The 57,671-nt window shown below is 40.4% G+C and carries 49 protein-coding genes (2 of these 49 running past the window's edge); 11 read left to right on the top strand and 38 right to left on the bottom strand.

Annotation, left to right across the window (positions count from 1 at the left end):
• Nucleotides 1–667, top strand: the 3' end of a protein-coding gene (locus tag ACSV5T_RS05300) for an MFS transporter (protein ID WP_438320464.1). The gene continues 671 nt to the left of window position 1, outside the view; only the last 667 of its 1,338 coding nucleotides appear in the window; its start codon lies off the left edge, out of view; the stop codon is at nucleotides 665–667.
• 699 nt (nucleotides 668–1,366) lie between these two features.
• Here the strand turns inward: ACSV5T_RS05300 and hemQ are convergent.
• From hemQ to ACSV5T_RS05270, 6 genes are all read right to left on the bottom strand, one after another.
• Nucleotides 1,367–2,098, bottom strand: coding sequence for a hydrogen peroxide-dependent heme synthase (gene hemQ / locus ACSV5T_RS05295; protein ID WP_129823600.1), 732 nt, complete (start codon nucleotides 2,096–2,098; stop codon nucleotides 1,367–1,369).
• 122 nt (nucleotides 2,099–2,220) lie between these two features.
• Complete coding sequence (gene hemG / locus ACSV5T_RS05290) at nucleotides 2,221–3,951, bottom strand: protoporphyrinogen oxidase (RefSeq protein WP_438320463.1); 1,731 nt, start codon at nucleotides 3,949–3,951, stop codon at nucleotides 2,221–2,223.
• Nucleotides 3,948–4,847: a ferrochelatase gene (gene hemH, locus ACSV5T_RS05285; RefSeq protein ID WP_060923926.1), complete on the bottom strand. Its 900-nt coding sequence runs from the start codon at nucleotides 4,845–4,847 to the stop codon at nucleotides 3,948–3,950. Before hemH ends, hemG begins: the two co-directional genes overlap by 4 nt.
• Nucleotides 4,848–4,851: 4 nt before the next feature.
• On the bottom strand, nucleotides 4,852–5,895 hold the full coding sequence (hemE, locus tag ACSV5T_RS05280) for a uroporphyrinogen decarboxylase (RefSeq protein WP_438320462.1): 1,044 nt from the start codon (nucleotides 5,893–5,895) through the stop codon (nucleotides 4,852–4,854).
• Between the two features lie 163 nt (nucleotides 5,896–6,058).
• On the bottom strand, nucleotides 6,059–8,941 hold the full coding sequence (locus ACSV5T_RS05275; protein ID WP_438320461.1) for an AAA family ATPase: 2,883 nt from the start codon (nucleotides 8,939–8,941) through the stop codon (nucleotides 6,059–6,061).
• Entirely contained in the window at nucleotides 8,931–10,202 is a 1,272-nt protein-coding gene (locus tag ACSV5T_RS05270) for a metallophosphoesterase family protein (RefSeq protein WP_438320460.1), read from the bottom strand. The genes ACSV5T_RS05275 and ACSV5T_RS05270 overlap by 11 nt, the downstream gene beginning before the upstream one ends.
• Nucleotides 10,203–10,512: 310 nt before the next feature.
• Between ACSV5T_RS05270 and bioB the strand changes: the two genes are divergently transcribed.
• Nucleotides 10,513–11,541, top strand: coding sequence for a biotin synthase BioB (gene bioB / locus ACSV5T_RS05265; RefSeq protein WP_227720516.1), 1,029 nt, complete (start codon nucleotides 10,513–10,515; stop codon nucleotides 11,539–11,541).
• 117 nt (nucleotides 11,542–11,658) lie between these two features.
• Here bioB and ACSV5T_RS05260 read toward each other — a convergent pair whose 3' ends face one another.
• From ACSV5T_RS05260 to ACSV5T_RS05230, 7 genes are all read right to left on the bottom strand, one after another.
• Nucleotides 11,659–12,021, bottom strand: coding sequence for a hypothetical protein (locus tag ACSV5T_RS05260; RefSeq protein WP_105090068.1), 363 nt, complete (start codon nucleotides 12,019–12,021; stop codon nucleotides 11,659–11,661).
• A gap of 634 nt (nucleotides 12,022–12,655) precedes the next feature.
• Nucleotides 12,656–14,824, bottom strand: coding sequence for an anaerobic carbon-monoxide dehydrogenase catalytic subunit (gene cooS / locus ACSV5T_RS05255; RefSeq protein ID WP_438320459.1), 2,169 nt, complete (start codon nucleotides 14,822–14,824; stop codon nucleotides 12,656–12,658).
• Between the two features lie 388 nt (nucleotides 14,825–15,212).
• A complete protein-coding gene (locus ACSV5T_RS05250; RefSeq protein WP_438320458.1) occupies nucleotides 15,213–16,118 on the bottom strand; it encodes a LysR family transcriptional regulator in 906 nt (301 codons plus the stop codon).
• Between the two features lie 135 nt (nucleotides 16,119–16,253).
• Nucleotides 16,254–17,882: a phosphoenolpyruvate carboxykinase (ATP) gene (locus tag ACSV5T_RS05245; protein WP_438320457.1), complete on the bottom strand. Its 1,629-nt coding sequence runs from the start codon at nucleotides 17,880–17,882 to the stop codon at nucleotides 16,254–16,256.
• A gap of 343 nt (nucleotides 17,883–18,225) precedes the next feature.
• Nucleotides 18,226–19,866 carry a PAS domain-containing protein gene (locus ACSV5T_RS05240; protein ID WP_438320456.1) on the bottom strand — a complete coding sequence of 547 codons (1,641 nt, stop codon included), beginning with the start codon at nucleotides 19,864–19,866 and terminating at the stop codon, nucleotides 18,226–18,228.
• A gap of 175 nt (nucleotides 19,867–20,041) precedes the next feature.
• Entirely contained in the window at nucleotides 20,042–20,389 is a 348-nt protein-coding gene (locus ACSV5T_RS05235) for an energy transducer TonB (RefSeq protein ID WP_105090063.1), read from the bottom strand.
• 10 nt (nucleotides 20,390–20,399) lie between these two features.
• A complete protein-coding gene (locus ACSV5T_RS05230; protein WP_119208833.1) occupies nucleotides 20,400–20,777 on the bottom strand; it encodes an energy transducer TonB in 378 nt (125 codons plus the stop codon).
• Between the two features lie 377 nt (nucleotides 20,778–21,154).
• Here ACSV5T_RS05230 and ACSV5T_RS05225 point away from each other — a divergent pair, with 377 nt between their 5' ends.
• The 4 genes from ACSV5T_RS05225 to ACSV5T_RS05210 are packed head-to-tail and all read left to right on the top strand — an operon-like array spanning nucleotide 21,155 to nucleotide 24,909.
• The gene (locus tag ACSV5T_RS05225) at nucleotides 21,155–22,096 is read left to right on the top strand and encodes a metal ABC transporter solute-binding protein, Zn/Mn family (RefSeq protein WP_438320455.1); all 942 of its coding nucleotides are present in this window, start codon (nucleotides 21,155–21,157) and stop codon (nucleotides 22,094–22,096) included.
• A gap of 22 nt (nucleotides 22,097–22,118) precedes the next feature.
• On the top strand, nucleotides 22,119–22,850 hold the full coding sequence (locus ACSV5T_RS05220) for a metal ABC transporter ATP-binding protein (RefSeq protein WP_438320454.1): 732 nt from the start codon (nucleotides 22,119–22,121) through the stop codon (nucleotides 22,848–22,850).
• A complete protein-coding gene (locus ACSV5T_RS05215) occupies nucleotides 22,847–23,812 on the top strand; it encodes a metal ABC transporter permease (protein WP_438320453.1) in 966 nt (321 codons plus the stop codon). The genes ACSV5T_RS05220 and ACSV5T_RS05215 overlap by 4 nt, the downstream gene beginning before the upstream one ends.
• The gene (locus ACSV5T_RS05210; protein ID WP_438320452.1) at nucleotides 23,809–24,909 is read left to right on the top strand and encodes a metal ABC transporter permease; all 1,101 of its coding nucleotides are present in this window, start codon (nucleotides 23,809–23,811) and stop codon (nucleotides 24,907–24,909) included. The genes ACSV5T_RS05215 and ACSV5T_RS05210 overlap by 4 nt, the downstream gene beginning before the upstream one ends.
• Before the next feature lie 127 nt (nucleotides 24,910–25,036).
• Here ACSV5T_RS05210 and ACSV5T_RS05205 read toward each other — a convergent pair whose 3' ends face one another.
• The 8 genes from ACSV5T_RS05205 to ACSV5T_RS05170 form a co-directional block, all read right to left on the bottom strand.
• Complete coding sequence (locus ACSV5T_RS05205; RefSeq protein WP_438320451.1) at nucleotides 25,037–25,525, bottom strand: GNAT family N-acetyltransferase; 489 nt, start codon at nucleotides 25,523–25,525, stop codon at nucleotides 25,037–25,039.
• Nucleotides 25,526–25,618: 93 nt separating this feature from the next.
• Nucleotides 25,619–26,038, bottom strand: a complete 420-nt coding sequence (locus ACSV5T_RS05200; protein WP_438320450.1) for a GNAT family N-acetyltransferase — start codon at nucleotides 26,036–26,038, stop codon at nucleotides 25,619–25,621.
• Nucleotides 26,039–26,093: 55 nt separating this feature from the next.
• The gene (locus ACSV5T_RS05195; protein WP_438320449.1) at nucleotides 26,094–26,558 is read right to left on the bottom strand and encodes a GNAT family N-acetyltransferase; all 465 of its coding nucleotides are present in this window, start codon (nucleotides 26,556–26,558) and stop codon (nucleotides 26,094–26,096) included.
• Between the two features lie 30 nt (nucleotides 26,559–26,588).
• Nucleotides 26,589–26,912 (bottom strand): hypothetical protein, encoded by a 324-nt coding sequence (locus tag ACSV5T_RS05190; protein WP_438320448.1) that lies wholly within the window; start codon nucleotides 26,910–26,912, stop codon nucleotides 26,589–26,591.
• Nucleotide 26,913: 1 nt separating this feature from the next.
• Nucleotides 26,914–27,330 (bottom strand): hypothetical protein, encoded by a 417-nt coding sequence (locus ACSV5T_RS05185; protein ID WP_438320447.1) that lies wholly within the window; start codon nucleotides 27,328–27,330, stop codon nucleotides 26,914–26,916.
• Nucleotides 27,331–27,472: 142 nt separating this feature from the next.
• Nucleotides 27,473–29,008 (bottom strand): glutamine-hydrolyzing GMP synthase, encoded by a 1,536-nt coding sequence (guaA, locus tag ACSV5T_RS05180; RefSeq protein WP_438320446.1) that lies wholly within the window; start codon nucleotides 29,006–29,008, stop codon nucleotides 27,473–27,475.
• 273 nt (nucleotides 29,009–29,281) lie between these two features.
• The gene (locus ACSV5T_RS05175) at nucleotides 29,282–29,479 is read right to left on the bottom strand and encodes a 4Fe-4S dicluster domain-containing protein (protein ID WP_295230874.1); all 198 of its coding nucleotides are present in this window, start codon (nucleotides 29,477–29,479) and stop codon (nucleotides 29,282–29,284) included.
• A 248-nt stretch (nucleotides 29,480–29,727) separates the two neighbouring features.
• A complete protein-coding gene (locus tag ACSV5T_RS05170) occupies nucleotides 29,728–30,867 on the bottom strand; it encodes an HAD family hydrolase (protein WP_438320445.1) in 1,140 nt (379 codons plus the stop codon).
• 149 nt (nucleotides 30,868–31,016) lie between these two features.
• Here ACSV5T_RS05170 and ACSV5T_RS05165 point away from each other — a divergent pair, with 149 nt between their 5' ends.
• Nucleotides 31,017–31,343 (top strand): hypothetical protein, encoded by a 327-nt coding sequence (locus ACSV5T_RS05165; protein ID WP_295794500.1) that lies wholly within the window; start codon nucleotides 31,017–31,019, stop codon nucleotides 31,341–31,343.
• Here the strand turns inward: ACSV5T_RS05165 and ACSV5T_RS05160 are convergent.
• Complete coding sequence (locus ACSV5T_RS05160) at nucleotides 31,336–32,517, bottom strand: amidohydrolase (RefSeq protein WP_295825798.1); 1,182 nt, start codon at nucleotides 32,515–32,517, stop codon at nucleotides 31,336–31,338. The genes ACSV5T_RS05165 and ACSV5T_RS05160 overlap by 8 nt on opposite strands.
• 248 nt (nucleotides 32,518–32,765) lie before the next feature.
• Between ACSV5T_RS05160 and ACSV5T_RS05155 the strand changes: the two genes are divergently transcribed.
• Nucleotides 32,766–33,548, top strand: coding sequence for a basic amino acid ABC transporter substrate-binding protein (locus ACSV5T_RS05155; protein WP_295825796.1), 783 nt, complete (start codon nucleotides 32,766–32,768; stop codon nucleotides 33,546–33,548).
• A 182-nt stretch (nucleotides 33,549–33,730) separates the two neighbouring features.
• A complete protein-coding gene (locus ACSV5T_RS05150) occupies nucleotides 33,731–36,100 on the top strand; it encodes a tetratricopeptide repeat protein (protein ID WP_438320444.1) in 2,370 nt (789 codons plus the stop codon).
• Nucleotides 36,101–36,214: 114 nt separating this feature from the next.
• On the opposite strand, the gene ACSV5T_RS05145 is transcribed toward ACSV5T_RS05150, so the two are convergent.
• The 10 genes from ACSV5T_RS05145 to ACSV5T_RS05100 form a co-directional block, all read right to left on the bottom strand.
• Nucleotides 36,215–37,465: an inverse autotransporter beta domain-containing protein gene (locus ACSV5T_RS05145; protein WP_438320443.1), complete on the bottom strand. Its 1,251-nt coding sequence runs from the start codon at nucleotides 37,463–37,465 to the stop codon at nucleotides 36,215–36,217.
• Nucleotides 37,466–37,527: 62 nt separating this feature from the next.
• Nucleotides 37,528–38,793, bottom strand: coding sequence for an inverse autotransporter beta domain-containing protein (locus ACSV5T_RS05140; protein ID WP_295825608.1), 1,266 nt, complete (start codon nucleotides 38,791–38,793; stop codon nucleotides 37,528–37,530).
• 24 nt (nucleotides 38,794–38,817) lie between these two features.
• Nucleotides 38,818–39,948: an inverse autotransporter beta domain-containing protein gene (locus ACSV5T_RS05135; RefSeq protein WP_438320442.1), complete on the bottom strand. Its 1,131-nt coding sequence runs from the start codon at nucleotides 39,946–39,948 to the stop codon at nucleotides 38,818–38,820.
• Between the two features lie 728 nt (nucleotides 39,949–40,676).
• Nucleotides 40,677–43,511, bottom strand: coding sequence for an isoleucine--tRNA ligase (ileS, locus tag ACSV5T_RS05130; protein ID WP_438320441.1), 2,835 nt, complete (start codon nucleotides 43,509–43,511; stop codon nucleotides 40,677–40,679).
• A gap of 378 nt (nucleotides 43,512–43,889) precedes the next feature.
• Nucleotides 43,890–44,816, bottom strand: coding sequence for a hypothetical protein (locus ACSV5T_RS05125; RefSeq protein ID WP_438320440.1), 927 nt, complete (start codon nucleotides 44,814–44,816; stop codon nucleotides 43,890–43,892).
• A 264-nt stretch (nucleotides 44,817–45,080) separates the two neighbouring features.
• On the bottom strand, nucleotides 45,081–45,746 hold the full coding sequence (locus ACSV5T_RS05120; RefSeq protein WP_295792804.1) for a hypothetical protein: 666 nt from the start codon (nucleotides 45,744–45,746) through the stop codon (nucleotides 45,081–45,083).
• 167 nt (nucleotides 45,747–45,913) lie between these two features.
• Complete coding sequence (locus tag ACSV5T_RS05115; protein WP_438320439.1) at nucleotides 45,914–46,444, bottom strand: DUF805 domain-containing protein; 531 nt, start codon at nucleotides 46,442–46,444, stop codon at nucleotides 45,914–45,916.
• Nucleotides 46,445–46,539: 95 nt separating this feature from the next.
• Complete coding sequence (locus tag ACSV5T_RS05110) at nucleotides 46,540–47,175, bottom strand: DUF805 domain-containing protein (RefSeq protein WP_370815388.1); 636 nt, start codon at nucleotides 47,173–47,175, stop codon at nucleotides 46,540–46,542.
• A gap of 217 nt (nucleotides 47,176–47,392) precedes the next feature.
• Nucleotides 47,393–47,962, bottom strand: coding sequence for a DUF805 domain-containing protein (locus ACSV5T_RS05105; protein WP_119206238.1), 570 nt, complete (start codon nucleotides 47,960–47,962; stop codon nucleotides 47,393–47,395).
• 3 nt (nucleotides 47,963–47,965) lie between these two features.
• A complete protein-coding gene (locus ACSV5T_RS05100; protein ID WP_438320438.1) occupies nucleotides 47,966–48,889 on the bottom strand; it encodes a DUF805 domain-containing protein in 924 nt (307 codons plus the stop codon).
• A gap of 166 nt (nucleotides 48,890–49,055) precedes the next feature.
• On the opposite strand from ACSV5T_RS05100, the gene ACSV5T_RS05095 reads away from it, so the two are divergent.
• Entirely contained in the window at nucleotides 49,056–49,346 is a 291-nt protein-coding gene (locus tag ACSV5T_RS05095; protein ID WP_438320437.1) for a hypothetical protein, read from the top strand.
• Nucleotides 49,347–49,471: 125 nt separating this feature from the next.
• On the opposite strand, the gene trpA is transcribed toward ACSV5T_RS05095, so the two are convergent.
• The 6 genes from trpA to ACSV5T_RS05065 form a co-directional block, all read right to left on the bottom strand.
• The gene (gene trpA, locus ACSV5T_RS05090) at nucleotides 49,472–50,263 is read right to left on the bottom strand and encodes a tryptophan synthase subunit alpha (RefSeq protein WP_295825018.1); all 792 of its coding nucleotides are present in this window, start codon (nucleotides 50,261–50,263) and stop codon (nucleotides 49,472–49,474) included.
• Complete coding sequence (gene trpB / locus ACSV5T_RS05085) at nucleotides 50,256–51,449, bottom strand: tryptophan synthase subunit beta (protein ID WP_295825015.1); 1,194 nt, start codon at nucleotides 51,447–51,449, stop codon at nucleotides 50,256–50,258. Before trpB ends, trpA begins: the two co-directional genes overlap by 8 nt.
• Nucleotides 51,450–51,621: 172 nt before the next feature.
• Complete coding sequence (trpCF, locus tag ACSV5T_RS05080; RefSeq protein WP_295825013.1) at nucleotides 51,622–53,121, bottom strand: bifunctional indole-3-glycerol-phosphate synthase TrpC/phosphoribosylanthranilate isomerase TrpF; 1,500 nt, start codon at nucleotides 53,119–53,121, stop codon at nucleotides 51,622–51,624.
• A gap of 3 nt (nucleotides 53,122–53,124) precedes the next feature.
• Nucleotides 53,125–54,135, bottom strand: coding sequence for an anthranilate phosphoribosyltransferase (gene trpD / locus ACSV5T_RS05075; RefSeq protein ID WP_438320436.1), 1,011 nt, complete (start codon nucleotides 54,133–54,135; stop codon nucleotides 53,125–53,127).
• A 15-nt stretch (nucleotides 54,136–54,150) separates the two neighbouring features.
• On the bottom strand, nucleotides 54,151–54,717 hold the full coding sequence (locus tag ACSV5T_RS05070) for an anthranilate synthase component II (RefSeq protein WP_119206233.1): 567 nt from the start codon (nucleotides 54,715–54,717) through the stop codon (nucleotides 54,151–54,153).
• On the bottom strand, nucleotides 54,717–56,186 hold the full coding sequence (locus ACSV5T_RS05065) for an anthranilate synthase component I family protein (protein ID WP_438320435.1): 1,470 nt from the start codon (nucleotides 56,184–56,186) through the stop codon (nucleotides 54,717–54,719). Before ACSV5T_RS05065 ends, ACSV5T_RS05070 begins: the two co-directional genes overlap by 1 nt.
• 577 nt (nucleotides 56,187–56,763) lie before the next feature.
• On the opposite strand from ACSV5T_RS05065, the gene ACSV5T_RS05060 reads away from it, so the two are divergent.
• Nucleotides 56,764–57,671, top strand: the 5' end (the start) of a protein-coding gene (locus ACSV5T_RS05060; RefSeq protein ID WP_438320434.1) for a sel1 repeat family protein. Its footprint extends 1,306 nt past the window's final position; only the first 908 of its 2,214 coding nucleotides appear in the window; it begins with the start codon at nucleotides 56,764–56,766; its stop codon lies beyond the right edge, outside the window.

Genomic DNA, 57,671 nt, shown 5'->3' with positions numbered 1-57,671 from the left:
ACTTGTTGTTATCCTTGCACTTATGACACGTTTCATGGATAACTTACCACTAGAAAAACCAAATCCTAAAAACCTTGTTCAAATCTTTGGTAACAAGCACACTTGGGCACTTACATTGCTATACACTTGTTCCTTCGGTGCTTTCTCTGGTTATGCGGCAGCACTTGGCTTATTAGTAGGTAAAGAATTCCCTGAAGTTCCATTTGCTTCTATCGCATTTGTTGGTCCTCTTGTAGCAGGTGCCCTTCGTCCTGTAGGCGGTTGGTTAGCAGATAAGATCAATAGCGGTACAAAAGTTACCTTTGTAAGCCTTCTTGGTCTATGTGCAACAACAGCGCTAATTGCAGTTGGCGTAGATATGCACAACTTCCCATTCTTCTTTGCTATGTCCGTGTTGACATTCGTATGCTGTGGCTTCGCAACTGGTGCTACATTCCGTATGATTCCTCACGTATTTGGCAATCCATTGCTTTCCTCTTTAATTACAGGTTTCGTTGCTGCCGTAGCTGCATACGGTGCCTTTATTACACCTAAAATCTTCGGTTTCACATATACTACATTCGGTAGTATCTACCCAGCTTTCGTTGCATTACTTGTGTTCAACCTGGTAACAGTAGCTGTGTGCTACTGGTTCTATGTGCGTAAAAGCGCAAATATGAACGTATAATTTTCTGGAAACAGAAAATTTACGTTCACTCCACAGTACAACAAAATATAATTCACTTTTCTAAACTAAGTGATAAAAGAAACCCCGCATCTCTCCTCCATACGTATCAGGCCTGCGGCCTAGGGCCTTGACCTCGTAAGTCGGATCGATGCGGGGTTCTCTTTTATGGAAATATAGTTATGAGTACAGTACTCATACATTGTGAATTATATTTTACAGAGTATACGTGTGTATACCAAATTTTCTGTTCAAAATTATAGCCTTCATATTAAGGAAAGAAAAAGGGACTGCTCAGCAGTCCATTCATTCTAATTTGACGATATATATCTTTATCTCTATAATATAAATAGATAGTCAGACGAGTAGGAACGTCAGGCGCATCTCAAAAACAAAACATATAGGAAATGGCCTTTCTGTTTAGCTAATTACACTTGGTAACGGAGGGCTATTTGCTTTTTGTGAGGCAAATAAGCGCTATAAGTGCACCAAAGGAAACGACTAATGTCAACATTCCAATGATAACTGTAATAAGTTCAAAGTCACTCATAAGCTCACCCCCTTCTATAACGAAGAGAGACCCAACCTCGCTGACTACCTTAATAGTATTATAATCTGAACAAATATACGATACAATAAGCAGTTATTTATCTATATATATGAATTAAATAATAAAAGATCCTGCTGGAGCAGGCTCTTTTATTATCCAAAGATTTCTTCTAATAGTGCATCGTCGATGATGGTACCAACGTAGAAGTCGCTGAAGATGCCGTATTTTGCACTGGCTACTTCAAAGCGCATATCATATACGATTTTTTTGAATTGGATGTCGTCATTACTGAAAATTGTAATGCCCCATTCCCAGTCGTCTAGGCCACAGCCACCTGTTGTAAATTCGGATAAAACGTCTAAGTATGTTTTACCAAGTTCACCGTGAGATTTCATCAACATGCCTCGTTCTTGAGGTGGTAGCATGAACCAGTTGTCATCACCTTCACGTTTTTTGCTCATGTTATAGAAGCAGATGTATTTGTCACGAGGTACATGAGGGTATAATTTTTGGTTAACTTCTTCTGTATCGAGTTTAGCTTTAACATACGCACTTACTTCTGTTACAGATGTATAGGAATATGTTTGAACTAATACGCTTGCAATCGCAAGGCGACGGAATTTGCGTTCTACTTGTGCCAAGTATTCAAGGGATGGACCAAGGATCCATAGGATTAAGTCCCCTTTTGCACCATTACAATCATAGAATGCATAGCTACCTTCTTTAGCTTGATGTTTAGCTTCAAGGTCTGCTAAAAATGCTTTTAATTCGTTGCATGCTTCTGCTTTTTCTTCAGCTGTAAAGCAGTTCCATGCACTGAAATCCATAGCAAAGACCATGTGTTGGCTATGCCAACCTTCTACTGTAGGGATTGCTTTTCCCATTGTGATCACTCCTATCTATAGTGATTATATTAAAAGGATATATATCTATTACTTTAAGAATCGAAAAGACTCCATATACTATTATAGCATATGGAGTCTTTTCTTATAATTATTTATTAATATTAACTTTTATTACTATCCACAATAGACTGTACTAATTCTTTCGCTTGCTTCACACCATCAGGAATACCGATGCCATCAAATGGTGTACCAATGAGATGTAAATTTGGATAGTGTTTTGCCACATGTTCACGCACTGCTGTGATCCCTGCGCGATGGCCCACATTATATTGAGGCATGCAGTGAATGAGACGATTGATGCGCACCCATTCAGGTTGTGCTGCAAAATTCATAATGCGTTGAATTTCTTTTACTGCTAACTCTGAAAGTTCCTTATCATTGAGATGTTCTACTACATCATTACCAGGTTTACCAATAAAGACGCGCAATACGATTTTATCGTCAGGCGTTGTTTGAGGCCATTTTTGATTAAGAATAGTACACGCTGTAAGAGGTGTATCTGTGTTGCGTGTAATCAAGAGGCCCGAACCTTTTAAGTCACCATCAAAGGTAGCTTTATCAAAGGCCATAATAGCAATAGCACAGCTCGACTGTTCCATGGAGCGCAAGAAATCAAAACCCGGATCATCCTTAAACCATTGCGTATATGTGGCAGGCGGTGTCGCGATAATCACATGATCCGCCATAGCAGGAGCTTTATCAAGGAGTACCTCTATAGCTGAATCTGTAGTAGAATCACTAGCTTCTACCCTGTTCTCAGCATTAATAGACGCAGTTCTAATAGATTTAGAATGAGACTGACAGCCACAAGCATCGTTTCCAGAGTTCTCCACATCGATAGCATACATACCTTCAACATATCGAATATTAGAAACTAGCGTACCTGTATACAAGTGCACATTACTAGGCATGGCATCAACGATAGCGGTAATAACGCTTTCAAGGCCGCCTGTCAATTGGCGGAACATACCAGATTGAGCAGCAGTCCCCTTACGACTCGCCATATCCGCTTGAACCTTACTAGTTTGTCGGTGTGGACTAGTATTTGTGGCATGGCCAGAACTGTTTGAACTATTATTCGTAGATGCAGTTTGACTAGACTTTGCTTCATGGCTTTCGAATTGACGGTCTGTCATAGTCCCTTTACCAGCACGCGGTACGTCGCCTTCAGCTACGGCACCTTTAGCCGCTTTAGTAACCCCCGCTTTAGAGTGGCCCATCTTAGCAGCCATCATGCCTTTTACCATGTTCCCATATTTTTGTTCTACTTGAATAAAATGAGGGAATGTAGATAACAAGCTAATTTTATAAATGTCGCCGCCATAGATACCCGCCAATAGAGGCTCGATGAGCTTATCCATCATTTCTTGACCTAAATGGTATTGAAAGAAATGACCAATAGATACATCTCCATTTTTATCTAGTTGGTATGGCTTTTTAAAGTAATCTAAGCCTGCTCGCAATTTGCCAGGCCAAGAAATAAGCGTTGCTTTCACAAAAGGCATCATTTCCGTAGGGATGCCCATGATAGAGCCCCCTGGAATAGGATGAATAGAACCTTTGTCATACACAAAGGCTTGCCCTGTTTCATTCGATACAAGGGTCTCCCCTAAGCCGAGATCATAGACGAGATCCGTCATTTCCGTTTTACGGCCTAAGTAAGAATCAGGTCCCAGCTCTACTACGAAGTCATCGACGCGTTGTGTTTGTATTTTCCCACCAAATCGTGGTGCTTGTTCATAAAGAGTGATGGTCCAGTCCGGCTTTGCACGGCCTAAATAATAAGCCGCTGTCAATCCGGTTAAGCCACCGCCCACTATTGTTACATTCACGAATGAATCCTTTCTATTATTGCACTCGCCATCGCTTGCAAGAATGTTTCATCACAATTCGGCATTTCTGCACGCATATATACAGCGCCGCCAGCATCAACGAGTTCTTTACACTCTACATCATTATCGTACAAAACCTCTACATGATTGCTTACAAAGCCAAATGGTACAAAGGCTATATGTATCGCACCACTATGCAAAGCTTGATTGATTGCTTCCGCTACGGTTGGCCCTAACCATTGTCCGTGAGGGGCTGCGCTCTGCCAAGCTACAGACCACTGTTCCAAATCGCAACGTTGAGCGATTTCTTTTGCACTTTCCTCTAAGGCCAATGCATAAGAGTCTGCATTATGACTATTAATAAGAGGTATGCTATGAGCACTAAAAATAACAAATACATCTTTAGTGTCATTGATGCAATCTGAAACTGCTTTTACCCAATACTCGATAAAGGAAGGTTGATCCCACCAAGCACGAATAACATCAAAGGTTACACCTTGAAAGTCACCAATTGCAGCCTGCACTTGCTTCTCATAAGCACCAGTACCAAGAGACGTAAAGAATGGGGCCGTTACGATAGCAATAATATGCTCTACACCTTGTTTGACTAATGCATCTACCGCATCAGCAATGGACGGCTTCATATGAAGATATCCGATGGCCGATGGTATGGATGGCAACAACGTAAGCAGTCTATTATATTGACGTTCTGCCATCGTTTGTAATTCTACGTTGGACCACTGACCAATGACATCATAACGATGGGTAAGATTTGCAACTTCAGCATCGGTCGGTACGCGACCATGACGAATACTCGTCATATATGGCACCAAATCATCCTTACTTGAAGGGCTACCATAGGATAAGAATAATAATCCTTTTTTCTCGATGTTCACTAGCTTACCCCTCTTGTGCCCATAATTCACGACTGCGTTCATGTACATAGTCTGTGAGCCAATGGAGCTTTTTAGGATCCGCCTCTGGGAATACACCATGGCCTAAATTAAAGATATGACGGCCATAACGAACACCATCAAGTAAGATACGATCCACTTCGTGAGCCAATGTTTTTTCATCAGCGAATAAGTAGGCTGGATCGAGATTACCTTGTACCGTTTGTGTTACGCCTCGTTCATTAGCCATAACGATGGAGCTACGCCAATCAAGAGCGATTACATCCAATGGCAAATGAGACCAAATAGATACGAGATGATCGGTACCAACACCATTCATAGCCATAGGTAAATGAGGGTATCGATCTTTTACAGTCTTAATTATGCGTTCCATATGAGGATAAATACCTTGTTTATATTGGTCCGCATTCACAGCGCCTACCCAAGAGTCGAAGATTTGTAATGCATTCGCACCGGCTTCGGCTTGCATAGACAAATATTCAATGGACATATCTGCTAACTTTGTCATCAATGCATTCCACACATCTGGTGCACCTATAAGCATGCCACGAGTTTTGTTGTAATTCTTTGTTGGTCCCCCTTCGATAAGGTAAGACGCAATCGTAAATGGTGCGCCACAGAATCCAATGAGCGGAACGTCGAGCATACCGGATGTTAATAACCTAATCGTTTTCCCGATATAATCTACCTTTGTAGGATCAAAGGTATCTAATGTATCTACATCAGCCATGGAGCGAATCGGTGTGTTAAACACAGGTCCCACACCCGCCTTGAGCTCTACCTTTACATTCATCCCTACCATAGGGCTCATAATATCCTTATAAAGGATGGCTGCATCTACGCCGTATTCTTTTACAGGTAGCTCTGTAACACGAGCACATAACTCAGGCTCTTTTGTAATTTCAAAGAGCGTATATTTTTCTTTGATTTTGCGGTATTCCGCTTGGCTACGACCAGCTTGGCGCATATACCACACAGGTGTTACACCAGGGTTCTTACCTTGGATCATATCTAAATATGCTGTATTCAAGTACTCAACCCCTTTCTTTCTAATTTATACTAACACACTATGATAACTAAAACAGTTACTTTAGTTACATCACATATATCATAACTATGAATATTCCCTGTGAAAGCTAAACACCTTCACAGGGGTTCAATTTAGTTACGACTTAATCAGTGGCAATCAATGTTTAATTGCGACTCAATCTGTGGCAATCAATGCCTGTAATAGATTGAGCCATATCAAATACAGAACGTTGGCACGTGAATAACCAGATTTGTTGGTTCTTTCCGATTTCTGCTAATAATTCCAACGCGCTACGTTGACGGTTTTCATCAAAGCGCACAAGGATATCATCTAAGATAATCGGCAAGGACTCAACTTGGTAAGAGAATACCTTAGCTAGTGCAAGGCGCAATGCCAAGTATACTTGGTCAGCTAAACCGCTAGACCAGTACTTAAGCTCTAATCGTTCTCCATTGCCATTAACCAAGGCTACACCTTCGTTGATACCGAGAACATCAAAGGTATACATACCACCAGTTAACCGTTCTATATAAGAGGATGCAAGTTCTAACATATGAGGCTGTTTTTCTTGCTCGTAAGATTGCTGCGCCTTATCCATGCAGTGGCTCATCAACACTTGTGTAGCCCAATCTTCAAGAGCAGATTCTAGTTCATTTTGTAACGCTTCACGCTCTTGAAGCATTTGGTGTTGCTCTTGGTCAGAACCAAGGGCACGCATAGACTCTACAATTTGACCACGGCGCTCATATAAAACTGCCAGCTTATCTTCAATGGATGCTATTTCTCGTTCAGAATGAGCTAACTCATCAAGCCAATTATCCTTATTGCCTTCACGCAAGCGACGATAGAATAAATCTCTATTCTCCGCATCAGGCGCTAATAGATCTAACTGAACCTGACTTTGTTTGTAAATGGTTTGCCATTGCTTGTATTGGTCTTCATCAATAAGATGTTGACGATACTCGTTGGAGCTTTCCATACCCGCCTTGTGTAAGAGCTCTTGTTGACGAAGTAGTAATTCTTTTTCTTTGCGATGCCAGTTATCGTACTCATTGCGGAAGCTTTTACGTTGTGCTTCCTTTTGTTCCCATACAATTTTATTTTGTTGGAAGTTTTTGTATTGGTTATAAATGCGTTTTAACTCTGTTGGAGATACTGGCGCTTCAACACCAAGGTTATACCACAATGTCATCGCTTGGTCTTCAATAACGCGCAATCCTTCTTTATGCTCAGCTAATCGCTTTTCATAGCCTTCAATGGTGCGCAATTGTTCATGATATTGATCATACTCTTGTTTGAGACCAAAGAAATCATCTTCGTTAAGACTCTTCGCCGCCCCTTGAGGTAACCAATTCTGCCAAGCTGCAAGGGCTTCATCATAAATAGCTTGTAAAGTATGACCTTCTTGAATCCAACGATCAAGATGTGCCGCCCCTTCTATGGATGGAATTGGGCTCGCTACAGGTGTGGCAGCTTTAACGATTGCCTCTAGTTGATGCTCTACATCAGATTTACGAGAGGACAAGATTTGTAATTCATAGTTCAGTTTAGATACATCAGAATTACCATTATGACGTTTCCATGTTGCATACCAGAACAACGCCATAGATAGGATTAACAATATAAATCCACCGATTGTATATAGAACGGACTCTAATACTAAGAGGCCCGCTAATACGAGTAATACACCAATAACGGCTGCTACACCGCTAATGCGTTGTAACCACTTTGGCAAATTACTCGGTTGTGCATCAGGGCCATAGCTATCTCGTTTTTCCGTAACTCGATCTATATCCATCAAGATAAGTTCTAATTCACGTTCAAGATGCTCTTTTTTTGCCAAATCCTCTTCACTGTAATTTGGCAAGGATGCTCCATCAAGGTTAGCTGCTGGCAAATCATCAGATGCCTCAGCAGGTTTGCGATCTTGCCAATGCAATAATTGATCTTTAGCAGTGCGCAAGCGACTTGCTAAACGCTCACCTTCAAACCAATTCACATCATCAGCCATCGGCTCATCATCACGCCATGCAGAATGCATGGATCGAGAGAATTCTAGTTGCTCCCGTACCTTGAAGATGTACGCATCCCCTTCTTCACATTCACGGCGCAATTGTTCCCATTTAGCCCCTTGTTGAATGAGGTCTTCAATATCTTGACCATAAGTGCCAAACGGACTATCAGGACTAAAGTTGGCTGGCATCAAAGACGCTTCCTTTTCTTGCCACAACTGCATATTGTCTCGAGCTCGTTTAATTTCCTCATCGATGCGAAGGAACTCATCACGACTCAAGGCAAGCTCGCTATTGTACTGTTGCATATGCATACGCGCTTCTTCGCTACGGCGATACGTATCCCACGCGCGCAATACCACATCTATACCGTCGCGGTATTCCTTCCACTCTTGCAACTGCCCTTGCAATTCTGCCTCAGTCTGCTCAGTACTGTGAAAGACCTTTTGCAGTTCTACATATTGCGTTTCATGCTCGGCTAAATGGCTTAACTTTTGACGATTTTCTTTAAGTTCATCCATCAACACGTTGATGCGGCGTTTACCATTAGAGGAAGCTACTAATAGATCAGTAGCGCCTTTTTCCACATCTTTTACAACCGAGCCTAAATGCTCGCCCCCTTCAGCACCGAAGAAGCGAGACCGAACCTCTACCTCTTGCAATACATCGAGGCCTTGTAAATCATCAAGGGTTAATGCAAAAATCCGGTTATATGTTTTTTTATCGATACCATGCCACCAATGTTGAGCAGGCTCTTCATGAATGGCAGGATGTCCAGGACTGTAAAAGTCTAACTGTTTGCCCTTACGACCGATGTAGTAGCTTTCACCATTACGATCCACATCGAGGGCACCCGTCATAGGACCATAAGCCTTATGTGTACCACCGAATAAAAGGGTGCGCATCCCTTCAAGAAGAGATGTTTTACCACTTTCATTAGGACCATACATGAGCTGAACACCATGTTCACCAGTAGTGAAAGACCAGTCGTGATACGGGCCAAATTCATCAAATCGTATGCGTTTAATGTTCATCGTTAGCCCCCATCAATACAGTAACACCTTCAATTTCACAGCGCTTCAAGGCACGCAATAATAACTCATCACTCAACAAATCGGCATATACACCTAAGCGTTTAAACTCAGGACGTTCTGCTAAAATTTGACGAGCCGTCTGTACCGCATTGCCATCAACCATATCGTCATAGGCGCGCAAATAATCACCTACCACATCAGATAACAATCTACGCTCAGCTAAATTAATGCTAGGCCGTGTAGTGGAAATAATGTGATAGGGCATAACGAATATAGATTTACTCTTCTCTTCGCTTTGAGACTCTTGCAACCATAATTTACGCACCTCTTCTTGTGTACATAAACGATGCAATGGTCCTGTTCCTACAAGAACGATAGAAAGCAAGATATTCTTCTTATGTTGTTTACGCAAATTCTCTTTTTTATGGCGTAAAATTTCTAAGAATTCTGCTTCAGTTTTCATGCCTGCAATATCAATTTTGATTTCTTCAAAACGGATAGCACTAGTTTCAATAAATCGAGGTTCACAATGACCATTATGAGATACAGAAACAAGATAGCACCCCTTAGGGCCTATTTCTTTGCGGTGTAAACCTTGAGGATTACCAGCATATACAACGAGAGGTTCTTCACTAAGAACTTGAGATTTATGAATATGCCCTAACGCCCAATAGTCCATGGCTGCTTCTGCTAGGTCTGTTAAACTACATGGACCAGTTACATTATGATTTTCAGAGCCCGCACTAGAGCCAACTGTACCATGCATAACAGCAAGAGAAAACTCATCACGTTCAAAGGCGCGGTATTGGCGAGCATAATTGTCGCTTTCATTACCATGACCACAGCTAATACCGTAAACGCCACCAATTTCTATATTGTTAACAATCAATGGAAAACGTTGTACTTGTTCGCTAGAGAATACATGCACATTGTCAGGCATCTGTAATTGAGCCTTCCAGCTTTCAGCCGGGTCATGATTACCTTGCACCATATAAACTGCAATGCGATGCTCTGCCAAGCGATACATGGCACGTACAAAGCGTACTTGAGCCTCTAAATTGTGATCTTCGCTATTATAAATATCACCAGCTATGACAACAGCATGAACATGCTCATCAATAGCAGTGTCAATAATTGTATCAAAGGCTACATAGGTAGCTTCACTCACGGCGCGATCAACGGCGCGGCTAATACCTGTAGCATATTGGAAGGGTGCCCCTAAATGCAGGTCACCACAGTGTATAAATCGAAATGGCTGCATCTATATCCACTCCTTATATTAGTACTTTTATTATAGTTATATATAGTAATTACAATACTCTATTATACTACAAAACCCTAAAGAATACTTAAAAATAACTATCAATTAACACCTTAATATAGATAGTAAAATATAGCTTCTAAAATTAGTTGTAAGTCATATAATTCCCCTGTATTAAAAGCGCTCTAAAAACTACATAAATATTTTTGTTAACTCAAAAATACATTAAGTTGACAATTTATGCACTAACGTTTACAATCAAATTGTCAATATTTTATATTTTTATTAAGTTAACAATTAGGAGGCTATTATGGCTTTGCCTACAGATCAACAACCATCCCAGGTGGGAACATACGAAAAAATCCTTACCATAGCAAATCGTATTATGCATGGTGGTGAAATTACAAAAGAAGAAGCAATTGAGTTAATTCATACATCTGATGATGATACGATGATTCTACTCGCTATGGCAGATAAAATTCGTCAGCATTTCAATGACAACTCCGTAGATGTATGCGCCATTGTAAATGCACGATCTGGCAAATGTCCTGAAAACTGTAAATTCTGTGCTCAATCTGCACATCACGAAACAGGCGTTCAAGTATATCCGTTCATGGATGATGAAAGCATCCTCGATGCGGCTCGCAAAGCTAAAGAGGCAGGCGCTATTCGCTTCTCCATCGTAACAAGTGGTCGTAATACTAATAACCCAAACGAATTCGATCAAATCATTCGCGTATTAGGCCGCATTAAAGATGAAGTAGGCCTCGAAATTTGCTGTTCTCTTGGTTTGTTAACTTATGAACAAGCTCTCAAATTGAAAGAAGTGGGTGTAACTCGATACCACTCCAATATCGAAACAGCACCTAGTCACTTCCCAGATATTTGTACAACCCATTCCTACGAAGATAAAATGTCTACCATCGACAATGCACAAAAAGCAGGCATTCGCGTTTGCTCCGGCGGCATCCTTGGTCTTAACGAAACATTAGAACAACGCGTAGAAATGGCATTCGAGCTTAAACGCTTGCATATTGACTCTGTACCACTCAATATTTTAAACCCTGTTAAAGGTACTCCATTTGAAAGCAATAAAGCATTACGTCCATTAGATATTTTACGTACCTTCGCTGTATTCCGTTTCATCTTGCCAAACGCATTGATTCGTACAGCTGGCGGTCGTGAAGTAAATCTTCGTGACTTACAGGCTTATGCTTTAAAAGGTGGCCTTAACGGTATCATGGTTGGTGGCTACTTAACAACTGGTGGTCGTTCTCCACAAGACGATCTCCAAATGATTCAAGACTTGGAATTAAGTCGCAACTCTGCCCAAGTTTAAATTTCCGTATATACCATTCTCTTCAGAGAATGTTGTATATAAAAAATATTCCTAAGATTTATAAATTTTTTACACATATAAAAAGAACCATCTAGTTTGCTGTGCTAGATGGTTCTTTTATTGCCATAATAAATTATAAATGGCTTGACCATTTGTATTGCCTTCAATAGGTTCAGGGTTTTCATTGAACTCTACATTTTCATAGGGTGTACCGTCAGCCATGTATGCATCAACCTTTAATGTTTCCATGGTACGGTTATATCTACTTATATACACTTTATATCGCAATTCGTCGCCACCCAGTTCATTGACCCGCAGCCACAAAAGCGCATCATAATCACTTTTTTGAACACTGTCGTTGTCAATAAATAATTGGTTTCCTGATGCATCTGGTCCAACATAGTACCAGTCCGTTGCGTTAGCAGTCCCCCCTATACTGAGTAGCCACAAAAGGGACAATATGGTAAATATTTTCCTCATATGACTGCTCCTCTCATGCTATAGAGCTGTATACTTTATAAAACTCTAATAGCCATTAAACCTTTATAAAATATACAACTTCTCCTTTATATATAATACCAAAATTACCCCGTATTTATCAACAATAATTAAACTTAATTATTATCTTTTTTAGAATTTCAAGAAATTAAAAGAAATTTCTTAAAAAACTTCATTTTTGACTCATTTATTGTTCTTATAATGACAATGTCAAATGATAAATAGAGGTAACAATTCCCTGGTTACCATACGTGTATTTATCTCCCGACAAGTATTACTAACCCCAAACCTACTACTTGTTTAAATACATGGTTCATTTGATATTAATACTAACACTCCCCTTACATGAAAAAAGGACTCCAGTCGGAGTCCTTTTTTCGTTGTCAAAATATTCCTATATTCAATACCTGCATATAGTTTCTAATTTTATTTACTATGTCCCATTTCATAATCCATAGAATATTAATATTACTAGTATAAATCAGCTTTCAAATACAATAGAAACCACCAGTTTTAAATCGACAAAAAGAAAACCCTCAAAGGCTTAACTACATGAGCAATTAAACCTTTGAGGGTATTATTATGTACAAAATGTACTATTTAATTCGACTGTAGTTTATTTTACTTCAGCCCAGCCTAAAGCAGCACGTTTAGCATCGATATCTGCTAAGATTTTTTCAGCTACTTTAGCAGGATCTGTATTTACATACATAACAGAACCTAAGATGTCTTTAGTGTCTTCTTTAAGCCATTTTGTAACAGCATCAGAGCCTTGTGTAGGTGGCTCAACGCAGTGGTAAGAGTTGATACCCATTAAGCGGAAGCCAAGGGATGCATCAATACCTTTTTCGTTGGACCATTCAGGGCTAGACATTGCAAATGGCATTTGTGGCAAGTTAAGACCTAATTCACCAGCAATACCAGCGAAGATACCGGAGGAACGTGCATTATCTACACATTCGCCAACATGCCATACTGGTGGTTGATCGTCACCCAAGAACTCTTGCAATGCAGGGCTACATTTTTTAATAGCATCTGTATTACAGTAACCAAGTTTCATCAATGGGAAGGATGCACAACCATTTGTTAAGATGATACAGCCATTTTTAATAAGTGTATCAACAATATCTACAGTTGCTTTTTCGTAGATAACGCGAGGGTTGGAACAACCTACTACATTAACGATACCACGAACTTTACCAGATTTTAAAGCCTCTGCCAATGGTTTGAAGGAACCATAATGTTTAACAGTGGATTCTGGAGAGAAACCAACTTCTGCAGTGATTTCATATGGCGGAATGAATACAGGCATACCTTTGCGCAATTCATGAGCTTCAAGAGCACGATCCAAGATTTTACGAGCCAAATCTTTTGTTTCAGCCAAGTTAGTGTGGTGATGATCGTAACCGATGTGCTCTGCACCTGGTAAACGAGCTGCATCAGATGTAGTGATAACTTTTGTGTTGAAGCAACGTGCTACGTCCATAATAGCAGGGTATACGTCTTGAACGTCAGCTACCCAGCAATCAAGCGCGCCTGTGCCAAGTACAAGCTCAGCACCGATAGCATTACACAATGGAATAACATTTTCATAACGGTACATACTGGACAAACCAGAGCAGCAGATACCGTAGAATTGGATACCTTTAGCACCGATAGCTTTTGCTTTTTCTAAGTACTCTTCAGAAGCACCAATTTTACAAATTTGGGATACTAATGTTGGCAAGTGACCATGAACAGCGATGTTAACATAACCTTTTTTCAAAGCGCCGATGTTAACTTTGGATGTACGACGACCACCAAGACCGAACAATGCGTCTGTTGCGATGTCTGCTGCAACTACGCCTGTGAATGTGAAAGCAAGGCCACAACGTAAGAATTGTTTCATGTTGCTTTCCCAGTCGCCATCTGTACCTACACATGTACGATGATATGCATCAAATGCTTCATTGTACGCGGAAATAGGCAAGATATCCAAGTTTTTCCAAACTTCGCGACGTTCAGCTGGAGCCAACGCTGTAATAGTTTTATATTCTCCTGGCAATGCACGGCTCAAATCTTCAAGCAATACATCTGCCAAGTCATTTGCCACTTCTTTTAAGGAACGGCCTTCTTCAGGGATGTTGAAAGCTTTACATACAGTACGAATTTTTTCTTCGCCCATAATTGGAATATCCAATTGGTCATTAGCAGCAGCTTTCAAAGAAATCAAAATTTCACGAGCATGCGCACCATGTTGAGTCAAACCACCTGCTGCAGCACGTGTCATATTACGAGCTACGATAAGGTCAGCATCAGCACCGCAGACACCACGAGGGCTCTTAGGTGTAATTTTACATGGACCCATGAAACAAATACGGCAACATACACCAGCAATACCGAATGTACATTGTGGTTGTTGTTTATCAAAACGGTCAAATACTGTATCGCAACCAATTTGCTCCATGCGAAGAATCATTTCGCGTACAGCAGGATCTGGTGTTTGTTCGATAACATCTTGTTTTGTAGGCCATGTTTTACGGTACTCTGCAACAGCTTTCATGTAATCGTTTACGCCATGTTCATGAGGTACCCCTGGTTCGTGAGTGTGTGGCACCCATTTATCCGTAGGCAACGCTTTGCCATGACTATGGTCATGGTCATGATGGTGATCATGGTCGTGATCGTGATGGTGACCGCCACAATGGCAGTGGTCATGGTCATGATGATGGTCATGATCATGATGGTGATGATGTTCACCATGGCTATGGTCATGGGTATTTTTATTTTCCACATCTTTACTCATAATAAACCTCCTAGGGGCCTACGTAGGCCAACTGACAATAACAAGAAAACATATTCTACTTTTATGCAAGTTAATTCCACCTCAACGATGGGTTTTAAATCCTATCTTTAAAATATGTTTTAAACTACTATAAGTATATTTTCTAGAAGGACATTTGTCAATTAAATTTTGAGAAATTTTTGACTCATTTACCTCCATAAATTATTATAATAACTACATTTATCAAATTCGATACTTTCAGATTTCCTTCATAAAGCAAAAGAGTCTAATTCCTGTAGCTTACAGGAATTAGACTCTTTTATTTATATAATACCTTAGTTATATATTTATATATCCAAATTATTATTTGCTAGTAGCATTAAATTCGCCAATATTCCATCTGTATAATTTATAAAAATTGTTGCATAATCTGCGCCACTTCAGCTAGATGGAATCGCTTAGCTCTATCCGATCGTGCAACCAATACTAACTGACGGAAACACAATTTCGATGCAAGAGGATAAAATTTAACTTTATCATCATCGCCCTTGCTATTTAATGTGCTTGGCAAGAAGGTAATACCATAGTCATCCTCCACCAAGGATCTACAAGTATCCAGATTTTCAGAACCAATAACAGCTTTTGGCACAAAGGATTCAGCCTGACATAGACGATTTACCAAGGTTCGCAACTTAAGGCCTTCTCTTATGAGAATAAAAGGGAAAGACCCAAATGGTGCTATCTCATGTATTCCATCCGGTGTCATGAGCGAGTCAGCAATAGTTATAGCTTTTTTATTCTCTACACTAACAGCTAATAAAATTTGCTCATCTAATACAGGATAACTTTCAAGAGCTTGCGAGTAAATCGGTGTTGGAAACAAACCTACATCAACCAATCCATCACAAATTTGTTGCTCCAAAAAATGGGACTCCCCTTCTACTACATGAAATTCCCAGGATGGCTCAATTTGTTGAAAGCTCTTCAATGTTTTTCCCAACATATGGTGACCATAGAATTGAGATAATCCAATACGCACATGATAAGCCGCATCAGACCCTTGATTAATGATCGACTGTGTTAAAGCCTCTACCTTTCCTACTAAAGGCATACCCTCTTTAGCAATTTGTAAAGCTGCAGCGGTGGGTACAACCTTTGTCCGATCTCGAGCAAATAAAGGCACCCCTAATTCAGCCTCAATGCGACGAATACTTTGACTCAATGCGGGTTGAGAGATATATAGTTTTTTAGACGCCTTCGAAAATGATGCCATCTCAACGATGGTACTTATATATTTAATATCCTTTATATCCATAAAAACACCTTATAACAAAACATTATTGATTTATCATAAGTATATATTACCACAAAAGAAAGAGCCCTCCACAAGGAGGGCTCTTTCTTTAAATTTTAAATAATCTCAAGACAGAAATGCAACTGCCTCAATATATTACATTAGAGTTTTTAATACATCCAATACTTCTTGTGGCAATTCGTTTTTATGACCGATGAGTTTTTCTACATAGTCATAGCGGAACTCGAATGCTTTGTGTAATTGGTGATGGTATTCACGCACTTGGAATGGTGGTTCGAAACCAGGAACCTCTACATAGGAGAGGTTTTCGTATTTGTAGAATGGTTTGAAATCCAATGTGCCTTCTACCAAACGTTCTAACAAATCAAGAGTCACTTCTTTTGGAATTTTCTTTTCCAAGAAGAAGCCTGTGTTCATGATGTAACATTGGACGCCACATTCAGAGAACAGTTTTTTGTAACTTTCATAGTCACGAACCAATGGATATGTACGGAATGGATTTGCATACGGTTCGATAACAAGTGCGTTTGGATCCACATGAGCATCCAGCTTTTCAGCAGTAGAACGACGTGTCGCAAGTGTTGCCCCCATTGTAGATGCCAACACAGGATCGTTAATCTTAAGGATTGGTGGTAATGTTTTATCCTTCATTAGCCATACGATAGCATTAACTGGTTGATCTACATAGTTTACACGGTTATCTGTCCAGAATTGAGATTTGATAGCACGACCGTTATTATTACGTACATCTTCAGCTAATACAACCTTGCGGCCCTCTTCATCCATTGTTACACCAACGTTTTGTAGTGTTAACAAGAATTCGTTAGCAGGATGTTCTACAGGGTAATCTTGCATTTTGTCGAAGTATGTAGGTTCTAGTGCAATAGAGCTCAAGTCGTTTGTATTGATGATATACGCATCATCATGCAAGATAGAAATATCATAACGACCATCATGTTTTTCATGAGTCAATGTAGATTTACCGGAGCCGGACAAGCCAAATACACCGATTGTGTAGCTTTTACCATTTTCAAGGTTGTAACGTTTCATACCACCGTGACATGCCACATAGCCGAGACGATTTGCCAAGGACCATGCCAATGTAAGAGTGCCTTTTTTATGCTCACCAAAGTAGCGCATGCCAAGAATCATAGCACAGTTATGAGCTGGATCAAAGATAGCAAGACCACCCGGATGACCTGGTACAACATAGTCAGGGTCAGAATAAATGTAGATGTCGCCTTCAGGAATTTCTACACTGTCATTGTAGAACTCTTTTACAGCTGCATCAAAGAACTTGAAGTTCATAATCCAAGAATACAAGATAGATGCGTGATCTTTTGGAATCATCAAATGCGCACGAGCTGTGAATTTTTTATCAAGGCCCACGATAGTTTCAGCAGAAATCCACTCTTTACCACGGCTATCATATACGGCATCACGGGCAATGTTAGCGAGTTCTACTTCGTCGATACCTTCATCGCCAATAATGCGACGAGCTTTTGCATAACGACCTGTAGTTTTGCCATCATTTGTAACAAGTACCTTAGCATCAGCTGGCAAACCTTGCTCGCATGGTTTATATACAGGCATATCGAGGACGATAACACCTGGTTCTTCAGTGGCAAATTGGTACGCTTGTGCCACAGATGTAATAGGCGTTACATTGTTTCCATAAAATGCAGTTTCAATAGTACTGCGCATCTTAGAAAATAATGGGTTTGTTTTAATTTCACTTTGCTTCCAAACGCGTCTTGTCGACATAGTATCCAGATCCTCACCTTTAATATATACGTAATTTCTCTTGTAAAAGTAGTTTAAGATAAGAAAATACTGCATCCGCAAATACTTTCATTATTATCTATTTTACCCTTTTCGGATAAATTTGTATACACAAAGTAGATGAAATATAAGAAATTAATGTATGCTTATTGCGAATTAGTGCAACACATTATATATAAATAGTTTTGATATCTCTATCTATTTTATTGATTTTACTCCAGTAAAAATCAGTGTAAAAAAGCATACTGAATATATAACAGCTAATCAAAAAATAAAATGAGGCTAGGTCATAGGACCTAGCCATTTATTCTTAAAAAGCAAATATTTATTTTCTAGCTTTATTAATAAAGGCATCGATTTTACCGACTAGTTCATCTACATTAAAATCACCACGTTCGGCAATCATCTTAATAGTTGCCACCTTAGCCATTACTTTCACCATTGGGGTTTTCAATTTCTCAAATTTAGGATTCAAAGAAATCAAATAATCTACCACTTCAGGGCTTTGCTTAATCAAGTTAGATAGAGTTGTCTTTGCATCGATATGGAAACGACCGTCAGCATCGGTAGCGAGTGGCTCTTCATCTACCTCTTCTGCAGCCTCTTGGGCTAAGGATTTATTATTATCATTACCCTTACCAGTACTATTTTCTGCATTTCCTACAAACTCTGTCTTATCCCAAGTTAATAGTGTGCGAGAACCTTCCAATTCACGGATATGAGTGCAATCTTGCATCATTTCTAGAACGCCACGGAATTTACCATGTTCATCACGTACTGCAGTGTAGATAACATAGATAAATAATCCCGGTTTATTAATCCAGAATTCAGCTTGGCTTTGCTCACCTGAGCGGAACTTCTCAACGATTTCTTCTACAACGTGAACGGATTTCGCAGGGTGACAATTCTTCACCTCACGACCGATAACATTGGCACTGCGAGGGAATATACGATGTGGCGTATCGCTGTAGAACTTAACAAGTTCGTTTTCATCTACATAGGACAAATCTACAGGAAGATGACGGAACAATAGATTGATTTGTTCTAATGTCAATTTTCCAGTAGCTACATCAAGGACAGCATCCTTGCCAACTTGTGCCCCACCTACAGGACCTACATATTTAGACAATAATCCAGCTAAATCATTTAGGAACTCATTAGATACTGCACCATTTTGACCAGTGTTATTTCCATTTAATTGAGCTGCTGAATCGTTGATGCCTGCCACGACATACCAACCTGGTGGATTGATGATAGCATAACCAATTTCATGATCGTTTTTGCTCATGCGCACAAACTCTTCATCACTTAGTAATTTAAAGGATGTTGGCAATAAAACCTCTAACTCTTTAGAATTCAAATCGCGCAATTTCGCCAACGTTTCTGGCACGGATGCTAAAAATTCTTCGTATTTATCTTCTCGAAGCAATGCATACGATGCAGAGATGGCATCGCGCACGCCATCGTCAAAGGTCCACATGATACGTGTAGGACGATCAAATCCATGTTCTTCCAGCATCGGATATAATTGGTTTTGCTTGCGGGATAGATGAATACGCCATTGCGCTAAGGAATCAAATACACCAAGCCAAGGATTTTTAATAAACTTATCTTGTTTTAGCAATTCATCGGCCTCAAGGGCTACCTTTTCAACCGCATTAATTTCTTCCAAATATGCCCATAATGGGTGATTTTTAGGGTACTCATTTTCAGCGCGCACTAATACGCCATCAAATAAGTTCAACAGATCATCCATCTTATCTAGGATTTCTTCATCCTTATATACACCTTTCAAACTTTGCTCTGCATAAGCAAACTCATCAGGCGTACAAGTACCTAGTTTTTCTTTCAAAATACGATTGCCCTCTTCCAAGGACAATTTACCATCTAAATAATCTTCTTTTACAGACACAATGATTCTGTAACGATCACTATTAATATCTAGCTTTTGCTGTAATGGATTCATATGCTTATACCTCCATGGGTCAAAGACTATTAGTATATACAATATATTATTACTATATTAAATATACTTTTATTATATCCATTTTGAAAGTAATTTTCAGTTGCCATAGATACATATTTAGATATATTTGAAAGATTCTAAAAAAAGCGCCCATACTAAGTATGAGCGCCTTTGATTAGTTTCTAAAATCAATATATTCAGTTTTAGAAGATGCTACAGGATTACCATTGGAGTCTGTAGCCGGGTTGAAACGCCATGTGGAGATTTTCTCAACAAGAGCCTCATCAAGAGCAGTAACCCCACTAGATTTTACAACCTCTACGTCCCCTACAGAGCCATCTTCATTGATGGTAAAACGCACATCTGCACTTTGAATCGAATCGCCATAACCAGCAATATTAATTTGATCTACAGATGGTGTAGATATCGCTACAGGCAATTGAAATGGAGCCGCCAACACAGTAGCTGCCATACTCGTTGCAAACAATGCGCTTAATACAGTACAACGCAACACTTTATTCATCACATTCTCCTTATTTAGCTGTTACAGCTTGTTTAGGTAGAGTAATTGTCATCCCAATAATAGATTCATGAGCCTTTTGGTCTACGCCGATAGCAGGTGTAAATTTCCATTGTAGAATGGCTTTTTTCACAGCTTCATCAATTGGAGCATAGCCAGAGGAACGTTCTACGAATACGTTTTTAACATTCCCTTTTTTATCAATTAAGAAGCGTACGCGCATATTAGGCGCTACCGTAGCTGTTTGAGGAACCTCAGGCAACTCAGGTTTTACAATTTCCACTTCGCGCGGAGATTCTAAGAACTTAGCCGCATCAGCTGTATAGTTACCTAATACGCCAAAGGATGCAACAAGTAAAGCCGCCGCAGTGAATCGGAATAATTTATTCATAATATGCCTCCTTATTTATTGTAAGTCTATGAATAATATCATACTAAATAAAGATGAATATTTAAAGAACATTTTCTTATTGATAAATTTTCTCATTTATGTTATATTGAGTTCAAGATAACTGTTCGGACTTACATATCAGGTAGATATGACAAAATAATACAAAGGAGGTTCATCATGAGACGTAGAAAGCGTATTCAAATGAAGGTCATGATGGTACTTGGTATCGTTGCCCTCGTTGGACCGAACCATTTACAAGCTCTCATCCACTAAATGATCGTGACCCTAGCAGAAGACCGTATAACTGCCAATAGCCGCTACGTTAGTAGCGGCTATTTTTCTGTTTAAATTTAGTATCTATAAAAAGGAGGTTTATTATGAAGTTCAACCGAATCGTATTAGTCGTCGTATCATTAGCACTTATGTTATTAGCTCTTGCAGGCTGTGGTAAGGATGCAGCACAAGACAGTCAGAAAAAACTAAACGTCGTTGCCACAACGACAATGTTAACGGATTTAGTGAAAGAAATCGGTGGTGACCACGTATCTGTACAAGGCCTTATGGGCCCTGGCGTAGACCCCCACCTCTATCAAGCCAGTGCAGGTGATGTTACGGCTATGTCTAAGGCAGATGTGGTCGTATACAACGGCGTTCACCTAGAAGGCAAAATGGGTTCCATTTTCGATAATTTAACGAAACAAAATAAAGCAACCATCCGAGTGTCCGATGCCATTGATCCAGCCACATTGCTAGACTTCGACGAAGAAGATGGCGTGAAAACAAAAGACCCTCATATTTGGTTCGATGTAGCGAATTGGAAACTTGCTACCAAAGCTGTATATGAAGGTCTTGCTAAAGCAGATCCAGCTCACAAAGAGGATTTCAAAAAACGCTATGATGCATACCTTACTAAATTAGATGAAACAGATGCATACATCAAAGCTCAAGCAGAATCCATTCCTAAAGAATCTCGCGTCCTCGTAACAGCACACGATGCGTTCCAATACTTTGCTCGCGCTTATGGCTTTGAAGTAAAAGGTTTGCAAGGTGTAAGTACTGCTACAGAAGCTGGCACACAAGATGTGAATGAACTTGTTCAATTTATCGTAGATCACAAAATTAAAGCGATCTTCGTAGAATCTTCTGTACCACATAAAACAATCGAAGCCGTTCAAGAGGCAGCTAAGGCTAAAGGCTGGAATGTTGCCATCGGTGGCGAATTATACTCCGACTCCCTCGGTTCTGAAGGCACTGAAGGTGGCACATACATCGGCATGGTAAAAGCCAATATCGATACCATCGCTAAAGCACTTAATTAAACAATAATAAAAGGAGGTCTCTATGGAATGGGCCGTTGAAGTTGAAGATATGACCGTAGCCTATACGACAAAACCCGTATTATGGGACGTAGATATGAAGGTGCCCATCGGTTCCTTAGCGGCTATCGTCGGCCCTAATGGGGCCGGAAAATCTACATTATTAAAGGCCATGTTAGGCCTATTAACAGTTATCTCAGGTAGTGTTAAGTTTTATATCGATCACCACTTAGCAATGGACAAACATGATTACAAGAAAATCGCTTACGTCCCACAAAGTGGCAGTGTCGACTGGGACTTCCCTACTACCGTATTAGACGTCGTACTCATGGGACGTTATGGGCATCTAGGTTGGTTCAAACGACCTAGTAAAAAGGATAAAGAACTAGCCCTCTCTATAATCGATAAAATGGGCATGAGTGACTATGTAAATAGACAAATCCGTCAACTTTCAGGGGGCCAACAACAGCGTGTATTCCTTGCGAGAGCCCTCGTGCAAGAGGCAGATATTTACCTCATGGACGAACCCTTCAAAGGCGTCGATAAAACGACAGAACACGCTATTATCTCCCTTTTACAAGAAATGAAAGCGCGCGGTAAAACGGTTATCGTCGTACATCACGATTTAAACACGGTACCTCAATATTTCGACTGGGTAACGATGGTAAACAAACAGACTGTTGCCTACGGCCCTGTAGCAGATACGTTTACGGAAGAAGCTATCGAGCGCACCTACGGCAAGGGGAGGATTGTATGACCATACTCCAATCCTATACGACGCAGATGGTACTGCTCGGCACGGCGCTCTTAGGCCTCGCCAGTGGTATTGCGGGCACCTTCGCAGTACTGCGCAAGGAAAGCCTCATCGGTGACGGTCTCTCCCATGCGGCACTCCCTGGTGTAGTTATCGCCTTCTTGCTAACGGGCATTAAAGACATTGAGGTTCTCATCGCTGGGTCCGCCCTGTCATCTATCACTGCAGCTTGGCTCATTACCATTACCGTCGAAAACAGTAAAATCAAATTCGATGGCGCTTTAGCCACTATCTTGTCGGCCTTCTTCGGACTCGGCATGGTCCTCCTCACCTACGTGCAAAGTCTAAACAATGCAGGGCAAGCGGGGCTTTCAAAATTTATATTTGGACAGGCCGCCACTATATTAGCTCGCGATGTGTACATTACATCGGCGGCTGCGCTCATCATTATCGTGTTAACTGCACTATTTTGGAAAGAGTTAAAGCTCATCTCCTTTGACGTAGAATACGCTAAAACTTTGCAAATTCCTGTCACCTTTACCCTCATTTTATATCGTTCACTATTGATCATGACCATCATCATCGGCATTCAATCAGTAGGTGCTATCTTAATCAGTTCCCTACTCATTGCACCGGCCGTAGGGGCCCGTCAATGGACGAACAAGCTAGGTACCATGTGTATGCTAGCAGGATGTTTCGGCATGGTATCTGCTATGGGCGGTACCATTTGGAGTACAACAGTACAAAAGCTACCTACAGGGCCTGCCATCATCGTCATTCTGTCGGTTATTGTACTGTTGAGCCTCATATTTGCACCTAATAGAGGCATCTTGTGGCAATATCGAAAAAACAAACAATCAAAACGAGCTTTATTATCTGAAACTGCGAGAATAAGTCCTGCCGATTTACAACAAAAGATATATAGAGCTGAGGGCGGACAGCCTCGTATAGGAGGTGCCCCATGACAGTACATACAGAAATTTTGCTCATTGCCATTGCGGTATCTATCGCGTGCGCTATTCCTGGTGTATTCCTCGTGCTGCGCCGCATGTCCATGATGGCCGACGCCATTACACACACCGTATTCCTCGGCATCGTGCTCGCCTTCTTTGTGACGGAAGACTTAAACTCACCCTTGCTTCTAGTAGGGGCAACCTTAGTCGGCGTAGGAACGGTATGGCTTACAGAGATGATTCATAACACGGGCCTCGTCAACGAAGACGCATCCATTGGTATCATCTTCCCGCTCCTCTTCTCCATTGCCATTATCCTCGTCAGTCTCTATAGCGGCAACGCACACCTTGACGTAGATACGGCACTTCTAGGGGAAATTGCGTTCGCCCCATTCGACAGATGGATTGTAAACGGTACCGACTTAGGTCCTGTATCTCTATGGATTTCCCTGGGGGTAGCGGTCATCAACCTCGTATTAGTTATGCTCTTCTACAAGGAATTGCAACTATCTACCTTCGATCCACTATTAGCAGGGCTCTTCGGCTTCATGCCCGCCCTCATCCACTACGTGCTGATGACCATGGTGTCCCTTACCGTGGTGGCTTCATTCCAAGCGGTAGGCGCCATCCTCGTTATCGGCCTCATGATTGGACCTGCGGTTATCGCTTATTTATGGACTGACTCTGTGAAAGCCATGCTCACTAGCAGTATCATCATCGGCATTATCTGTGCCGTCATCGGTACAGAAGTCGCTTTCACCCTAGACGTATCCATTGCAGGCGTTATCGCAACAACGATCGGTCTCGCCTTATTAATTGCCGTTATTGGCACGCCAAAGACAAGCTATATTGCAACCTATCTTCGCCAACGCCACTTGCGTCGTCACTATCGAGAAACAATGATGCTCTGTCACATCTATACCCATATGAATACGCCTATAGCGGCCACTGAAAACGGCATCGGCACCATTCACGAACACCTGAACTGGAAGCCAGACTATACACACCAAGCCGCATCACACCTTAAGAAACAAGGCTTGCTATATGTAACAAACGGCTACTATATGCTTACAGATAAAGGTGTAGCGCAGGTAAAGGAAATCATTTAATTAATTTTATTTAATGAATGTTAATTAGACGCCTTCAAAAATACATATTTTTTCCCAACAAAAAAGAAGCTGAAATCAATGCTAGTCTGCAAGATTTCAGCTTCTTATTTTGTATTTAATTATATGGCTAGAACACAACACGCATCTGATACCACTTAGCACCGCCGTGATCAGATTCAGACTCGCCTTCATTCACAAAGCCAAACTTGGCATAATAATGAATCTTTTCTTCCTTACAGGTTAGAATAACGCCCTTACGCTTTTCCTCTCTCGCAAGGTCGATAAAAGCCTCAATTAACTTACCACCTACACCACGATTCCGATACTCTGGCAATGTATTTAGTCCAAATATCATCTGCCATGCTCCGTTAGGATTATGCAAGGAAGCATCAGCGAACATTTCATCTGTTAATATTTCATCATCGGATACAAAACCATCGATAAAACCGATTGGTGTTTCCCCATCAAAGGCAATTAAAAACTGACCTGCATAATGGTCTAATCTTTCCTTAAAGGCCTCACGAGGTGCCGCCTCAGCAGGAGGAAAACAAGTTGCTTCAATATGTGTTACTACATCTAGATCTTTGGTTGTTGCTTTTCGTATAAATATATCCATATTATTCTCCATCGTATATACATATTTTTTAGTATATACCGTTTATAAAATAAAGGCTACACATTCAATACGTGATGTGTAGCCTTTTCTGTTCTACGTTTTCGTATATTTAGGCACATTCCGATACTGCATAGGCAATGAATTCTCTTTTACCTTAAATCCATGTTTTTCATAAAACGGTGCATTAGTGCTATCACCAATCATAACATTAATGTACAAGTAAGACTTGTAAGCGTCCTTCACCATTTCTAGTAAATGGCCTGCAATACCATGTCCCTGATACGCAGGATGCACCAGCACATAATTGATAAAGCACACCAGCTCACTATCATCCATAACGCGAATCAGACCGACTAAACGTTCACCATCCCAAGCAGAAATCACGCGAGATGAATTCATCAGAGCCTTATGTAATCGCTCAGGATACTTGCCTACTACCCAACGAACAGAAAGAAATAGCTCCGCTACTTGTTGGGGTGTAAAATTTCGCTCTTCAGTATAGGTAATCGCCATAATAGCTCCTTCAATAAATCCTGAGATATATGCTCTATCCAATAGATAATCTCTATTAAACAAGTTCCTTGCTCATATAGATAACATCATCCATAGGGTTATGATAATACGGTTTACATTCAGTAAAGCCATGCTTCTTGTACAAATGGATGGCTGCTTGCAATGGTGTAATGGTATCTAATACCATCTCTTTATAACCAGAGGATTTAGCATGGTCCATGATACTTTCAATAAGATGATCACCTAGAGCATGACCGCGGCCCTCAGGACGTACATAAAGGCGCTTCATTTCACAACGGGTATCGCTATGCTGATAATACGCCACCATACCGAGCACCACATCATTATCATCGATAGCTACTAATAACTCACCATTCGGAGCCGTATATTTCTCAGCAATATCAGCTAGTTCCTTATCTAAATTCTGAAAGGACAAATCGCGACCGAGCCACTGAGTATACTCTTGAATTAACTCCTTTACCTGATCTAAATACGGTTTGCCATCAACTATGTTAATCATAAAAACTCCAATGAATATAATACCTTACAATTATTTCTTCTTATGTGGTTCATGTTGAAAGATTTCTTTTACAAGCCCTTCTCCAACAATTGCACTACCTTCCACAATAAGGAACTCCGTACCTTCTTGTAAACTAGAATAATCTACATCCTCATTTATTGGCAACGCATTGGCTCGTATCGGCTGATCAAAGATAACATCTTCACCATCAATAAAGTTGATTTTAATATGCTCCTCAGTGCCTTTTACAACAATTTGAGGGCTATACTTTCCATTATTTAAATTTGGTGGGTTTGTTATCTTCTTGTTAAAGAAGATAACAGTGCAACTAATTGTAAAATCTAAATCACTCATATTAGGCCTTATCAATTACATATACCATATCGCCTGTAAAGTATATATTCATTATACAGTGAACGGGATTTCCTTCAGTCCATAACCATCCTTGGAATACAGCACGTCCCCAATTATAGGTCTCCGTAATGACCTCAAACTCACTTTCACTGTACTCCTGTTGATACTGAGGTAACTCAATTCTTTTTCCTGTAAAAGTATCTAATATGGTGCTATTAAAGACGAGAATTTCTAAATCATCAATATCACATTTCTTAAATACAATCTTAGCCTTATGAGTCTGTTCATCACCATTCTCATAAAAGAAAATATAATCAAAGGTAAAAATTAAATTATCGTCTGCGTATTCTATTTTTTGTACCCTTGCATCGTGGAGAGAATACTTAAAATACTCTCCAAAAGATCTTGTGATTTTCATATACTCCAACAATAATAATTAAAAGAACAAATTATGTCTTATATTATTATATTTATTAACCATATATAGTCATAAAAGCCTCCTGCCAAAATGACAGGAGGCTTTATTTCGGCAAATGTATAGCCAGAATTATTTGTTATTCTTATTCCCACTCAATTGTAGCAGGTGGTTTAGATGTAATATCATACACGATACGATTGATGTGTTGTACTTCGTTTACGATACGACGGGAGATTGTGTCCAATACGTCGTAAGGGATGCGCGCCCAGTCAGCAGTCATGAAGTCTGTTGTGGTTACGCCACGCAATGCCAATGTGTAATCGTATGTACGGAAATCACCCATAACGCCTACAGTACGTGTAGATGTTAATACTGCAAAGTATTGGTTGATGTCACGATCAAGACCAGCTTTTGCAATTTCGTCACGGAAGATGTAGTCCGCATCACGCAAGATGTCGAGTTTCTCTTTTGTGATTTCTCCCATTACGCGAATAGCAAGACCAGGACCTGGGAATGGTTGACGCCATACGAGGTAGTCAGCCAAACCTAATTCAGAACCAAGTTCACGCACTTCGTCTTTGAAGAGGTTACGCAATGGTTCGATAAGGCCTTTAAAGTCTACAACTGCAGGCAAGCCACCTACATTGTGGTGAGATTTGATAACTTCCGCTTCGCCAGTACCGGACTCGATAACATCAGGGTAGATGGTACCTTGTGCTAAGAAGTCAACAGAACCAATTTTACGGCCTTCGTCTTCGAATACGCGGATGAATTCTTCACCGATAGCTTTACGTTTCGCTTCTGGATCTTCAAGACCAGCCAATTTATCTAAGAAACGTTTTTCCGCATCGACACGGATGAAATGCATACCGGAGTCTTTGAAAGCAGCTTCAACTTCGTCGCCTTCGTTTTTACGCATCAAGCCATGGTCAACGAAGATACAAGTCAATTGGTCGCCTACAGCTTTAGAAATAAGAGCTGCTGCAACGGAGCTATCTACACCGCCGGACAATGCTAACAATACTTTACCATCGCCTACAGTGTTACGGATTTCTTCAATGGCCGTTTTTGCATAGTTTGCCATTGTCCATGTGCCTGTGAAACCACATACTTCGTACAAGAAGTTGTGAAGCATTTCTTTACCATGTTCAGTGTGCAACACTTCTGCATGGTATTGCATAGCATATAATTTACGCTCTTTGTTTTGCATGGATGCAACAGGGCAGTCTTTTGTATGAGCAACGATTTCAAAACCTTCAGGTACTTTTGCTACATAGTCAACGTGGGACATCCAAACAACTTGATCTTCGTCCAAGCCTTTGAACAATGGAGATGTGGTATCCACTTTAGTAGGAGTTTTACCAAATTCACGGTTGTCTGCAGATTTAACTTCGCCACCCAATGTGTGTGCCATAAACTGCATACCATAGCACATGCCAAGAACTGGAATACCAAGTTCAAAAATCTCTTTTTCAATTTTAGGAGAATTTTCTTCATACACGCTGTTTGGGCCACCTGTGAAGATAATACCTTGCGGCTTTAATTCTTTAATTTTTTCCAGCGCTTTGTTGTATGGATATACTTCGCAGTATACGTGATTTTCACGAACACGGCGCGCGATCAATTGATTATATTGACCACCAAAGTCAACAACAATAACAAATTCCTTGTTTTCCATGCCTTCCTCCATATGCATCTATTTGTGAAAGTATATTCACCATTTTTTAATGCCCATACATTTCTGTACTGGCGGTGCGTTTTCTCGAGCAAAACGCTAAATTTCATTACATTTCATTATACCATACGAAGTATATGGACTCCATATATCCCGTATGAAATTTATAAAAAAGATTTTAACGTTCGGATTTTAATATATTTTCCTGAAATGAACCTAACCTATTCCAACAACTACCAGCTATCCCCTACTCTGGCCAGCTCTTTATGTTAAATCCTACTCTTTATGATCCTCGCGTTTAGACATTTTAACGGCCCCCACTGGACAGATGGAGTAACAATCGCCACATCCAATGCAGCCTTTTCCAATGTTAAACTGAGTCTCCCCTTTGGTGATGCATTGAACGGGACAATCCACAGCACACGCACCACACTTTACACAAGTGTCATCAATATGAAATTTTAGATTCCCCATTTACATCACCTCCGATCTTTGATTGTCCCTCAACTACTACGAACGCTAGGGCCCATAAGTTCTATTACAATGTACAATGCCGACGCTTTTACTATTAAGCTATTACAACTAAATAATATATATTTCCGATACTACCAGTTAAAAGTATTTATTTTTAACTGGTAGTATCTCAGATTTACACATATCAATCATAATCCAGATTAGAATAATTTACTTTTAACTGGTAGTATCTCTAATTTTAGATATGATTACTGATTCTTAAGTAATTCATTATTGTACGCAATAGCTGAATAGATAGCCTTTGCCACGCCTTGGTGGTTGTTATCTGTAGTCACGTAGCGCGCTGCTTCTTTAATATTCGGTTTACCATTGCCCATAGCAACGCTAGCGCCAGCAAAGCGTAGCATAGATAGATCGTTTTCACTATCGCCCAGTGACATAACTTCATCTGGACTAAAGCCCCAGTGATTTGCTAAGGCCTCAACAGCTGTCCCCTTTGTGGTATGTGGTAATACGAACTCTAAGTTACCTTCACTAGAGAGTAATACATCATAAAAACGTTCACGGCCTGTACCATCGTGAGACATACCTTGGTATTCATCGCGTAAGTCTTGTAAGATGCGTTGGCGCATAGGCTCGTCACCGTAAAAGATTTGCATCTTTTCAGGGCCTTCGTCTAAGGCTTCCATATGAGCTAGTAAATCAGGCACCATCGTACGTGTTGCCAAGATAAATGGGCGAATATTAGGTCTAAAAAAGAAATTAGACTGTTCCACTTCACACTCAGACATATTTATATTCGCTGCTTCATCACCTTCGGCTAAGGCATAGTGATCATGGGTTTCACCAGGCAGATGACCTTCTGTATCAGCAGAAATATGATTATTCATTACGCTATGAGAACTCTTTGTGTTACTGTCATCGCCCTCATTACGTTCATCTGCACAGGCACATAAACGTTCCGGCGTAATACAACGAGATGGCGGATACATGCCGTAGATTTTATCTTTCACATAGGCCTCTACATAAACGCCATAGGTTAAGAGTTTACGCAATAAATATAAGGCCTGTTCTTTATCAAATGTTACATGGAATAAAGTGCGTTTTTCATCTTTATCCATTACATAGGCACCATTGGTACACATAAAATAGCGTAAGCATGGCAACTTCTCGATGACATCGTTCATTTCATTCCAAGCACGACCAGAAGCGATGGCTACACGAATGCCACTTTCACGAGCGGCACGAATCGCCTCGATAGCCTCATTAGGAATTGCTTTCGCATCATTAACCAAGGTTCCATCTACGTCGGATGCAATGAATCGGATGGGTTTATCACCGGTGAGACCTATATAATTTTTAATTTGTAAGGTTTCAGTTGAGGACATGATGTCTCCTTTAATACGGTATATAAATGGATAGATATTATTTTCAATCAGTAGTACAGTAATAGTTACAAATATATCTGTTAAAAGAATACACAGATAGTATGTAAGACATAGATAGTATATAAGGCATAGATAGGAAGTGAAATCATATGCGTATCATAATTGATCGAGATGCAGTTTGTGCAGGCGATGATATGAATCATCATCGGGAGGAATTTGTCGTTCCAGATGATATCACTATCGCTGGTTTATTTGAATTCCTTGAGTTTAAGTACATTCCAGTCATCGCGGGAAATAACGTGGTCTGGACGCTCTATTATCACGACCGTGAGTTAGGTGCCTATTTCACCAAAATTCAGAGCTTTATAAACGGAAACATCTCATTATCATCCATCATTAATAAATCTGAAAAAGACCACGAATTCTACCTACACTATTACAGCCATCCTGATAGATATAGAAAACGCTTTATTTAGTTGCATTAAATTCAGCAACGATTTCTTCTAATACAGCTGGATTTTCTACCAATCGTAACAAGGTGCGGCCTATAATATTGGCTCCATCCACAATTGTTTGTTCAATAGTAGATTCTAGCATAGCTGCAGCGAATTCTTTAGAGTGGCACACCTTATCTTCCCCAGCAAGGCGCAATTTAGGATGTAATGCAGCACATTGATAGCTAACATTACCAATGTCTGAGCTGCCCCCGATATCTGCTGGGCCTGGCTTGAAATCAATGCCCATATCAGACATTACGTCTTCAATGAGAGCTGTTCCTCTATGGTTTTGGTTCATATCATCATAAGGATTACCATAGAACTCTACATCTACAGTAGTGCTAGTACAGAGAGCGGCCCCTTCAAAGATGTTCTTAATCTGTTCAGATAGACCATTCAAATATTCACGTTCAGTATGACGTACGGTTACCTCTAATTCGCCAAATTCAGGAATGACATTGGATGCAGTACCACCAGCAATGATCCACGTACCAATACGACTTTCTGGTCGTACTTGTTGACGCATCATATCCATAGCATGGATGGCGAGTTGCACCCCATTCACCGCATTAATACCATTCCAAGGCTCACCAGCTGCATGAGCTGGTTTACCATGATAACGAGCGCGGAAACAGTCCAGCGCCAAGAATTGTGAATTAGGTCGTGTTTCTTCCCCATCAAGGTGAACCATGATAGCAAAATCATAATCTTTAAACACCCCTGCGTTACACATATCCACCTTACAGCCGGTGGCTTCTTCATCAGGTGTACCGATAATATCAATGTCCATATTGAAAGCAACGCCGTCTTGTTGCATTTTATGTAGTGTTAATGCTGCCAGAACACTCATAGAGCCACTGGCAGAGTGACCACATGCATGGCCTACTTCAGGGAGTGCATCGTATTCACATAAAATTGCCAAACGACCTTTTGGATGATCTACTTTCACAACAGAAGCCTTGAACGCTGTCGGCAAATTACAGAATTCATAGGTAACATCCATGCCATGTTTTTCAAGAACAGCGCCGATCGTTTTAACGGACTCAAATTCATGACTCGACAGTTCAGGGTTCTTAGCTAATGTATAATTGATAGCAAACGCATCAGGTGCGAAGCTTTTACAAAGATCAGAAAATGTATTGATAAGGGACATAGTGCCTCCATATATACGTCAATGATTGTAAAGAATGAAGATGCTCTACAACCTAAAATGGAAAATGTTATATTACTATAAAATATGGCCTAAGAGAGAGCCATCTTAAATAAAAATTTTAAATATAATGATAAATATAAAACTCATTTACTCTTAATTATACAATGTTATTGCCTATTATTGTAAAATTCCGTACAATATAAACAGAATTTGATAAACCATGTATATGGATGTTTGAGGAGGTTTCTATGTTTAAGTTCAAAAAATTGACAGCCATCGCCCTCGTAGCGGTAGCAGCAATGAGTTTATTGGCTGGTTGTGGCAATGACAAACCAAAAATGACACAACAAGAAGGTGTATTGCGTGTAGGTTCTGAAACTACATTCCCACCATTCGAATTCACTGAAGGCGACAAATACGTTGGTTTCGACGTTGATTTGTCCGAAGCAATTGCGAAAAAATTAGGTTTAAAAATGGAATTCAAATCCATGGGCTTCGATGCTTTGATTCCAGCAGTTCAATCTGGCGATATCGATATGATCGCAGCAGGTATCAACGCTACACCTGAACGTGAAAAAGCATTGGACTTCTCCGATGTATACTTCGACCAAGGCGGTTTCATCACAGTTGTTCGTAAAGACAACACAACAATCCACAACATGGATGAATTAGCAGGTAAAACTGTAGGTGCTCAAATCGGTACAATCCCTGTTGAAATGGCTCAAAAAATTCCTGGTACAACAGTAAAACAAATCGATTCCAATGCTAATATCTTCATGGAATTGAAAGCTGGTACAATCGACGGTGCTATCATCGATAATGCAGTGGCTATGTACTACCTCAAACAAGGTGCTGATCAAGACCTTAAACTCGTAGGCGAACCTACTAAAGCTGAAGGTACAGTTCTTGGCGTTAAAAAAGGCAACAAAGCTTTACAAGAAGCTGTTAACAAAGCTCTTAAAGAACTTAAAGAAGACGGCACTTACCAAAAAATCTACGACAAATGGTTCGGCGATTACAACAAAAAATAATATCTATCCCTATGAACTAGGATAAATATGACCCCTCTGAAAGACTACAGAACCCACAGTATTGTGATTTCAAAGTTTTTTCAGAGGGGATTTTTTATTCTATCCCTCTTTTACGGTCCCTTGCGTTCGTTATATAATAAATACGTATTCTATAGTAAATGTAACTAATTAAAGGAGGCCTTATGGCACAGTACTTTACGGAACGCCTACAAAAGGTCTTCCACATGATTTTTAAATCATACAATCAAGAAATGGCCCAAGAAGGTTTGCGCCAATTAGAACTGATTGTAAATAATCAACATACCCCTGAGCAACCGAATCATCGAGCGCTAAGAAATGATATGACCACCTCGCTGGAAAACGAAATCGACACCAAAGAGGACGCATTAAAAATAGCTAATGATCCAGAGGCTCGCGAGATAGCTGATGCGTATGCTTTATTGGCTCGTATCTACGCAGGTCCACGATTTACATGGGAGGAATCAAACTTCCCTGAAAACAACATGCGCACTTATCAATGCTTGCACGATAGCATTCGCCGTTGTAGTCCTATTGGCACCTTACAAGCATTGCGTATCAATGGAACGATTACACCTACTGTTGAAAAGGATATGTTAATATCCTTTGACGATGCGTTTCGGATCGTCTACAACTACGCGGAGCAAGGTGATGCCTTCTGCCAATACATTATAGGCAATGTCTTTTTCTGGCGTGATGACGACCGTATTAACCTTGCAAGGGATATGATTACACCACCTCGCCTCAGTTTGGCGAAACGCATCCAACAGAGCCTGCAAAAAGGTTCTATACAAGACCGCCTTACGGCCTTGCAAGGTACGGTTTCAGACGATTCATTGCAAGAGAATGCTACAAAACTCGCCAAAGAATGGTTTAACAAAGCCCTCGATAACGGGCTCGCCATGTTTCAAGGCAATTTACGCAATATCTATATCGACGAAGGCGATTTTAATAATGCGCGCCGCGTAGCGTTAACCGCTGCTGAGCTAGGTAATCCAACCATGATGCTCTACACCGGTCTAGACTGTCATGAAAACGGAAAATTCGAGGATGCTTTCACATGGTTTACGAAAGGTGCCGCCTTGGGTCAAGCTGAAAGTACCGCTGAATTAGCAGATTACTACTATCATTTCTATGATACTAAAGAGCTACGCAGAGTCATTCCTTATGATCCTGTAAAAGCAATTGGACTCTACCGCCGTGCAGCTACTAAGTATTTTAGTGATGCCGGCTATGCAGCATTACAAGCTGCCTTTTGCTATATCTTCCACATTGGTCACCTACCGCTAGACTGGGGCCTCATTGCAGACTTAACCCACATGGCAGCCACAAAAGAGCGCTTTATGTTCTCCTTGCCATACATTGGTTATATGCGCATTCACGGTTTCGGTGTAACCAAGAATATACGCTTTGGTGTTCAATCCTTAACACGTGTACTAGAGGAAGAAAAGCGCGCATTAGAAGAGGAAGACCGCGTTCTCTTCTACGATATTACACGAGCTTTAACGCGCGTTGCCTTAGGCTATGCCTATGAAAAAGGCTATGTTACAGGCAAACCTGATTTAGATACTGCTGTAGCCTATTACGAAGAATCCCATCAATACATTCTGTCTCACAAAGCTAATCTAGATGAAGAGTTAAAGGGTATTCCTATCGATGATGAAGCAGAAGAACGATTAGCGGCCTTCGAACAAGTCGATGGTCATTGGCGTTACAAGGAAGGTATTACAGAGTCTACTACAACAGTACGTCCTGGTCATACTGAATGGCCTCAAAATGCAGCACGTTTATCTGTAAACATGGATGACTTCTTATGGGACACTACCTTATATGATTGGCAAACCATCGAGCACGCCTTAGCATCACAAGACGAAATGAAACTTAGCTTTTACAATCATTTCCTATCCGTTCCAGACAAGCTACGCAACATTTTTAAGCTAGATGTAAAGCGTATGCTACGTGATACGTACCAAGTCAGAATACATGGTTATGACCCTACAGAAGGTCAAGAGATGATCTATCGAGCACTATTCAAAAAAGAGAATACCATTCAGCTATTAAAAGACCTCTACGATACGCACCAATTACCTGCATTAGGAGATAACTGGTCCATCGAAACGAACGAGGAAAAGCCAACTTGGCATTATGTACTCGATGTAGATCAACAGGCATTTCTACTTGAAGAATACGATGATGCTAACGCGATGATACAAACTGCATTACAAGGCTTAAAAGATAAAAAGTACGAACAAATTAATGTCCGTACCCATGACTTTATCGGCCCATCTTATTTCATTTTCAGAGGTAATCACGCAAATCCATTTAGAGTCCAACTCTATTTGAAAGAATCCGTGCGTCACTCCATAGACAAAGATGGAAAACCTCTAGATACGCCAGGTAATACCTATTTATTTGAACAACATTTAGGTAACGAAGTATCATTAAACTACTGGATTCAAAAAACGATTAATACCTTAGAAATCCCTGAGCTAGACAACTGGAAAAAACTCAGCGTACCTAAGGCATTACAATAGAAATAACCAAGAACATAAAAAGAGCTAGTACATAATGTACTAGCTCCTTTTTTATAACCTATGAACAAGCTAAACTATTATAAATAATCATGAGGGTAGTGTATGCGGAAGCCCCTATAAACCTACATCGACAACGCCATGATCATAAGTTTCTTCTACAGTTTCTTGTACAACCATATCACTGCGATGTACCTTATCAAGCATCTTAGAGCGTGCTGTTGTAATGGCACTTTCACTATGTTTACCACCACGCCAAGCAAACTTAGATGTACCGATTGTATATTTCAAAGTTGCATAAGGACCACTCAAATGATGAGACGCTGTTTTATAACCCGCATCAAGAGTAAGATGTGGTGTAATATGGAATTCTGCCCCCACTTTAAAGCCTTTAATAGCATCGCGTTTAGGTAATTTATAATACCCTACTTTTACAGCCTCTCTACCACGCCAGTTATAATAGTCTGCATAGACACGAGCCCATCTAGCATTTTTAAATGTTCGAGCATAGCCAATATCATAACCTCTAGCTACAGTATTTTCACTTAGAGCCCAGTGATTTTCATAATCAACCCTAGCATAATCATAAAGACTTTGATCAGGATCCATTCCATATGGATACAATCCTGTAGGATCATACCATGTATCAGTTCGCCCATGAAGGCCTATATATTTTCTTTCATTAGATCCTAAATTTTTATAAATATTGGCATGGAATTCATTAAGCCCTACCACATATTCTAAGCCACCACTAACACGTTTATATCCATTTTTAAATGCATGGTCATAGAATGCATTAACACCAACGTAAGCATGCTCACCTTTACTAAGGCGACGATACCCTACACCAACATTAGCATTTACACCTAAGGACTCTTCCTTATCTGTTTGCCCATTATATACCGTAAACGTCCCTGCAGGTCTAGCTGGAACCCAATAATTATTTAATTTATTAGAGGATATCTTTTCTCCACTGCGTCCAATACGACCTTGTACAAAGACAACACTTTTAGCATTTTCATCGTAATGGATTATAGGTTGTAATGTCTCAATGTATAACTTGTTGAGTTCTGTAGATTTGGATTTATCAGAAGTCCCCACAATAGGATGATTTTCCCAAGGCGTAAAATTATGGAAGTGATGGCTACTCGACTCTTCAGAATTTTTCATACCAACGCCAACTACGATATCTGTACGATCCATCCAGTTAGAACGAACCGCATCATGCTTAGCCCCATTCACTTCTGTAGTAGAATCTGCAATACCTTGGCCATGTCCATTTTGTACATCTGCTGCAAAACCTGTAGCACTAAATGCACATGCTACAGCACCTAAAACCATTGCTTTTATCATTAATGTCTTGCTCATATAAATTACTTTCCTATTATTACATGTCTTATTTAATATCTATAATCTAAACTACAGTGGTATTATAGATGATCAATTGGCGCCAAATAATCGTATTCAATGTCATCAAAGGATTCTACAATCATGTCTTGACGACGTACCTTATCTAGCATTTTAGAGCGAGCTGTAGTAATCGTATCATCACTATGCTTGCCACCCCAGAAGGCAAATTTAGATGTACCTAATGTATATTTAAGAGTGCCATACATCCCTTTCGACATGTTATTGGCATTGTTATACCCAATATCTAAAGATATATGTGGTGTTAACTGTAATTCAGCACCAATTTTAATGCCTTTATAATGGTTAGCATTTCGTGCAGTAAACCATGGTACAGACCAATGACCTGGACGACCCCAATTATATTCTTGTTTGTGGCTAAATCCATTGCCATTCCAACGATACCCATTTACATAGGTACGAGCCCAACGTGCATTTTTAAAGGACCTTACAATCCCTATTTCATATCCATCTAACACGCCACCACCTACATAGGTATTATAATTTTCACTAGGAATGGTATTGTATGGGAATGTATCTGGATAGCCATTAGGATACAAGCGTTTAGGATATGGATTACCGCCACCGCCTTTTACGAGCTCCTTATCACCAAGGCCTCTATACACATTAGCATACACTTCGTTGAGTCCATTCACATACTCTACACCACCGCTGATACGATTGTAATTTCCTGTGAAAGCACGATCTACAAAAGCGTTAACACCTACATAAGCATGTTCATGTTTACTAAGAATACGATAACCAACACCTAAGCTACCAACTGTTCCTAACGACTCAGATGTTTTTTCATCTGTATTGATTTCCGTAAAAACATCAAACCCAAATGGTGACATTACAAGGTCTGGAGTGAAATAACCTCTTACCTCTTTAGAGGAGATTTTCTCACCACCACGGCCAATACGACCTTGTACGAACACAACGCTCTTAGAGTTTTCATCATAATGGGTAATAGGTTGTAATGTTTCTATATAGGCTTTAGTGATATTCCCGTAATCTGATTTTGTATTGTAAAAGTTATTATTATAATCACTAGGGAACATCCCCTTATGCGAATCAGATGTACCACCAGTTTGAACACCTACGGCAATATCTGTTCGATCTAACCAATTGGAACGAACCGCTTCATGCTTAGCCCCATTCACTTCTGTAGTAGAATCTGTAATACCTTGGCCATGTCCATTTTGTACATCTGCTGCAAAACCTGTAGCACTAAACGCACATGCTACAGCACCTAAAACCATGGCTCTAAATACTAACTTGCTTATCATATATTACTGTCTCCCCACTAGCCTTTATAAGTGATCATAAGGTACTACCATCCAGAATTCTTCATAGGTATTACCTACTCGCATCGGACTGCGATCTACTTTATCTAACATTCTAGCCCGTGCATTGGTAATAGTATCATCACTATGCTTACCACCATGCCAAGCAAACTTGGATGTACCTAATGTGTATTTAACAAAACCATAGGCACCACTAGAGTTGTTATTATCTGATGTATACCCTACATCTAGAGAAACATGTGGTGTAAGTTGTAATGTAGTACCAGCTTGCCAGCCATGGCTTTTACCAACATTAAGAGTTAAGGCAGGACCTTCACCATGTGTTGTGGCGCCTAAGCCATTCCAATGATAAGCACCTACATAAGCACGTGCCCAACGAGCATTCTTAAAGGTGCGTGCATAGCTTACATCATATCCGGACAATGCTTTTTGAGACTTGTAAACTGTATAACCTGCAGTGCCACCATCTAACAAGAATTCAAAATAACCTTCATATAAAGGTACATTATAAGGTTCAGATTTTGTACTATTTAATCCCTTATAGATATTAGCGCGAACTTCGTTAAAGCCAGATACATATTCCAAGCCACCGCTAATACGGTTATATTTTTTCGAGAAGGAATGATCATAAAACGTATTAACACCTACATATGCATGTTCATGTTTACTGAGAATCCGATAGCCTAATCCGACATTAGCAACAGTTCCCAATGATTTAGTATTATGATGTTCTTCAGGTCTATACCGTTGTTCGCCTTTTTTAGTAACTGGATTGTATGGATACCAATATCCCCCATTGCCACCAGAGAAATAGCTAGCTTGATCCTCTTGTCCGCCTTTACCGATGCCACCTTGTACGAATAGAACTGATTTAGAGTTTTCATCATAATGGGTTAAGGGTTGTAATGTTTCTACCGAAACTTGAGCCCCTACCTTAGATTGGGTACCGACTATAATATCTGTACGATCCATCCAACTAGAACGAACCGCTTCATGCTTAGCCCCATTCACTTCTGTAGTAGAATCTGTAATACCTTGGCCATGTCCATTTTGTACATCTGCTGCAAAACCTGTAGCACTAAACGCACATCCTATAGCCCCTAACACCAACGCCTTAATAATTATGTTTCTTCTCATGACTTATACGCTCCCCTCGTTTTGCATAAGAAATAAAACCACACAACACTGCCCGTCCTTCACGTTCATTTCATGGTTAATTCATCTTCATTATAGGTATGCTTGTTTCTATAGTCAATATAACTCCTTATAGTTAAACGACACTTAAAGATTCTCTAAATCATTATGTTACAAATTGATTTCTATTTTCAGGCATAAGAAAAAGACCACCCGCAAGCTGGGTGGTCTTTTTTCTGGGGAATGAAATTGTTATTTGAATAAAGGCAAGATTGCGTTTGCTAAACCAGTAAGTGCAGCCAAAATTGCTTTAACGATAGTTGCTACCATTGCTCTTCCTCCTTCTCATATAAGCACAATAACTAAACTAACTATAAACATCTTAAACGAGGATATTAAGTTTAATATGAAATGAGTAAATTTTTACACATTAATTTTTCATGAGGAAAACAATAAAGTACTAATTATGATAGATAGTTTTATGAGAAAGATAGCATACAACGAATTCATAATTCTATATATTTTCTTAATATTTTGTAAACTAAGATATCTGCACCTACGAAACTTGATCATAATAGAAAACCCTTCTCTACATTCCCAGTTCAAACCGAACTAAAGAATATTAGAGAAGGGTTTCTTATTTATAGATTACAGAATAAACAATGTATATGATTAACTCATAGTATGTAATCTTGTATCTGTGAGTATAGATTGTATGGTTTTATCTATAATTATAGAGATTTAACAACCTCTGCACAACGGTGGCAAAGTGTAGGATGTTCGCTATCTTGACCTACTGTATCGCGGTGGATCCAGCAGCGTTCACATTTTTCAAGTTCAGATGGAGCAACTACTGTTGCAACGCCTGTTTCTTCGTCTTTTACAGCCTCTGCTGGAGCAGCGCCATTTACGATGTGAGCTTCGGATACGATAACAAGTTTAGCCAAACCTTCTTCACCAAGAGCGTTCAATGCGTCAAATGCAGCGCCTTCAGCGTATACTGTAACGGATGCATCCAATGGGTGACCGATTGTTTTGTTTTGACGAGCCAATTCCAATGCTTTTTGTACGGATGTACGCAAGTCTAACAATTGGTTCCATTTATCAGCCAATTCTTGGTTGAAGTGTTCAGGATGACCTTGTGGCCAATCTTGAAGCATAACGGATTCAGGCATACCTTCTTCTTTAGGCATGTATTTCCAAACTTCTTCTGCTGTGAAGGAAAGTACTGGAGATACCATTGCTACCAATGTTTTTAAAATTTCGTACATTGCTGTTTGCGCAGAACGACGAGCTACGTTGTTTTTGCTTTCAGCATACATAGTATCTTTCATTACATCAAGGTAGATGGAGCTCAAGTCTACTGTGCAGAAGTTATGAATTGCATGGTACAACATGTGGAATTCATAGTTTTCGTACGCTTCAGTAACCTTTTGACGCACTTCTTCTAAGCGCAACAATACCCATTTATCGAATTCGGACATATCTGCGTAAGCCACTTTGTCAGTGTTTGGATTGAAGTCATCCACGTTACCAAGCAAGAAGCGGAATGTATTACGGATCTTACGGTATACTTCGGATAATTGTTTTACGATGTCTTTGGACAAACGTACGTCTGCTTGGTAATCCGCAGAGGATACCCACAAACGCATAACATCAGCGCCATATACGTCGATGATGTCGCTAGGAGCTACTGTATTACCTACAGATTTAGACATTTTGCGACCTTCGCCGTCCACAACGAAACCATGAGTTAATACGGAGTTGTATGGTGCTTTACCTGTTGTTGCTACTGCAGTTAACAAGGAAGAGTTGAACCAACCGCGATGTTGGTCAGAACCTTCAAGGTACATAGCACATGGTACATCTAAGCCATTAACTTCAAGTACGCCAGCCCAAGAGGACCCAGAGTCGAACCATACGTCCATGATGTCTGTTTCTTTTTTGAACTCATCATGACCGCAATGAGGACATTTGAAGCCTTCTGGTAACAATTCTTTTGCACTGTGAGCCCACCAAGCATCAGAGCCTTCTACAGCTACTTTATCTTGTAATGCTTTGATAGTATCATCGTTGATGATGTGTTCGCCGCAGCTTTCACAATAGTAAATAGGAATTGGCACGCCCCAAATACGTTGACGGGAAATTACCCAGTCACCACGGTCGCGAACCATGTTGAAGATACGATCATGACCCCATTTAGGAATCCATTGTACTTGATTGTCAATCGCATCAAGTGCTTGTTGACGGTAACCATCTACAGAGGAGAACCATTGTTCTGTAGCACGGTAGATGACAGGGTTTTTACAACGCCAGCAGTGAGCATATTGGTGACGCAAGCTAGATTTGTGAAGTAATGCATTGTTGTGCGCCAAGATTTTAATAACAGGCACTTCTGCATCGTGAATTTCTACGCCAGCCAATGGGAATTCAGTATCGCCATAACGGTTGTCGTCTACTTGTTTAGTGTAGTTACCAGTTTCGTTAACAAGAGATACGATAGGAAGTTCAGTTTTGCCTTCCTTGTTATAACGCATAACGATGTTAAAGTCGTCTTCACCGTGTGCAGGAGCTGTATGTACGCAACCAGTACCTGCTTCAAGTGTTACGTGGTCGCCACACAATACAGTAGAATTACGTTCTACAAATGGATGTTTGAATTCAGCCAATTCCAAATCTGCACCAGAGAAACGATTTACGATTTCGTAGTCTTCGATGCCGATATCTTTCATAGCCGCATCAACAAGTTCAGTAGCCATCAAGTAGTATTCGTCGCCTACTTTTACCCAGCCGTATTCAAGCTCAGGGTTAACGGAAATAGCTACGTTGGCAGGCATTGTCCAAGGAGTAGTTGTCCAGATAACAGAGTATGCTTGTTTTGGATCTACGCCAGCTGGCAATGTTACCTTTTTCTCGGATACGTAAGGGAATTTTACGTAAATGGAGAAAGATTTTTTCTCAGCATATTCAATTTCTGCTTCTGCCAATGCAGTTTCGCAGTGAGTACACCAGTATACAGTTTTAAGCCCTTTGTAAATATGGCCGCGTTTTGCCATTTCGCCGAAGATACCAAGTTGTTTTACTTCGAACTCAGGGCGCAATGTCAAATAAGGGCGATCCCATTCACCTAATACACCAAAGCGAATGAAGTCTTGTTTTTGAGTTTCTACGCATTCCAATGCATATTCCTTACATTTGTTGCGCAAGTCCAATGGAGCCATTTCATGGCGGTTAAGACCAGTGTTTTTAATAACCGCATGCTCGATTGGCAAACCATGTGTATCCCAACCAGGGATATAACGTGTATAGTGACCAGTCATAGTCTTGTATTTCATGATGATGTCCTTCAACGTTTTGTTGAGGGCATGACCGATGTGCAATTTACCGTTCGCATATGGAGGGCCATCATGCAAAATGAAAGGTTTCGCGTCTTTACGCAATTCCAAACGTTTTTGATAAATTTTGTTGTCTTCCCAGAATTTTAAGATTTCTGGTTCGCGCTTAGGCAAATTGCCGCGCATTGGGAATTCTGTTTCAGGCAAATGTAACGTCTTACCGTAATCCATGATGTGCTCCTTTTACATAAAAAAATCGCCCGCCCCCGAAGGGACGGACGTAATATCCGTGGTACCACCCTACTGACCTTCTGTGAAAGCTAGAACATTCCGAGCATACGAAATAACTAGGCTTCATATTGTGAAAGCCACTTAGACATATAACGGTGTTCACCGGCAGGGTTCCTGCTTGCTCCAAAGTGATCCGCAAATCTCTAGATTTCCAAACCTTTCAGCCCATGAGTTTGGTCTCTACTAAATCCGTCTGAGACATGCCGTCTTTTTCAACGCAATATTCATATAATAGATAATTATAGGTCTCATTAGGGTAGCTTGTCAAATATATTCTACCCTAAATGTTATATCGTGTTTAACATATAATATTTCACATTATAATTCTTGTGGCACATACGGCTTCTGTACAGAATCTAATAATTTAAAATTCATCGGACTTCGTACCATTTCATTATACTGCTCAACAACGGCCTCCTCCGTTTCACTAGAAGGATTAGCCATAAAATCCTCAATAGCTTTATCAAGATGTCTCTTTTGCTCTAACCGATTCTGAGCCTCGGCGGCAGTAATCTTAGCACCAATTCCATCGGCTGCTTCCTTCTGTGCTTTCACCCATTGGAAATCACTATCGGATTTATGCTCCACAATATGATCTACTATACCGCTATAAATAAGCATCATTTCCGCCATATTAGCGCCATTCGTCTGCCCATTGTTGCGCATCAACTTAACAAGACGTTCTCCCTCCTGCTTGTGATAGGTTTTAACAATGGTATCTAACGCATTATATTTTGGTCCAAATGCTTCGATTAATGATGAAAGCTTCTCCAACTGCGTATGAGCAAATGCATAATTATCTGATTCATAGCGTTTTTCTTTATAATACGTATCTAGCTCTTTCACGACTACCACAACGTCGTGTAATACCGGTAATAAAGCATCTGTAGCTGCTTCCAAGTCACTATGTGTGTGCCCCGCTTCTCGCGCCGCAATGAGTTCTTGCTCAAGACGTTCATAATCCCGCACCTTAAACTCAGCTAGCGGTACATTTTGTTGTGCTTGCTGCACCGTTTCCATATGTTGATGACTATATTTTACACTAGTGAAATTAAACTCATTTGTGGCAGCCAAATAAAATCTAAAAACGCGCCAGATTTCCTTCTCACTATCGCTTTGCGTAGCTTTCACCTGACTATTTGTCTTTAAATTATCCATATTAAACTCACAACCACTTACAACGCCTACACTCGCCACGATACACACAACTAAACCTATCCGGTGCCACCAATTCTGACCACTCATCTATCTCTCCTAAATGCTCTACATTCCCATAAATTAATATTACAGATATTGTATAAAATTAATACATCCAATTCAAGATGAGGAAATAACAAGACATAAGAAAACCCCATACAAAGTATGGGGTATAAAATATTATATTTTGGATAATAACTGTGGGGCGAACATTTCGCTCTATCAAGGCCCACCTTAGTGTTATTCTATACGATTAGTATAACAATTAAATTTTACTGATGTCAATCAAGCGACTTAAGAAATGGCTGCTAATTAAATTCTATCAAATCCATCATATGGTAAGTCATACGTCTTATAGTCATAGCCAGTAATACGCCACATTTTATTATCCATTTGAGTCATTTCTATAGGTAATACTTTGGTTTCATTAGTCTTCGTATCCAATGCGCGAATTTCTATATTAACAACTCCATCTTTCTTACTTTCTTCCTCTATGGAAATTAATTCATATCGTCCTACTTCTTTTAACGTCTGCAAATTATCTTTAAATGGATCTTTAGGATCAGGTCTATGTGGTATATGACTTCTTAAATCTTGGTTAAGTAATACCTCTTTTACATCTAAATAATAATTATCTATTGCTGTAAATAGCAATGCTTCTCCAAGATTCAAAATCTTAGTTTCTCCTTTTGAATTAGTTTGAGATATATTCCGTCCATCAGATTCTTTAAGTAATTTTTCGATATATGGATCATAAATACGGTGTAAAATACCTTCGCCATCTACGTATTTAAAAAATGTATCCGGATCACCATTTTGAATTGATTCATATATAATCTTTAAAGAGTATTCAGGTGACTGCTGATACTGCTTATTCAGATGATCTGTATACATTTTGTAGCCTATACCTGCCACTGCCATAATACCTATCAATGCAAAAACTAAAAACTTAGCTATACTTACCTTTATAAATTTCATTACTATTATCCCTCTCTCATCAGATAATTTATTGCGTCACATAATTAACTTACAATATATCATAGCCATGAGTTTATAGATAGTTTAAATTTATAGATCAACACATAAAAATGCCACCTTTATTATGTTCCAATAAAGGTGGCATATTCATATAAATAGACTTTACATTATAGTGCTAAAAAAGATATCCAAATATTTAGAACCCAAAGGCAGAGGCATACAATCATTGCTTTTTGGTCCATGCTTTCAGATGGTGTTTCTTTAAGGCCAGTACGAGCAGATTCTTCAGCTGTAATTGTTTCATAGCTTGTTGGAGAACCATATTGGTTATCGCCTACATCACCAGGTTTAGCCAATAAATAAATGACATATACAAGACCGATGATTGGAACAAATGGAAGTAGCAAAAACCATCCAGATTTATTAATATCATGCAAACGACGAACTGCAATACCAACAGACGGTAAGAATACAGCACAAGTGTAAGCAAAGGATAATAAATTAAAGAAGGATCCCAAGAATGAATGTCCAAAAATAAATCTTAATAGAGTAAGTACAAAACCTATGACAACTGTAACTGCTGTAAAGCGCCAATATTCACTGCGACTAGCTCTAGTACTAAAATTAACAAAATTACCAACTACAGAATGCTTGAAGTTATCAATATACGCCAAGTTTTTAATGTTTAAATCAGTCATAATTCTCTCCTATAAAATGACAAATTGAAATTAATTTATTATACAACAAAACAGCCTCCTGCACCATGCAAGAGGCTGTTATTTGTATATATAGTTTACATCGCACTAGTCATTAGCAATCGATCCACTAGGAACCATAGTACAAAGATCGCACATAGTAGTCCTGCTGTAAGACCTGTTGTAGGTGTCGCATCTATTAAACCAATTTCATGAGCCATTTGTTTCGTTAGGATAACATGGCCTGTTGGTGAGCCAAAGCGGTTGTCGTGGCTTTCACCAGGAAGAGCCATCAACACTAACAATATAATTGTACCAATGACAGGAACAACACCAATAAACACAAGACCACCAGAACGGCCTTGATCGTGCAAGCGTCGTACGGCAACAGCTACGCCAGGAATGACCATAACAACGGACATAAGTACAAGAATAACTAGCCCGAAGCCTACACCAACGGCACTAGAGAGCGGACTAATATAGCTCAAGAACGCACAGGTAAATAGAATGGCTACAAAGAGCAATTGGTACATCAAAAAGAAATTCCAATATTCGCTACGGCTAGCACGGCCTTCAAAGTCAGCGTATTTATAAACAAAGCATTGTTTAAAGTTTTCAATCATTCCTAGACTATATTTATCTAGCGAAATGGGTGCTTTGCGGATACGTCCACAGTTTGGACAGTATCGTTCACTTTTTAACACCTCATGTCCACAATATGGACAAGGTCTCATAATAAACTCCTTCCATCCACAGCAGGAAACAGTGAAGCTCATAAAGTCCTGTTGCTTTAACACATATAGTAACTTAGATATGTTTTGAAGTAATCATATCTATATTTTTGAATTCATCTTGATTTCATTTTACTACAAAGTATTATATTGTCTATAAAGGAGTTGTTAAACTTTTATAAAATAAAATAATAATTATGCTATTAAACGTAGATTAATACTATATATAGCCATTGGCGTTAATACCATACCATAATATATCACCGATGGTATCACCAAATATGATGGATTGAAGAATAAATATAGTGATGCCCATAATCCAGTCTTGTTTTCTAGATGGCGTTTCTTCAAGCCCTGTAGATTGGCTTATACTAGCAGTGATAAGAGTATAGGCAGTTCTTTCACCGTAGCTATTCTCACAGGTATCGCCCTGTTTCAATTCGTAAGTTAAGAATATAAAGAACCCTATAATAGGAATAAAAGAAATCAGCTGAGTCCAGCCGCTGCGGCCAATATCATGCATGCGTCGCGTTGTGATGGCGATATTAGGAAGCACGAAAAATAGCGTTACTAATAACGTAATCGTATCAATAATAGACTCAAAATTATAGAGGCCAACACCTTTACAAAGGATGGCTACTACACTCAGCGTACCTTGAATCATCATCATTCCAGCCATGAATCGCCAGTATTCACTACGACTGGCACGACCTTTAAAATTGGCGTAGTTTTTGATGCCTAGCACGAAGGCATCGGTATAGTTCAAATCATATACATTTACAGATGCCATAGCCTAGTCCTCCTCAAACTCTTCAAAACCAATGATTTTCCAACCATTGCCAGTGTTGTATAAACGAACTAACATGGATGGTCTTTTATCTACAAAGTCCACCCTATATCCTATATAGTCCACAACAGCATCATCATCAACATCTTGGGTGACATAGTCTAAGTGTATAGACTCAACTTCAGCACGCGATTCTTTTGTCTTAGCTTGTTGCCAAAGATCAAAGGTACCGTATCGTTCCATTTCACGACCGCTCAAATTGCGATACGCACTATGATAGTCTCCATTCGCCAGTTCTTTGTAATACTCTTTCACCACAAGATAGCCTTCTGTTGTGGCAGAATCACTATGTAATAAACGATTTGCTTTTTTGGTGAAAGCCCCCTGCCCCAAGTTCCCAAAGGCAGTTTCTTCTACCATATAGTTATGCCCCATCATAGAGGAACCTATACTATTTGCAACCCAGCCTAAAACAAGAAGAACCACGATGAAGGCACCCGAAACAGATCGCTTCTCATGTATACTAGGTTCTACAGATATCTGTTCATTAGTTATGCTTGATTCTTGTGTGGGAGCCGATCTTTTACATAACAAATAGAGCAACGCAATCCATCCTAAAATAGGAATAAAGCTGAGAAGCATCAAGGTTGGGTCATTATTAGAGTCGCGTAACCGTCTTGCTACCATCATAATGGTGGGCAATACTAACACTACTGTTAATGCCATCAATACGCCGCCCCCTAAGGATATGGCATATAAAAATCCATAGGGTATGAAGGTGGCAAGACCTGTTATAAATGTAACTAGACCATATACAAAGGTCATAGCACTGATGGTAAGCCAAAAGTCGGCTATCGTTGTTCGTCCCTTATGATTCGCATAGTTTTCTACTAGCTCACGATAGAGGATTTCAAATACTCTCTGCTTCATAAATCTCCTACTATATTTAGATATGATACAAACTTAGATAACCTTATTATACTATGCTTTACCAACCCTATCACTTCATTTTTTCTTCATTAAATTTATCTATACTAATAATATATTTTTTACAACTAAAATTCGTGCAATTAAGTTTGTATAGGAGATAATAATTATGAACGCTAAATTGACTAAAGTAGTAGCTATGGCCAGCTTGGCAGCATTCTTATCAGTTGGTATTGGTGCCAATGTAGCACAAGCCAAAGATTACCACTTCAAAATCGGCGAAAATCATCGCATGGTAAAGAACGATGATGGCACAGTGGACAGCAGTGCTCATCCATGGTTCAAACCAAATCAAAAGAAACATAGAAAACACAAAATTTCTGAACGTGAAAAACATGACAAAAATGCAACTGCAAAACGCAGTGAACGTCATCAACGTTCCGAATCTACAAACGGCTAATCATTCCCCTTTCATAACTGGTTATCCAGTCATATAACACATAACTAAACTAACTAACTGAAAAGGACGTTATACACATGTATAACGTCCTTTTTAGTATGCATTTTATTATGCGTTAGCTCTTATTATGCATCAGCTTTTAGCACAGCTTGTTTCATAGATTGTACGTAGTCAAACAACGCTTGGTCTGCATGTTCGCCATGTTCTGCCACGATTTTAACGATAGCAGAGCCTACGATAGCACCGTCAGATACGCGCGCCATTGCTTCTGCTTGTTCTGGCTTAGAAATACCAAAACCAACGGCTACAGGGATATCTGTATATTTGCGAATGGTTTCAACGATGGATTTAATATCCGTTTTTATTTCGCTACGCATACCTGTAACACCGAGGGAAGATACGCAGTACACAAAGCCTTCTGCGTCTTTTGCGATCATTTCAATGCGGTTTTCAGATGTTGGAGCGATCAAGGATACCACTTCAACACCGTGTTTATTAGCAACGCTAGCGAGTTCCCCTTTTTCTTCAAACGGCATGTCTGGCACGATAACGCCGGAGATACCAACCTCTTCGCAGAGGGTAAAGAATTTTTCACGACCGAACACATAGATTGGGTTCAAGTAAGTCATGAATACGAGTGGGATAGTCACTGCATTTTCGCCTGTACGCAAACGGCGCACCATATCGAAGATATCGTTGATTTTTACACCTGTAGAAAGTGCACGTGTACTCGCTTCTTGGATAACTGGGCCTTCCGCTGTTGGATCGGAGAATGGAATACCAATTTCTATCATGTCGGCGCCGGCTTTCACCATCACGCGAATATAACGTTCTGTATTTTCAATACCATGGTCACCAGCACTGATGAATGGGATGAATGCCTTGCCCTTTATGAAAGCGTCTTTAATTTTACTCATGAAGATCCACCCCTCTATATTTCGCCATAGCCGCTACGTCTTTGTCGCCACGACCAGATAAACAAATAATAATGATATCGTCCTTGCTCATAGTAGGCGCAATTTTACGCGCATGTGCCACTGCATGAGCACTTTCAATAGCTGGAATAATGCCCTCTAAACGAGACAAATATTCGAAAGCATCTACTGCTTCATCATCCGTTACAGGTACATATTCAGCGCGACCACTATCGTGCAAGTACGCATGTTCAGGACCGATACCAGGGTAATCAAGACCTGCGGAGATAGAATATACTGGAGCAATTTGGCCGTCTTCGTCTTGGCAGAAGTAAGATTTCATGCCATGGAAGATACCAACAGAACCTTTTGCAATTGTCGCTGCATGTTCCTCTGTATCGATACCGCGACCTGCTGCTTCACAACCGATGAGGCGAACGCCTTCATCAGGAATAAAGTGATAGAACATCCCCATCGCATTGGAACCGCCACCTACACAAGCCATAACAGCTGTTGGCAATTTACCTTCTGCTTCAAGGATTTGCTCACGCGCTTCACGGCTGATGATGGATTGGAAGTCACGAACGATCATAGGGAATGGATGAGCGCCCATAACAGAGCCCAACACATAGTGCGTATCAGACATGCGGTTTGTCCATTCGCGCAATGCTTCAGAAACAGCATCTTTTAACGTACTAGTACCACTTGTTACAGGATGCACCTTAGTGCCTAATAACTCCATGCGATATACATTAAGCGCTTGACGTTCACAGTCTTCAGCACCCATGTATACTTCACATTCCATGCCCATTAACGCAGCAATAGTAGCTGTTGCCACACCATGTTGACCTGCACCAGTTTCAGCAATAACACGAGTTTTACCCATCCGTTTTGCCAATAGCATTTGACCGATTACATTGTTCAATTTGTGAGACCCAGTATGGTTCAAATCTTCACGTTTTAAGTAGATTTTAGCGCCCCCAAGGTCCTTTGTCATGCGTTCTGCATAGTATAAAAGGGATGGACGACCTGTATATTTTTTATGTAAATCCTCAAGTTCGCGCACGAAATCAGGATCATCTTTGTACTTGTTGTATGCCTCTTCCAATTCGATGACTGCATTCATCAATGTTTCTGGCATAAATTGGCCACCGAAGGAGCCAAAATAACCATGTCTTTGTTCACTCATATAACTTACCTTTCCATATACCATTCCTGCTAGCACGCCTGTATAGCGTTACTACTGGCATCTATCTCAACAATCGATGAATTCCATCGGATGTGTCTAAAATATTATTATATCTTAGATTTATGTATTTTCTATGATTACTCGCCTATAATAGGCCTTATTCTTTCAACATTTAGTGAGCTATGGTTCTCACGATGTTTGTGAAAGCTTTAATCTTCTCATCGTCTTTCACGCCATTTGTTTCAATGCCGCTACTAATATCTATGCCATAAGGGCGAACTGTGCGGATAGCACGCGCCACGTTAGTACTGTCGATCCCACCTGCAAGCATAAACGGACGTTCAAACTCATCCAAGCAAGACCAGTCGAACACTTCACCCGTACCGCCACGCTCGTCCTTGTGGTACGCATCAAATAATAACATATCAGCACTGCTATCGATCCACTCTTCTGCATTTGCAGCACTTCGGATTTGAACAGCCTTCCAAACCTCTACGTCTGTTTTCTCTTTGAGAGCTTGGATGAAAGCTTCATCTTCATCGCCGTGCAATTGCACCGCATCAAGATTGACTTCTTTAACGATTATAACGAGATTATCTAACGTTTCATTGACGAAGACGCCTACCGTTTTAATAGCTTCAGAATTGGTGTTTTCTTCGCCAAATCCATTAGTATCTTGTGTTCCCTCAGCGTTCACTGGCACCGTATTTGTATCATAAGTTTTTGCATATTGTTTATGTAGTTCTTCCACTAATGTTTTAGCTTGATCTACAGTAACTTGTCGTTTACTTGGTGCAAATACAAGGCCCATGTAGTCTGGCTTTGCTTCTACTACAGCAGGGATTGTTTCCACCTTAGAGATGCCACACATCTTAACCTTCGGAGTGTAGTAAGTCGGGCCGTAGAGATATGCCAGTTTCTCAACCTTGTTAGGCGAACGCATAAAGGTTTCACCCATCAAGGCTACGCCGATGTTGTTATCGCGCAATACTTGGATATCCTTTGGCGTTTCTAGGCCACTTTCAGATACGAAGATCACATCGTCTTCAACAAGATTACGCAAGCGCACGCTATTTTGTACGTCTACAGTAAAGTCTTTCAAGTTGCGATTATTAACGCCAATAATGCGGGCACCGCAATCGATAGCCATTTGTACCTCATGCTCATCGTGAGCCTCTACTAAGGAGGACAAGCCAAGAGAGTCGGCTAACTCACGGAACTTCGTCAATGTAGGCACATCTAAGCACGCGCAAATCAAGAGGATAGCACTAGCGCCCCACACCTTCGCTTGGTAGATTTGGTATTCATCGATGATGAAGTCCTTGCGAAGGACAGGGATTTTTACAGTACTAGCAATTTCTTGCAAATATTTTTTGTCCCCTTTAAAGAAGTCTGGCTCAGTCAATACAGAGATGGCTGCTGCACCAGCTACTTCATATTCTTTGGCGATGTCTAAATATGGAAAATGTTCAGCAATAATACCCTTTGAAGGAGACGCCTTCTTTACTTCGCAAATGAAGTTAAAGTCTTGCTGGCGAAGGGCTGCTTCAAAAGGAAATCCTGTATCGGATGGTAACGCTAAGGCCGCTGCTTTCACAGCCTCAGGCGTTTCCACCTCTTTTTCTTGGGCCACTCGAACTTTGGTAGCCTCTACAATCTTATCTAAAATCAATGGTTATACCTCTTGGGTTGCTTTCACAAATTGTTCCATTGTGGCAAGCGCCTTGCCAGAGTCGATCATATTTTTCGCCTCTTCAATGCCTTCTGCTAATGTAATGCCATCTTTTGCAAGATAAATCGCCATACCAGCGTTAAGAAGAACGGCTGTGCGTTTACCACCTTGCTCACCACCGAGAACGCGGCGTGTAATCGCAGCATTTACAGTAGCGTCGCCACCTTCAAGCTCAGTTTTATCAGCATATTCGAAACCATATTCTTTAGGGTCGAATTCATAGCTTGTGAAAGTGCCATTATTAATTTCGCATACGTACGTTTTGTTGGTAGCTGTAATTTCATCAAGGCCGTCAAAGCCGTGTACCACTGCACCGCGTTTAACGCCAAGGTTAGCCAATACGCGAGCCAATGGTTCTACTAAAGATTTATCATACACGCCCATCAACTCTACAGTAGCACCTGCTGGGTTTGCCAAAGGCCCAAGAATATTAAATACTGTACGAACGCCTAACGCTTTACGTACAGGACCAGCATACTTCATAGCTTGGTGATACACAGGAGCAAACATGAAGCACATATTCGCTTTATTAAGGACTGCCTCATTTTGTTCACCATTAAGCTCTAATTTAGCACCTAATGCTTCGATTAAATCAGCAGCCCCACATTTACTAGATACACTGCGATTACCATGTTTTGCTACAGGAATACCTGCAGCGGAAATGATAAAGCCAGACGTAGTAGAAATGTTGAATGTATTTGCTTCGTCACCACCAGTACCTACGATTTCTACAACAGTGCCTACATGAGGTACAGAACCAGCCTTCTCGCGCATAACCTCAGCAAAAGCCGTAACTTCATCTACAGTAGGGCCCTTTGCTGCCAAAGCGCACAAGAAACCTGCCATAGGCACCTCGGCTACATCACCACTCATAATCTTGTTCATTGTATCTTTAGCAAGGTCATAGGATAAATCTTGACCATGTGTTACTGCATATAATGCGTCTTTAATCATTTTATAGCTCCTCGTTTATTTTTCTAAGAAATTGCGAATCATTTGTTCCCCGTTCGGTGTCATGATGGATTCCGGATGGAATTGCACGCCGTAAATTGGGTAGTCTTTGTGTTCTACGCTCATTACTTCGCCGTCGTCTGTAATGGATGTAACGATGAGTTCGCTTGGCATTGTTTCATCGATAATTGCCAAGGAGTGGTAGCGAGCGACTTCAAATTGTTCTGGTACGCCTTTAAGGATTTTGGATGGGTGTACTTGTTTGGCTACGCTTTGTTTGCCGTGCATAACTTGTTTTGCGTAGGAAACGGTGCCACCGAATACTTCGCCGATGGCTTGGTGACCAAGGCATACGCCGAGGATTGGGAATTCACCTTTGCATTCGCGCAATAGGTCTTCGTATACGCCTGCATCAGCTGGTCTGCCAGGTCCTGGTGAAAGTATCACATAGTCTGGTTTTAAAGCGCGGATTTCTTCAACTGTTAATTCATCACTGCGGATGACTTTAATGTCTGGATCGATAGAGCCTACTAATTGGTATAAATTGAAGGAGAAGCTATCGTAATTATCTATAAGGAGTACCATTATTCTACCTCCTGTGCATCTGTAATTGCGGAAATCATGGATTGGCCTTTGATCAAAGTTTCATTGTATTCACTAGCAGGTACGCTATCGCGAACGATACCAGCGCCAGCCCGAACATAGACCTTACCACCTTTGTTCATAGCCATGCGGATACCGATACATACGTCCATGTTACCGGAAAAATCGATGTAGCCTACAGCACCGCCGTATACGCCGCGAGGGCTTTTTTCAAGCTCGTGTAAAATCTCGATAGCACGGATTTTAGGGGCCCCAGATAATGTGCCTGCTGGCAATGTAGCACCGATGGCATCCAGTGCATCTTTGCCGTCTTGAATGTCACCGCTTACAGTAGATGTAATATGAATTACGTGAGAGAAACGTTGCAACATATGTAACGCTTCAACTTTTACAGAACCAAATTTGGAAATCTTACCTAAATCGTTACGACCAAGGTCAACAAGCATATTATGTTCAGCCAACTCTTTTTCGTCGTTGATAAGTTTTTCCTCTATGGCGAGGTCCTCTGCTTCGGTTTTACCACGGCGCATAGTACCTGCAATTGGGAAGGTGTACATCTTACCATCTGTCAATTTTACCAATGTTTCTGGAGAAGCACCTGTAAGTTCAACATTCCCACCAGATAGGTAGAACATGTATGGAGATGGGTTCAACGTACGCAATACGCGGTACGCATTTAACAAGCTGCCATCGAACTCAGCTTCGCGACGGTTAGATACAACACATTGGAAGATATCCCCTTCCTTGATGTAGTGCTGTGTCTTTTTAACAACTGCTTCAAACTCGTCCTTTGTAAACTCAGAGGTAAACTCTGTTTTAAGAACGCCTTTTGGCACATCCGCCTCTTTGCCATTTACAACAAGATCAGCTAATGCTTTCAACTCAAGCTCAGCCTTGTTATAGTTACGTTCTAAATCGTTTGTGCTGATGTTAGCAATCAAGTAGATTTTATTTTTGTAATGGTCAAAGGCAATTACTTTATCGAAGAGCATAAGGTCTACATCGTTGACCATAGCAGAGTCATCATCTGGTGTTTGGAAATCCAATGTTGGCTCGATGTAGCGAATATATTCACAAGCAAAGTACCCTACAAAACCACCTGTGAAGGTTGGCAACTCTTCTAAGCGAGGGCTTTTATATTGACTTAAAATATTGCGAATTTCTGCAGCTGGGTCAGAGCACTCAAAGGTACGTGTTGTACCATCTTTAATAGTCATTTTATGGTTCTTGCAGAATAGCTCGATCTTAGGATCATAGCCCAAGAAAGAGTAACGGCCCCAATGATTACTATTATCCGCACTTTCAAGCAAGTATGTATGACTGCTCACTTGTTTTAACGCTTTCAACACACTAATCGGTGTGCGTACGTCGGATAAAATTTCCATATATACAGGCACGATATCGTAGCCCGGTGCGATAGCTTTCACACGGTCAAGACTAGGGAAAATCATGAGAACCTCCATCTGGCGTTTGCCAATAAAAAAACTCGCCCATGACAATATAACGTCAAGGACGAGTTTATAGTTCTATTATTACAATTTGATTGTATGTGCTATAAATCGCGGTACCACCTTGTTTGAATGCTGTGCATTCCCCTTTCGCAGGATACTAACATATCCCTCACGACTAACGCTCGTGTGACGTCGCACCATACTAGGAATGAAATCATTCTGTTCCATGCGCCCTCGGTGGTCCATTTAATAAGCTGCGTACTACGGGTTCTCAGCTAATCCCGCTCTCTGTGAGTGCATTTCCTATTTTTATCTCCACCTCATCGGTTTCTTTTAGGCGAGTATAAAATTATAGTTTGATTATAATGTTTCTATAGAATGAAAGTCAAGAAAAATCTCAACTTTCACCTTATCCTTACATTCATTCATCATCTAATATCCATATATAATCCAATTACTGATTTCCCTAGCCCCCTCTAAATTTAGAATATTTATATTGTGTTCCTCTAAATGCTAATAGTATACTGAAATTACATATATTATCAGGTTTTACTGATTATTATGCCAAGGAGAGAGTATGAGTCTTTATTTTACTGATCAAATACAACAGTCTTTCAATAAAATATTCCACCAATGCAATAAAGATATTGCTTGGGAGGGCAAGGCCGAGCTCGATGCTCTTGTGAAAGCCGACGAGGAAGGACAAGAGATCCCCGGTATCGGCGATGTATACGCGATTTTGGCGCGCGTCTATTCTGGCCCACAGTTCACATGGATTGAAGCAGGTTTCCCTGAGGATGATACTAAGGCGTATAGTTATTTACATACAGCCATCCGCAAAGGCAGTGCCATTGCTATTTTGCAGGCTATGCGTACCTCAGGTGCCCTTACACCAACCATTGAAAAAGAGCTGCCTATGACAAAGGACGAAGCATTCCAGCGCGTCTATGAAGGCGCTCAAAAGGGTTGTTCCTACTGTGCCTACGCCATTGCCAATGTATTCCAATGGGAGGATTACCGCCTCTTGCCATCTGCACAAAAGATAGTTAATGAAGGTGAACCATCTGGCGTTGTCCATTTCTTAAAATCTTTATTTGTACAACCGAATCAACATAGATTGTCCGCAAAAGTAACATCTATAGCACAGCAATGGTTGCATAAATCCGCAGCCGCAGGTCTTGTCATTGCGTACCGTAACCTTCGCATCACCTATGCCGAGAAAGGTAATAAGGCAATGGAGGAACACGTTATTTTTGAAGGCGCTGAAGCAGGTTTGCCACTCATGATGTATTTAGCAGGCGATATATGTAAGTCGCGTGGAGAGCATGAACGGGCACTCGAATATTTTGAACGCGGCGCATCCATGAATAATGGCATGTGCTTGCGTGAGGCTGCTGAATATTATGCGAAACCAGGTGAGTCTCACAGAAGAATCCCTCAAGATATTCAAAAGGCCCTCAAATACTATGAACGTGCCGCTATAAG

The sequence above is a fragment of the Veillonella sp. ZSJB6 genome (assembly GCF_051549505.1).
GTDB lineage: Bacteria > Bacillota > Negativicutes > Veillonellales > Veillonellaceae > Veillonella.
Note: the sequence above shows the minus strand (reverse complement) of the source record. Positions and strands in the feature narration are given on the sequence as shown.

Coding starts and splice junctions, on each gene's coding strand:
- hemQ (WP_129823600.1), bottom strand. CDS start 2,098: ATGGGAAAAGCAATCCCTACAGTAGAAGGTTGGCATAGCCAACACATG.
- ACSV5T_RS05275 (WP_438320461.1), bottom strand. CDS start 8,941: ATGAACATTAAACGCATACGATTTGATGAATTTGGCCCGTATCACGAC.
- ACSV5T_RS05270 (WP_438320460.1), bottom strand. CDS start 10,202: ATGCAGCCATTTCGATTTATACACTGTGGTGACCTGCATTTAGGGGCA.
- bioB (WP_227720516.1), top strand. CDS start 10,513: ATGGCTTTGCCTACAGATCAACAACCATCCCAGGTGGGAACATACGAA.
- ACSV5T_RS05260 (WP_105090068.1), bottom strand. CDS start 12,021: ATGAGGAAAATATTTACCATATTGTCCCTTTTGTGGCTACTCAGTATA.
- cooS (WP_438320459.1), bottom strand. CDS start 14,824: ATGAGTAAAGATGTGGAAAATAAAAATACCCATGACCATAGCCATGGT.
- ACSV5T_RS05250 (WP_438320458.1), bottom strand. CDS start 16,118: ATGGATATAAAGGATATTAAATATATAAGTACCATCGTTGAGATGGCA.
- ACSV5T_RS05245 (WP_438320457.1), bottom strand. CDS start 17,882: ATGTCGACAAGACGCGTTTGGAAGCAAAGTGAAATTAAAACAAACCCA.
- ACSV5T_RS05240 (WP_438320456.1), bottom strand. CDS start 19,866: ATGAATCCATTACAGCAAAAGCTAGATATTAATAGTGATCGTTACAGA.
- ACSV5T_RS05235 (WP_105090063.1), bottom strand. CDS start 20,389: ATGAATAAAGTGTTGCGTTGTACTGTATTAAGCGCATTGTTTGCAACG.
- ACSV5T_RS05230 (WP_119208833.1), bottom strand. CDS start 20,777: ATGAATAAATTATTCCGATTCACTGCGGCGGCTTTACTTGTTGCATCC.
- ACSV5T_RS05225 (WP_438320455.1), top strand. CDS start 21,155: ATGAAGTTCAACCGAATCGTATTAGTCGTCGTATCATTAGCACTTATG.
- ACSV5T_RS05220 (WP_438320454.1), top strand. CDS start 22,119: ATGGAATGGGCCGTTGAAGTTGAAGATATGACCGTAGCCTATACGACA.
- ACSV5T_RS05215 (WP_438320453.1), top strand. CDS start 22,847: ATGACCATACTCCAATCCTATACGACGCAGATGGTACTGCTCGGCACG.
- ACSV5T_RS05210 (WP_438320452.1), top strand. CDS start 23,809: ATGACAGTACATACAGAAATTTTGCTCATTGCCATTGCGGTATCTATC.
- ACSV5T_RS05205 (WP_438320451.1), bottom strand. CDS start 25,525: ATGGATATATTTATACGAAAAGCAACAACCAAAGATCTAGATGTAGTA.
- ACSV5T_RS05200 (WP_438320450.1), bottom strand. CDS start 26,038: ATGGCGATTACCTATACTGAAGAGCGAAATTTTACACCCCAACAAGTA.
- ACSV5T_RS05195 (WP_438320449.1), bottom strand. CDS start 26,558: ATGATTAACATAGTTGATGGCAAACCGTATTTAGATCAGGTAAAGGAG.
- ACSV5T_RS05190 (WP_438320448.1), bottom strand. CDS start 26,912: ATGAGTGATTTAGATTTTACAATTAGTTGCACTGTTATCTTCTTTAAC.
- ACSV5T_RS05185 (WP_438320447.1), bottom strand. CDS start 27,330: ATGAAAATCACAAGATCTTTTGGAGAGTATTTTAAGTATTCTCTCCAC.
- guaA (WP_438320446.1), bottom strand. CDS start 29,008: ATGGAAAACAAGGAATTTGTTATTGTTGTTGACTTTGGTGGTCAATAT.
- ACSV5T_RS05175 (WP_295230874.1), bottom strand. CDS start 29,479: ATGGGGAATCTAAAATTTCATATTGATGACACTTGTGTAAAGTGTGGT.
- ACSV5T_RS05170 (WP_438320445.1), bottom strand. CDS start 30,867: ATGTCCTCAACTGAAACCTTACAAATTAAAAATTATATAGGTCTCACC.
- ACSV5T_RS05165 (WP_295794500.1), top strand. CDS start 31,017: ATGCGTATCATAATTGATCGAGATGCAGTTTGTGCAGGCGATGATATG.
- ACSV5T_RS05160 (WP_295825798.1), bottom strand. CDS start 32,517: ATGTCCCTTATCAATACATTTTCTGATCTTTGTAAAAGCTTCGCACCT.
- ACSV5T_RS05155 (WP_295825796.1), top strand. CDS start 32,766: ATGTTTAAGTTCAAAAAATTGACAGCCATCGCCCTCGTAGCGGTAGCA.
- ACSV5T_RS05150 (WP_438320444.1), top strand. CDS start 33,731: ATGGCACAGTACTTTACGGAACGCCTACAAAAGGTCTTCCACATGATT.
- ACSV5T_RS05145 (WP_438320443.1), bottom strand. CDS start 37,465: ATGAGCAAGACATTAATGATAAAAGCAATGGTTTTAGGTGCTGTAGCA.
- ACSV5T_RS05140 (WP_295825608.1), bottom strand. CDS start 38,793: ATGATAAGCAAGTTAGTATTTAGAGCCATGGTTTTAGGTGCTGTAGCA.
- ACSV5T_RS05135 (WP_438320442.1), bottom strand. CDS start 39,948: ATGAGAAGAAACATAATTATTAAGGCGTTGGTGTTAGGGGCTATAGGA.
- ileS (WP_438320441.1), bottom strand. CDS start 43,511: ATGGATTACGGTAAGACGTTACATTTGCCTGAAACAGAATTCCCAATG.
- ACSV5T_RS05125 (WP_438320440.1), bottom strand. CDS start 44,816: ATGAGTGGTCAGAATTGGTGGCACCGGATAGGTTTAGTTGTGTGTATC.
- ACSV5T_RS05120 (WP_295792804.1), bottom strand. CDS start 45,746: ATGAAATTTATAAAGGTAAGTATAGCTAAGTTTTTAGTTTTTGCATTG.
- ACSV5T_RS05115 (WP_438320439.1), bottom strand. CDS start 46,444: ATGACTGATTTAAACATTAAAAACTTGGCGTATATTGATAACTTCAAG.
- ACSV5T_RS05110 (WP_370815388.1), bottom strand. CDS start 47,175: ATGAGACCTTGTCCATATTGTGGACATGAGGTGTTAAAAAGTGAACGA.
- ACSV5T_RS05105 (WP_119206238.1), bottom strand. CDS start 47,962: ATGGCATCTGTAAATGTATATGATTTGAACTATACCGATGCCTTCGTG.
- ACSV5T_RS05100 (WP_438320438.1), bottom strand. CDS start 48,889: ATGAAGCAGAGAGTATTTGAAATCCTCTATCGTGAGCTAGTAGAAAAC.
- ACSV5T_RS05095 (WP_438320437.1), top strand. CDS start 49,056: ATGAACGCTAAATTGACTAAAGTAGTAGCTATGGCCAGCTTGGCAGCA.
- trpA (WP_295825018.1), bottom strand. CDS start 50,263: ATGAGTAAAATTAAAGACGCTTTCATAAAGGGCAAGGCATTCATCCCA.
- trpB (WP_295825015.1), bottom strand. CDS start 51,449: ATGAGTGAACAAAGACATGGTTATTTTGGCTCCTTCGGTGGCCAATTT.
- trpD (WP_438320436.1), bottom strand. CDS start 54,135: ATGATTAAAGACGCATTATATGCAGTAACACATGGTCAAGATTTATCC.
- ACSV5T_RS05070 (WP_119206233.1), bottom strand. CDS start 54,717: ATGGTACTCCTTATAGATAATTACGATAGCTTCTCCTTCAATTTATAC.
- ACSV5T_RS05065 (WP_438320435.1), bottom strand. CDS start 56,186: ATGATTTTCCCTAGTCTTGACCGTGTGAAAGCTATCGCACCGGGCTAC.